A 57,671-nucleotide genomic window follows, 5' to 3' on the forward strand; every position below is an offset into this window, starting at 1 on the left:
GTGGTGAGGAGTTCGGTGATGCGGGCTGGGGGGTGGGTGGGGTCGAGGGGGAGGTAGGCGCAGTCGGTGCGGAGGATGCCGATGATGGCGGCGATGGCGTCGGATGAGGTGGGGAGGAGGACGCCGATGACGCTTCCTGGGTGGGGGTCCAGGGTTTGCAGGGCTTGGGATAGGCGGTCGGCTTGGCGTAGTAGGTCGGCGTAGGTGGTGGTTCCGGATTCGGTGATGACGGCGGGGGCGTGCGGGGTGGCTGCGGCCCTGGCTGCGATGAGGTCGGTAACCCGGGGGGCTTGGCTGGTGGGGATGGGGCTGGCGGGGATCGAGTCGGCGGGGATGGTCGTTAGGGGGATGTCCCAGATTCGGGTGTTGGGGGTGGTCGTGAGGGTGGCCAGGACTCGGAGGAGGTGGTGGCCTAGGCGGGTGATTGTGGGCGGGTCGAAGAGGTCGGTGGCGTAGTCGAAGTGCAGGTGGGTGGCTTCGGCGATCACTGTGAGGTCGAAGCGGGCGGGTGGGGCGGTGAGGGCCCAGGATTCGGCGGTCAGGCCGGGGGCTGGGTGTTGGGTGGATCCCGCTTCGCCGGTGACGAGCATGACCTGAAATATCGGGTTATAGCTGAGGGCTCTGCGTCTGCCCATCAGGTCCACGACCTCGTCGAAAGGCAGGGCGCGATGGTCGAGCCCGGACATGGTGGTTTCCCGAACCTGAGCTAGAACCTCACCGATGGCGGGATTGCCTTCCAGCCGGGTACGGAACGCAAGCGTGTTCACATAGAACCCGACCGACTGCTCCAAATCCGGATGATGCCGATCGCTGACCGGCGAACCGACGACGACATCGTCCACATCGGCCATCCGCGCCAGAACCACCGCAAGCGCGGCCATCACCACCATGAACGGCGTACCGTCCGCCCGCCGAATACCCTCCCCGATCTCGTCGGGCAATGGCAGCGAAACCCGATCCCCTCGGTAGCTCGCCCGGCTTGGCCGTACCCGATCGGTCGGCAACGGCAGAAACCCAGGCGCGCCCGCGAGCTCCCCCCGCCAGTACTCAGCCTCCGCAGCGTCCCTCCGCCCCGCGGCCCACACCGCGTAGTCGGGAAACTGAATTTTCACCTCGGGAAGACCCTCGCCCCGATAGAGCGCGTAAACCTCCCCGAAGATCACCCCCACCGTCTCGCCATCAGAGATCAAATGGTGCAGGCACAACACGAACACATGCTCATCCACCCCCGTCTTCACCAGCAAAGCCCTGATCAGCGACCCCGACCCAAGCTCAAAACCCCGCCCAAGAAACTCAACGACCCGCCCACCGATCCCAGACCCCGGCTCCGCGCCTTCCGCGATCCCCAAGACAGGATTCACGCCTTCCGCGATGCCTGAACCCGAATCCGCGCCTCCCACATTCCCTGAACCCGGCTTCGAGCTTTTCGGGATTCCTGCGGCCGAGTCGAAGCATTCCGGAACCGAGTTGCCATGAGGATCGATTTCCTGTGATCCCTGGCCGCTCCCCTCTGTAACGTCCGCGTATTCCAGTACCGAGCCGGCGTGAGAGTGGACCTTCTGGGTTGGGTGGCCGTTTTCTTCGGTGATGGATGTTCGGAGGGCTTCGTGGCGGTTGACGACTTTGGTGAGGGATTCGGTGAGGAGGGTGGGGTTGAGTGGGCCGGTTAGGCGGTGGGCGGCCCAGCAGAGGTAGGTGTCGGGGTTCGGGTTGGTTTGGGAGAGGAACCAGAGGCGTTCCTGGGCGGGGGTGAGGGGGATGGGGGCTTGCGGATCGCGAGGCGGGATCGTGGTGCGGGTCGCTGATACTCGGGCTATTCGCGCGCGTAAGCCGGCCATCAGGTGATCACCACGTCGCGGAGATGGGCGGGGACGTGGTCGCCGAAGATGGCGCGGTATGCCTGGACGTGTTCGGGGTCGTCTGCCAGGAACGGCAGGTCGGTGGCGACCATGTGGCGGATGACCAGCATCGGCACAGGGCTCGCGAGCGGACGTAAGAGCGGGTTCCACAGGCCGGCTTTGTCGGGCGGGCCGTCGTGGAATTCCCCGATCATGAGGCCGTCCAGCACGTAACGGTCCTTGAGACGCTTCTGGGCGGCGTCGATGAGCTCCAACTCGCCGTACGCACCAGGGAAGAGGATCAGGATCGCGGTGTGGAGAGAGTCCGGCTCGTCCCGCGGAGCCAACTCGGTGAACCACGCTCGGTAGGGTTCGACCGCCTTCACCACCTCATCCACCGTCCCCGGCGCACCAGACCACACAGCCAGATGGAAGCGATTCCGGTCGATCGAGGACTGCGCGTACGGGCAGACCGGGCCGCGGCGGCCGAGGTCGGGGTGCGGGTTGCAGAGGTATTCGCGGGCCCAGTCGGCCACTGCGCGCAGGTGGCGGTGGTCGCCGACCTCGGTCACGTCGTAGAGGCGGAGCGCGGGGTCGCCGGAGTGGATGATCACTGCACGTGCCTCCTGCGTTTCCATGCCGCCAGGACGGCTGCGCCGGCGAGCAGCCCGGCCAGCGCGGTGCGCAGGACCAGCCGGTCCTGGGCTCGGGCGCGGTCAAGCGCGTCGCCGTACGGCATGGTGGTGTGGCTGATCATGGTGTAGAGGGGGTGCCAGCGGCCGGGGAAGGCGCGGCTGAGCAGGGTGTCCAGTTGCTTTTTTGCGCGGTGGAGTGGGGAGCGCAGGCGGTCGCGGAGTTCCACGAAGTTGTCCTCGGAGAGGTCGGCGAGGACGTCGGTGTGCGGCTTTCTGGCCCGCTGGTAAGCGGCGAAGGCGGCGGCGCGGTCGGCCGGGTGGGCCGCCAGGCAGGTGTCGAGGACGACGCAGTCCTCGAAGGCGGAGTTCATGCCTTGTCCGTAGAAGGGGTACACGGCGTGGCAGGCGTCGCCGATCAGGACGACGCGGTCGGCGTGGCGCCAATGGGAGGTGCGTACCGTGACCAGGTGGCCGACCGGGTTGGCGGCGAACTGGTCGGCCAGGTCGGGAATCTCGGCGGACGGGAAGTTCCTCCGGAAGAAGCCGGGCACGTCGGGAAGTGCGGCCAGTTCGGCGTACGGCATGAAGAGCGTGCAGGTGAGGGAGGCGTCCACGTTGGGGTGGGCGACCATGAGGCCGCGTTCGCCGGGCCAGACGTGCAGGGCTTCGAGGTGGTCGGTTTTGGGGAGGTGGAGTTCCTTGTAGCCCCAGTCCAGGAAATCCTGGCGGAAATCGGCGGGCAGGCCGCGGTGAGTTTCCTGGCGTACGGTCGAGAACGCGCCGTCGGCGCCGACGATGTAGTCGGGGGTGAGCCGGCCGTGGCCGGTGACGGTGAGGGCGGGGATGTCGCGTTCGATGCCGGTGCAGGGGGCGTTGAAGTGGAATCGCACGTTCGGGGCGGCTTGTTCGACGAGGACGCGGGCCAGGACGTCGCGGCGGATCGAGTAGAGGATCTCGGTGGGATCCTGGCCGTACGGCTGGAAGAAGGGTTCGCCGTCGCGGGGGTGCACGTAGCGGCCGCGCATGGGGACGGTGTGCGGGCGCACGCTCTCCCACAGGCCGGCCAGGCGGAGGGCGCGGATGCCGCGGGCGGACAGGCCGAGGTTGATGGAACGGCCTTCGCTGGCGCTGCCCTGCCGGGGGTCGGCCCGGCGTTCGAAGACTTCGACGCGGTGGCCGCGGGCGGCGAGGTAGATCGCCAGGAGTGAGCCGGCCAGGCCGGCGCCGACGATCGCGACGTGGTCGCCGGTCAGGGGGTCGGGCACCGTTCCGCCTCCTCCAGGATGGCCTCGACGGCCTGGGCGAATTCGGCGACCGTACGCCGGGTGAAAATGGTGCGGACGGGGATGGTCAGGTCGGCGGCGTGGCGGATGCGGGCGATCACGCGGGTGGCGAGCAGGGAGTGGCCGCCGAGGGTGAAGAAGTCGTCGCCGGCGCCGACTCGGTCGAGGCCGAGGACGTCGGCCCAGATCTCGGCGACCAGTTCTTCGGCTTCGGAACGTGGGGGAATGTAGGCCGATGGGGAGGTTGTCGGCGCAGGGAGGGCGTTGCGGTCGAGTTTTCCGTTCGCGGTGAGGGGGAAGCCGTTGACGGTTACCCAATGGGTGGGAAGTAGATGCGGCGGCAACGCCTGCTGGGCGTATCGCCGCAGGTCATCGTGGCTGGCACTGCCTGCGATGTACGCGACGAGATCCCCGTCCCGCGTGACGACGACCGCTTGCTCAACTGCCGGATGGCCAGCCAGGCAGGACTCGATCTCGCCCGGTTCGACCCGATAACCGCGAACCTTGACCTGGTCGTCGAACCGTCCGAGGAACTCCAGCTCGCCGTTGCGAAGCCACCGAACCCGGTCACCGGTCCGATACACCCGCGAACCCGGCGGCCCGGCGGCGTCGGGGACAAATCGGTCCGCTGTCAGCCGTGCCCGCCCGAGATATCCCCGCGCGACACCGACACCGCCGATGAGCAGCTCCCCCGCCACCCCGACCGGAACCCGCTCGCCATACTCGTCGACCACCCGAACGGTGGTCTCCCCGATCGGCCGCCCAATCGGCGGATTCCCCGCCTCCCCGCACAATTCCGCCGCCGTCGCGACGACCGTCGCCTCCGTCGGGCCATACGTGTTGACCAGCCGGACCCGATCACCGAACCGCTGCCGCCACCGCGACACAGCCTCGGCCGAAACCTGCTCCCCACCCAGAATGACCAGCCGCAACCCCTCCGGCCAGGCCACTCCATCAAGATCCCGAACCAGCTCATGCCAGCACGCCGTGGGCAGATCCAGCACCGTGACCCGCCGCCCCCCGGGCGTCCTCAAGAAGTCCGGAAAACTCCGTCCCCCATCCGGCACCATGACCACCGCGGCCCCCGCCGCCAACGCCGGAAAGATCTCCTCCACATGCGCGTCAAAACTCAACGCCGCAAACTGCGCAACCCAATCCCCCGGCCCCAGCCCGTACTCCGCCACCATCCACCGCACCCGAGCAGCCACACTCCGCCGCTCAACCACGACACCCTTGGGCACCCCAGTCGACCCAGACGTATAAATCACATAAGCGGCACCCGACCCCGCGGACGACGTTTCCGGAAATATCAACTCATCCGCTCGCCCACCACCACCCAAACCACCCGACTCGACGACCAGCGTCGCCCCGCTGCCACCCGATTCGATGGTCAGCCTCGCCCCGCAGCCACCGGCCAGCCCCGCCTCCCTGCCACCCAAACCAACCGACTCGACGGTCAGCCCCGCCTCGCTGTCACCCACGCGACCCGACTCGACGGTCAACCTCGCTTTGCTGTCACGCAGAAGGTAGGCGACTCGATCGTCGGGATACTCCGGATCAATGGGCAGATAAGCAGCCCCCACCCGCCAGATCCCCAGCAGCGTCGGCACCACCTCAAGCGTCCGACCGAGGCGAACCCCCACCACATGCCCCGGTCCAACACCACGCTCGCGCAGCTCTGCGGCAACCTCATCAACACGACGGACGAGATCCCGATAAGTCAGGTGCTGACCATCGCACTCAACGGCGACGCAGTCCGGTGCACCGGTCAGCCCAGTGAATTCACCGATGACCCCCGCCCCACTGGTCAGCACGCCCAACTCCGAAGAAATCGTCGGCAAGCCGGTTTGTTGGTTGTCGAGCTGGATCAGTTCGGGCGTGGGAATGACGGCGAGGCGGCTGATCCTGTTGTGGGGGTGGGTGCTGATTGCGGTCAGGAGGGTGAGGAAGCGGTCGGTTAGGGCGGTGATGGATTCGGGGGTGAAGAGGTCGGTGTCGTAGGTGAAGGTGAGGCCGGTTTGGGTGGGGCCTTGGTAGATGTCGAGGGAGATGTCGGTTTTGGCGGTGGCTAGGCCGGAGTCGAAGATTTCTACGGTCAGGTCGGCCAGGCGGGGGCGTTCGGATTGGGTGCGGAGGTACATGAACATTGCTTGGAAGGGGGCGCCGAAGGGGAGTTCGCCCTGGTCGTAGGCGCGGAGGGCGGTATTGCGGGTGGTTCGGAGGTGGTCGCGGAAGGGGGTGTGGCCGGAGATGTCGGCGCGGAGCATGATCAGGCCGGTGAAGTAGCCGATCAGGGGTTCGGTGTCGACGCGGGTGCGGCCGATGATCGGGGTGGCGATGGTGATGTCGCGCTGGCCGGAGTGGCGGGCCAGGAGGATCTGGAAGGCCGCGAGGTAGACCATGAAAATGGTGGCGCGTTCCGCCCTGGCCAGGGATTCGAGTGCGGCGACGAGGTCGGGCGGGATCTCGTGGTGGATCTGGGCGCCTCGGGTGGAGCGGGTAGCCGGGCGAGGGTGGTCGGTGGGGAGCTCCAGGGGCGGGGCGTCTTTTAGGGCTTCTGTCCAGTACGTCGTGCGACTGGCGGTGGCTTCGTCACGCGAACGGCGTACATGGTCGGCGTAGCGGATGGGGAGGGGTGGGAGGGGGAACGGGCGTCCGGCGATGAAGGCTTCGTAGCAGTCGGCCAGTTCGCGGAGCAGGATGTCGACCGACCAGCCGTCGGCCACGATGTGGTGCAGGACCAGGCAGAGCACGTGATCGCCGGGCGCGAGCCGAAACAGGGTGAACCGGGCTACCGGCCCGTCGGCCAGGTCGAAGGGCTGGTTGGCCTGGTCGGCCACCAGATCACGGACCGTTTCGATCGTGGCTTCACGCGTGTGGAGCGGGATGTCGTCGAGCACGATGACGCAGGCGGGCGTGCCGTCCTCCTCGGTGAAGCGGCTGCGCAGCACGTCATGGCGGGTAACGATCTCGGCCAGCGCGCGCCGCAACTCCGTACAGTCGAGGGCACCGTGGATTCGCAGCGCGATCGGCATGTTGTAGGACGCGTCCGCCGGATCGAGACGATGCAGGAACCAAAGGCGTTCCTGGCCGGGAGTGAGCGGGGTCATGCGTGGCCGCCTCGATCACTGACCACGGCGGCGATGCCGGCGATCGTGGGCGTGTCGAAGAAGGCATAGAACGGGACGTCGACGTCAAATCGGTCCCGGATCCTCGCCGCGATCTGGGCGATGGTGAGGGAATGGCCGCCGAGGTCGAAAAGGCTCTCCTCGGGGTCGATGCCATCCATACCCAACACCTCCGCCCAGATCTCCGCGACAGCGGCTTCCGGCGACACGCCCGTTGCGGGCGCGGCCGGGGCGGCGGGCTCGTCGTGCCGGGGCAGGGCGGCACGGTCGAGCTTGCCGTTCGGGGTCAGCGGCAGCGCGTCGAGCTCGACGAACGCGGCGGGCACCATGTACGCGGGCAACTGCCTGGCCAGATGACGCCGCAACTCAGAGCCACCACCGACGGTGTAAGAGACAAGCTTTCCGTCCTGTACGGCGACCGCCGCCTCCTTCGCGTACGCGAGCAGGCACGCCTCGATCTCGCCGAGTTCGATCCGGTGGCCACGGAGTTTGATCTGATTGTCGGTACGCCCCAGGAACTCCAGCTCGTCGCCGCGAAGCCGGACGCGGTCGCCGGTCCGGTACATCCGTACCGGTTCCGAGCGGAAACGTTCCGCGGTCAGTTCGGGCCGGTTGAGATAGCCACGGGCGAGTCCGGCCCCGGCGATGTACAGCTCGCCAGGGACACCGGCGGGGACCGGGGCGAGGTTGTCGTCGAGGATGTGCAGCTGGGTGTTGGCGAGCGGGCGTCCGATGCTGATCCGTGCGGGATCGGACGGAATGTCGGCGATGGTGGACCAGATGGTGGTCTCGGTCGGGCCATACATGTTGAGTAGCCGCCCAACCCGGGGCCTGAGCTGCACGGCCAGCGGCAACGGGAGCGCTTCACCCCCGGTCAGAGCGGTTCCGTCGAAGGCGAACCCGGCATCCAGGAGCAGCCGCCAGGTGGACGGAGTGGCCTGCAGGTGAGTGACCGCGTGCTGCTTTGCGAGTTTCGTCAGAGCCGCGCCATCGGCGGTGTCCGGCTCGGCTGCGATGACGACCGAACCTCCCGTGATCAGCGGAAGCCACAGCTCCAACGCGGAGATGTCGAAGGACAGCGAGGTCACAGCCATCCAGACATTTCCCGCTTTGGCGTCAAGCTCGTCCCGCATCGCCAGCAGCAGGTTGGTCAGCGCACCATGCCCGATCTCAACACCTTTGGGACGACCGGTGGAACCCGACGTGTAGATCACATACGCGAGGTGGTCCGCGGATCCATCAAACGCAGTGGAAGCGAGCTCGCCCAGCCCGGCACCATCGGACGCCGTAGACAGCTCGCCCAACGCGGCAACTTCCAACGCCGTGAGCGCAGGCTCGTCGAGCCGGACCAGGGTCGCGCCCGTCAGTCGCGTGCCCGGGTCGGCGAGCAGAACCTTCGCGCCCGAGTCGGCCAAGATGTAGTCCAACCGCTCGGCTGGGTACGCGGGATCGAGCGGCAGATACGCGGCCCCCGCCTTCCAGCAGGCCAGTACGCCTGCCACCAGCCGCTCCGACCGTCCGGCGGACAGCGCGACCAGGTCACCGTCCCTGACCCCCGCCGTCCGAAGCCGTTCCGCCAGCTGCCCCGAGAGCAGATCCAACTCGGCATAGCTCAGCCGGGCATCCCCGCTGACCACCGCGACGGCATCCGGTGCGTCGGCGACCTGCTCCCCAAACAACTCCAGGGCGCTCACCTGCGGGTATGCCGTATCCACCCCCGCCACGACCGTTCCATCGGCGACATCCAACTCCTGCAACGCCGTGTCCGGATTTTTCGTGACCTGCGCGAGAATTGCCTGCCAATGCGCGGCGATCCGCTCCACGTCGGCACGAGCGATCGACCTCGGCGGAAACTGGAACATGACGCCGAGCCCATCCGGCCCATCCACCAGGTGAATCCGCAGGGCATTGCGCGCGGTCTCGTTGAAGACCACCCAATCCACCGCCATCCCCGGCGGCGGCGCGATCCGCCGACGGTAGGTCAGTGACACGGGCGCGAGCGAAACCCCAGGCCGAAGCCCCGAAACAGCCCGGCCCAGCGGAACTTCGCGAACCCGATATAGCTCCCGCAGATTCGCCCGCACCAACCGGGCGAACTCCGCGAAGCCCATCGCCGGCGACGGCTCAGAAGCGAACGGCAACTCGTTCACGTACACACCGATATGGCCACGCGCCTCCGCAGGCCGTACCCCAAGATCCAGGGCGGTCACCGGGCGCTCGTTGCCGTATCTGCGCAGGAGCGCGTGCACGCTCGCGACGACCAGCTCGAACCGCGTCACCCCGAGCCGCTCCGCGGCGTCCCCGAGCACGGATTCGGGCAGCCGGAACTCGACCGCCTCGCCCTCCTGAACCTCCTGGTCCGGCCGGTCGAACCCGGGCAGAACCACCTCGTCCGGCTCCGCCCACCGCCCCGACCAGTACGCCCGCGCCGCCGGCACCCCCGCCGCGACCCGCGCCGCCTCCCGATCGGGATCCTCCCCCGGCCCGAACACCGGCAGCTCCGGCGGGAACCCCGCCACCTCGGCCCGGTAACACTCGGCGAGATCGGCCACGAAGACGTCGGTCGACTGCCCGTCGAAGGCCAGGTGGTGCACCACGACGAGCAGCCGCCCGTCGTCGAGCAGGCTCAGCCGGGCCAGCGGCCCGCGCTCCAGGTCGAACGGCAGGGCGATCTCCATACCCGGATCCGAACCGAGCTCGACCCGGACCGGTTTCCCCTCCACCAGGTACGGAACCCCGTCCGACTGCCGGACCGCGGCCCGGAGCATCGGATGCCTGGCCACCACGCGCGCGCACGCGCGGCCGAGCGCCTGAACATCGACCGGACCGGCGAACCGGACCGCGAACGGCATGTGATGCACCGCCCCCAGGTCACTGAGCTGCTCGTTGAACCAGATGCCGCTCTGCGGGACAGAGATTCGAACGTGTTCCATTGAACCGCCCCAACGATCGCTTATTTCGTGAGTATGACTAGAAATTGCATCTGTTTGCTAGATACTTGTGATGATTCGTTCGGGATGGTTTACTCCGAGAGATCAATCACGGCTGCGGAAGAGGCAGGCGATGACCGTCACACTCCCCGGGCTGCTCCGGGCAAGAGCCAGGGAGCAACCGTCAAGACCGGCTCTGAGCTGCGACGACAGCGCGCCTCTGAGCTTCGGGGAATGGGACGAACGGGCTGACGCCACCGCGTCCGCCCTCCTCGGACGCGGTCTCACCACCGGAGACCGGGTCGGCCTGCTGTTCGAGAACGAGCGCTGGACGGACTACGCGGTCACCTTCCTGGGCGTCCTCCGCGCGGGCGGCGTGGCGGTCCCCCTCCCGGCCCGCCAATCCCCGGCCACCCTCCAGCTGATGATCGACGACTGCCAGGCCCGCTGGATCCTGGACCAACCTCTCGACCCCAAAGCACCCGAACACCCGAACGTCGTTCCGGTAGGGACCAACCTTGGGATCACCCAACTCGACCTCGGACCGAACCACCCGCCAGGCCTCGTCCCGGCAAGCAAGGGCATACAGCCCGTCCTCAGGGGCGCCCTGTGGGGAAGCCGTGAGGAGCCGTTGGTCGAGCCGGGTGATTTGGCGCAGATTCTCTACACGTCAGGGACGACGGGGCGGCCCAAAGGGGTGGCGGCCAGTCATGCCAATTTGGCGTTCGGGCATCGGCCGCATCCGGCTTATCGGATGTTGTCGCATTCGGAGCATTTTCTGCATGCGTTTCCGATTGGTACGAACGCGGGGCAGATGATGCTCGTCAACACGCTCGTCGCGCATCCGGCGGCGGTCGTCGCGTCGGTGTTCGAGGCGGAGCGGTTCTGCGCGTTGATCGCGGAACGTCGGGTCGGGACGGTGTTCCTGGTTCCGTCGATGGCCGTTGACCTGCTGAATTCGGGAGCGTGGCAGCGACATGATCTGTCTTCTGTGCTTCTGCTCAGTTCATCGGCGGACGCCCTTCCTCCGCATGTGGCGGTCGCGCTTCCCGAGGCTTTCCCGAAGGCCACGATCGTGAACTTCTACACCTCGACCGAGGCGGTGCCGGCCCAGACGACGATGATCGTTGATCCGGGGCGGCCGCATTCGGTGGGGCGGGCGACCGAGTCGGGAGATCTCAGGATCACCGGCGAGGACGGGGGGACGGCCGGGGTCAGGGAAGTCGGGGAGGTGTGGTTGCGGGCGCCCGCCGCGCAGCGGTCGTACTACGGGGATCCGCAGGCGAGTGAGCGGGTGTTCCAGCGGGGCTGGACGCGGATGGGGGATCTTGGATACCTCGACAAGGACGGCTATCTGTATCTGATCGGGCGCGAGTCCGACGTGATCAAGTCGGGTGGGTTGAAGATCTCGACGTTGCAGGTCGAGGCGGCGGTGCGGGAGCATCCGGCGGTGTCCGATGTGGCGGTGCTGGGGGTACCGCATCCGGTGATGGGGGCGATGGTGGCCGCGGCCGTGGTGTCGCAAAGCCCGATCGGGGCCGACGAGCTCCGGACGTTTCTGCATCAGCGACTGGCTCGCAATGAGATTCCCACGCGGTACGCCTTCGTCGACGTGTTGCCCCGGAACGAGCTGGGCAAGGTCGTCAAGGGTGAACTGCGGGAGTTGTTCACGGTCACGCGAAGTGCCGGGGGACGGCCGTTGGAGACCCCCGGGCAGCAGGCGCTTGCCCGGCTGTGGAGTGGAGTGCTCGGCCTACCGGTCACCAGTCCCGATGACGACTTCTTCGCGCTCGGCGGCGATTCACTCAAAGCGAGTCAGCTCGCCACCCGGACGGCTGCGGAGTTCGGTGTCGAAGTCCCTGGCACCCTCGCCTTCGACCATCCGACCCTGGCAAGCCAAGCCGAGCAACTCCTCATACACACGCCCACCCAGGACACGACATATCCAGAAATGTCGCCCGAGCTGGGCGGGCTGTCCGGGGTTCAGGAGCACTGGTGGCACTGGATGCACGCCACCCCCGAAACCCGGCACATGCCGCCCGTCCACGTCGCCGTCCAGATCGACGGCACGCTCGATCCAACACTCCTCAACCTCTGCCTGGCCGAACTCACCCGAAGACACGAAGCCCTGCGAACCGTCTTCAGAGCCGGCCAAGCCATCACAGCCCCAGACTCCGACATCCGCGTCACCCTCCACGAAGCACGTGATCTCCCCGAAGCCGGCCGACTCGCCGCCGACCTCGTGCGCGCCCCCTTCGACATCGGCCGGGGCCCTCTACTCCGCGCCGCCCTAATCCGCCTCCCCGGCGGACCCAAGAGCGACGCGGCAGAACCCGCCGCCGGTGGCGGCCTTTACCGGGATTGCGGCCCCACCGGCGGCACGGGTTCAACCACCAACACCAACCCCACCGAACCAAGCAACAGCGCCGGACCCACCAACGGCAGAGGACCAGCCAACGGCAGAGGACTAGCCAACGGCAGAGGACCCGCCAACCGCGACGGTGGCGTACGGCCCACCAGCGGCGCGGAATCGGCCGTCCTCGTCCTGGCCGCCCACCACATGATCTTCGATGGTTGGTCGGCGGGGGTCCTCTTACGCGAACTGGGCGTCCTTTACTCGGCTTTCAGCCACGGAGCCCCTTCGCCCCTCCCGCCGCCTACCCAGTACGCCGAATTCGTCGCCTTCGAGCACCGCGAATGGCACCGAACCCGCCCTCACTGGACGAGCACCCTGGCGGGAGCCCCCAGCACTCTCCCCCACCTCCCCGGCCGCTCCCCCACGGTGACCCTCTGCGCCGCGATTTCCCACGATTTCACTATTCCTCCCGTGCGTGACCTGGCCACCCGCCACAACGCCACCCCCGCCATGGTCCTGGCCGCCGCCTGGGCCACGACCCTGAGCGCCTGGTCCGGCTCCCCCGAAATCGTCCTCGCCACCCCAGTGACCGGCCGCTCCCGCCCCGAATTCCAAGCCACCATCGGCTGCCTGTTCCGCTGGAACCTCCTCCGCGTCCGCCTCGACGACGACACCACCGATCGAGCGCCCAACGGCGAAGACCCCACCAGGCGAGATACCGCCAGCGAAGCCAGCCACGAAAGCAACGACGAACGCGTCCGTGAAGGTATCCACGAAGGCGTCCCTCAAAGCATTCGCGAAGACGGCGCTGGAGACATCCACGAACGCGTCCCTGAAGACGTCCCTCAGGGCGTCCGTGCGGGCGTACCTGAAGGCGCCCGTGATGACGTCCCTCGGGGCGTCCGTGCGGGTGTCATCGCGCAGGTGCGGCAGGCCGCGCTTGTCGCCAACGACCACCAGTTCCACAGTTTCGCGCGGCTGCACGACCTGGTCCCCTACCCGGCGTACTTCCGCTTCGAAAGCTGGGGCCGTCCGGCGCACCTTCCCGGACTGCCGTCTCAGGAGTTCGTCATTCCCGCCGGGCCGGTTATGGAATGGCGTCTCGCCGACGACGATCCGGATACCCACCCGCCCGAGCTCCTCGTCACCGAGCGCCCGGACGGCTCGCTCACCGGGTCGATGATCTTCAATAAGCACGCCTACCGGCAGCAGGACATGGCCGAGTTGGCGGAAGCATTCGTCGGCGTGCTCAGCTAGTCAGCAATCGTCCCCACCGGCGGCGTGCCCAGGTCAGGAAGAGCGTGCCGAACACGATCAGGTATGCCGCGTTCAGTAGCAGGCTGGGGCCGAGGCGGCCGAGGGCGAGGCCGCGGACGAGTTCGATGGCGTGGTAGAGCGGGAGGGCTTCGACCAGGAGTTGGACTGGCTCGGGGTAGACCGTTACCGGGTAGAAGGTGGTGGCGAAGAGGAACATCGGCAGCATTATCAGCTGCATGTACTGGTAATCGTGCCAGCCTCGGACGTACCCGGTGAAGGTCAGGGAGGCGGCGCCGAAGGCGAAGCCGATGAGGAGGCCGGCGGGGACGGCGAGGAGGATCCAGGGGGATTGCACCAGGCCGAAGGCGGCGATGACGGCGAGGAAGCCGGTGCCGGTGATCAGGGCGCGGAGCATGCCCCAGAGGACCTCGCCGGTGACCGCGCCCGTGACGGTGACGGGGGTGACGATCAGCGAGTGGTAGAAGCGGTCGAAGGCCAGCTTGGCGTAGGCGGACTGGCCGGTTTCTTCCAGGGCGCTGTTCATCATGGCTGTGGCGAGCAGGGCGGGGGCGACGTACACGGCGTAGGGAACCTCGACGCCGGGGACATCACCGACCAGGCCGCCGATGCCGACGCCGATGGCCAGCAGGTAGAGGATGGGTTCGAAGATGGAGAAGAGCGCCATCGTCCACGGGCTGCCGCCCTTGTGCACCCAGAGGTTCCGCAGCACCACCAGGTGCGCGCCCCCGGCGCGGGGCAGGGTAGGGATCATGCGTGCAGGCTCCTCCGGAAGGTGACCCGGCCGATCAGCGCCCCGGCGATCGCCAGCCCGGCCAGATATCCGGCGTGCACCAGGCTCGGGCCGAGCGACGCGGTCCCGAGGGCGAGCGTCCGGCACAGGTCGACCCCGTGCCAGAGCGGCGTGATCCGCGCCAGGGTCTCCAGCGGCTCGGGCAACTGGGCGATGGAGAAGAAAGTGCCGGAGAACAGATAGAGCGGCATCACGACGAATCGGAACACGGTGTTGATCTGCGAGATGTCGCGCGCGGTGACCGCCCACGCGGCCAGCGGCGTGGCGAAGGCGAGGCCGGTCAGCGTGGCGGCGAGCGTGATCACCACCCCCACCGCGACGCTCTCGATCAGCCCGAACAGCGCCATCGCCACGACGAACGCGCCCGCGCTGATGAAGAGCCGCAGCGTGATGAAGATCAGATGCCCGGCGAAGATCTCCCCGGGTTCGAGCGGCGTCGCCGCGGCGGTCGGATAGATCCGCTCCCGCCGCAGCGCGCTGTTGACCACGAACCCGCCCTCCACGAACGCGTTCTGCAGCGCGGCCGCCGCCAGCAGCCCCGGCGCGAAGAACGCCAGATAGGACGCACCCTCCACCGGCTCCTGAACGAGCGTCCCAAGCCCGGCCCCGATCGCCAGCAGAAACAGGATCGGATTGGCGACACTCACCACGATGGTGCCCTGCCACGTCCGCCGATACCTCATCAGCCAGTACGCCAAGGCCCGAAAGGCCATAACCTGCCCGCCGCCCGTCATACCGCGCACCCTTCGGGCACAGACAAGGACCACCTGACTCCGCCGCGCGTCATAGCGTGCGCCCCTCGGGCATGAAGTACGACCGGCTGGCCCTGCCGCCCGCCCCTTCGGGGCATACAGAAGGACCCTCTGCCATCGGCCATACGCCGATAAATCATCATCAGTCTGTGAGAGATCGGCCGGTCAGGCGGAGGAACACGTCCTCCAGGCCGGCCCGGCGGACGAGGGCGGTCAGGGGGCGTATGCCCAGTTCGGTCGCGCGGGCCAGGGCCTGTTCGCCGTCGTCGGCGTACCAGAGCAGGCGGTCCGGCAGTACTTCGACCTGTTCGCCAAGCTCGCGGCCGATCTTCTCGTGTTCGCCCGGTGGGAACCGCAGTTCCAGCACCTCCCGGGTGACATGCCGCTCGATCAGCTCGCGCGGTGACCCTCCGTCCGCGATGAGCCCCTTGTCCATCACCACCAGCCGATCGCAGAGCTGCTCCGCCTCGTCCATGTAGTGCGTGGTGAGGATCAGCGTCACCCCGTCCTGCTTCAGCCGGAACAACCGTTCCCACAGCACGTGCCTGGCCTGTGGGTCCAGCCCGGTCGTCGGCTCGTCCAGCAGCAGGATCTCGGGGTCGTTGATCAGCGCCCTGGCGATGGTGAGCCGCCGCCGCATCCCGCCGGACAGGTTCTCCACCCGTTCCCCGGCCTTGTCCTCCAGCCGGGCGAACGCCAGCAGCTCGCCGGCCTTCGTTCGGACCGCCCGCCGGGACAGGCCGAAGTACAGCCCGTACACCAGCAGGTTCTCCTCGACGGTGAGCTGGGTGTCGAGGGAGTCGTCCTGGGGGACGACGCCGAGCCTGGCCCGGACCCGGCGGCCGTCGGCGACCGGGTCCAGGCCGAGGATGCGCAGCGTGCCGGCGGTGGGTGCGGAGACCCCGGCGAGCATGCGCATGGTGGAGGATTTCCCGGCGCCGTTCGGGCCGAGAAAGCCGAACGCCTCGCCCCGGTGCACCCGGAAGGCCACCCCGGCCACGGCGCGGAACGGCGTCCCCTGCCGGTTCCGCGCCGGGTATGTCTTCTCCAGGCCGGTCGCCTCGATGAGCGCCTCAGACAAGCCACACTGCCGTGTCGGTGGGCAGTTCTTCGCCTTCCAGCGGGCCGCTGGCCAGGAGAACGGAGGTGTGCGGCGGGAGCCGTACCGGCTCGGGACCGAGGTTCACCACGCAGGTGAGGCCGGATTCGCGGCTGAAGGCGAGGACCTCGGGAGCGGTGTCGAGCCAGGTCAGGGTGCCGTCGCCGAGCTGGTCGCGGCGGATGGCCAGGGCGCTCCGGTAGAGGGTGAGCATCGAGCCGAGGTCCTGGGTCTGGGCTTCGGCGGTGAGCTTGTTCCACGCCTCGGGCTGGGGCAGCCACGGTTCACCGGCGCCGAAGCCGAACGGCCGTTCGCCGCCGGACCAGGGCAGCGGAACGCGGCAGCCGTCGCGGCCGGGGATGGTGAAGCCGGAGCGCGACCAGATCGGGTCCTGGCGGAGTTCGCCGGGGATGTCGTCGACCTCGGGCAGGCCGAGTTCCTCGCCCTGGTAGATGTAGACGCTGCCGGGCAGCGCCATGGCCAGCAGCGCGGCCGCGCGGGAGCGCCGGTAGCCGAGCTCCAGGTCGGCGGGGACGCCGTCGCGGCGGGCGCCGTGGTCCCAGGAGGTGTCCTCGCGGCCGTAGCGGGTGACCACCCTGGCCACGTCGTGGTTGGAGAGCACCCAGGTGGGCGGCGCGCCGAGCGGGATGTGGGTGGTCATCGTCTCCTGGATGGAGCGGCGCAGCGCGGCCGGGTTCCACGGGCAGGCCAGGAAGTCGAAGTTGAAGGCGGTGTGCAGCTCGTCGGGGCGCAGGTAGCGGGCGAACCGCTCCTGGTCGGGGAACCAGACTTCGCCGATGAAGATGCGCCCGTCGTACTCCTCGGCCAGGCTGCGCCAGCTCCGGTAGACGTCGTGCACTTCGAGCTGGTCGGTGTATCCGTCGGGGTCGCCGCCGGCGAAGTCCTTGACGAGTACGGCGGCCGAGTCGATCCGGATGCCGTCCACGCCCCGGTCGAACCAGAAGCGCAGCACGTCGTGGAACTCCTGGTGGACTTCCGGGTTGGTCCAGTTGAAGTCCGGCTGTTCCGGCGCGAACAGGTGCAGGTACCACTGGCCGTCGGCGACCTGGCTCCAGGCGGGGCCGCCGAAGATGGACTTCCAGTCGCCGGGTTCGTCCTGGAACCAGAACCGGTTCCTGGCCGCGGAGCCGGGGCCGGCGGCGAGCGCCTCCTGGAACCATTGGCTCTGGTCGGAGCTGTGGTTCGGGACGACGTCGATGATGACCTTGATGCCGAGCTCGTGGGCTTCCTGGATGAACTTCTCGGCCTCCTCCAGGGTGCCGAAGGACGGTTCGATGTCGCGGTAGTCCGCGACGTCGTAGCCGCCGTCCGCCATGGGGGACGGGTACCAGGGGTTGAGCCACACGGCGTTGACACCGAGGTCGGCGAGATACGGCAGGCGACTCCGCAGGCCGGCGAGATCGCCGATTCCGTCGCCGTTGCCGTCGGCGAAGCTGCGCAGGTAGACCTGGTAAATCGCGGCCCCCCGCCACCACGTTTCGGGCATGCTGGAAACAACTCCTTTAGAGGTTGGGATTGCGGTCAGGTGGTTGTTCAGCCCTTGAGGCTGCCCGCCGTGAGACCGGCCATGATGCTGCGCTGGAAGATGAGGAAGACCACGATCGCCGGGATGCTCGCGATGAAGAGCGCGGCAATCAGGACATTCTGCGGCATCTGTGCAGAAAGCGACGAGATGCCGACACTGATTGACATCTTGTCGCTATCCGGCAGCACCAGAAGTGGCCACACGAAGTCCTTCCAGACGTTGACCACGGCGAGGATGGAGACCACGCCGATGATCGGCCGGGACACCGGCAGGACGACCGACCACAGGATCCGCAGCGGCGAGGCCCCGTCGATCTGGGCCGCCTCCAGCAGTTCACGTGGGATCGAGTCGAAGAAACGTTTGAGCAGGAAGATGAAGAACCCGTTGGCCGCCGCCGGGAGCCAGATGGCCCACGGGGTGTTCAGCAGGTTCCACCCCAGGATGGGGAGGTCTTTGACGGTCAGGTAGGCCGGCAGCAGGATCACCATCGGCGGGATCATCAGCGTGGACAGCATCAGCGCGAGCACGAGCCTGCCCAGCACCGGCCGCAGCTTGGACAGCGCGTAGGCGGCGGCCACGTCGAAGCCGAGCGTGAACAGCCAGGCGCCGCCCGCGTAGAGCAGGGTGTTCTTCATGAACAGCCCCAGGTCCAGCAGATCCCACGCCTCCGCCCAGACCCCCCAGTTCAGCGACTGCGGGAAGAACGTGGGCGGCACCTGGACGAGTTCCTCGGGCGACTTCATCGCGCCGGTGAACATCCAGTACAGCGGGAACACGAACGCGGCGGTGAAGGTGACGAGCACGAAGCCCATCACGGTCCAGTAGATGATCTTTCCACGGGTGGTGGTCAGCGTGTGCGGCGAGACCAGGCCGCGGAACTGCGGCCCCTCCCGCTTCCGCCCCGGCTTCCTGGCCCGCCTCGGGCGCGGCGCGGGCGCCTCCGGCCGCGACGCGGCCCGCTCCTGCACGGTGCTGTACGACATGCGCCCCTCCTCTCTAGGTCCGGTCCCGCGAAACACGCAGGTAGACGGCGGAGAACACGATGAGTACGAGCATCAGCATGAGGCCGAGCGCGCCACCCCCACCCCAGTTCCCGAAACTGAACGCGTACTGGTACATGAGGTACGCCACGGTGAGCGTGCCGTTCTCCGGACCGCCTCCGGTCAGCAGATACGGCTCGATGAACACCTGCATGGTGGCCACGATCTGCAGCAGCAGCATCACCAGCAGGATGAGCTTGGTCTGCGGGATCGTCACGTGCCAGATCCGCTTGAACAGGCCGGCGCCGTCCAGCTCCGCGGCTTCGTAGAGCTCGCTCGGAATGCTCTGCAGCGCGGCCAGGTAGATCAGCGTGCCGGTGCCCAGGTTCATCCAGGTGGAGACGATCACCAGCGAGAGCAGCGCGGTGTCGGTGGAGTCCAGCCAGGCCAGCGGGCCCAGGCCGAAGACGTCCAGCGCCTGGTTGAACAGGCCGGCGCCCGGGTCGTAGAACCACTTGAACAGCAGCACGGCCACCGCGGGCGGGAGCATCACCGGGAGGTAGACGATCAGGCGCAGGTAGGCGCGGGCGTGCCGCAGCTCGTTCAGGACGAGCGCGAACACGAACGGCACCACGTAACCGAAGACGAGCGCGAGCAGGGTGAACGTCGCGGTGTTCAGCCAGGCGGAGGCGAACGCCGAGTCGTCGATCACCGTCGCGAAGTTCTCGAAGCCGACCCACTCTGGCGGGTCGACGAAGTTCGTCTTCTGGAAACTGAGAATGAACTCCCGGACCATTGGATACCAGGAGAAGAAGGCGAAGCAGATCAGTGCCCCGCTGAGGAACCCGTAGGCCGTCAGGTTCCGGCTCACCGAGCGACGTGTCGCCCCAGGGGATCGTCGCCGCGATCCCTTCGCGGTGATTGTGCTCATCGGATGGCTCCCGATCTCGACGTGAGTGTCGGGGGCCGGCCACTCGCGGCCAGCCCCCGGAGGTCAGGTCAGCCCGCTGCCAGCAGCTTGTTGACCTTCGACTCGGCATCGGCGAGGAGCTCGTCGACGTTGGCGTCCTCGCGGGTCAGGACCGCCGACATCGCGGTGTCGAGGATGGCGTAGATCTCCTGTGCCTTCGGCGGCTCCAGCTTGAACTGGACCGTCTTGGCGCCCTCGACGTACGGGGCGAAGTGGGCGACCGGCACGTTCGCGAACTGCTCGCGCTGGGCGTTGATCTCCGTTCCCGGGGCGGCGGGGCCGTACAGGTCGGTGGTGGGCAGGCCCACCGGGGTGCCGTCCTTGGCCGCCCGCTCGTAGTTGAACTGGCCCTGGCCAGGGGTGAGGAAGCGGAAGTCCAGCCAGAGCAGGCCGGCCTTGATCTGCTCGGGGGTGGCCTTCGGGTTGAACATGTAGCCGTCGCCGCCGCTCAGGGAGGCGGTGGACTCGGGCAGCGCGGTCACGCCGTAGTCCTCGAACTTGCCCTTGAAGTCGTTGTTGACGGCCTGCACCACGTCCGGGGCGCCGATCATCATGCCGAGCTTGCCGCCGCCCATCATCCGCATCAGGTCTTCCCAGCGGTGCAGCTGCTTGGTGCCCATGCTGTTGTTGGCCCAGCGCATGGTCTTGAGGTTCTCCAGCACGGCCTTGCCCTGCGGGCTGTTGAACGCCGCGGTCTTGCCGTCGGGGCTCACCACGTCGCCGCCGCGACCGTAGATGGAGGAGGTGAAGTGCCAGCCGCCGGTGTTGCCGGCGCTGTACTCGCCGTAGCCGACGTAGCCGGCGCCGAGGGCGCTGATCTTCTTGGCGGCATCCTGGACTTCGGCCCAGGTCTTGGGCGGCATGTCCGGGTTGAGGCCGGCCTGGGTGAAGAGCTTGCGGTTGTAGACGAGGCCGGTGCCGTAGTTGGTGCGCGGCAGGCCGTACACCTTCTCGCCGTCCTTGAAGATGCTCATCACGTCCTGGCGGAGCTCGGCGGCCTTGGGCACCTCGCTCAGGTACGGACTGATGTCAGCGGCCTGACCGGCCTGGATGATCTTCCGCACGTCCGTGTAGTAGACGTAGAACAGGTCCTCCATCTCGCCACCGGCGAGTTTGGCCTGGAACGTCTCAGGAACGATGCAAGGGAACGCGTCCTTGCTCTCGATCGTGATGTGCGGGTACTTCGCCTGGAACGCCGTGACATCGGCGTCCCACTGCGCGCGCTCCTTGGGGTTCGTCTTCGGCGGCTGACAGCCGACGCTGATCGTCACCGGGGCGGCGGCCGCCGGAGCGGCGGCCGAGCCGGAGGCGGCCTGGGTCGGGGTAGCAGCGGGCTCCTCGGTGCCACACGCCGCGGCGGCCAGCACGAGCCCGGCCACTGCGAATACTGTCGCGATCTTTCGGGATTGCATCAATGTTTCCCTCCTGCCGTGGGTCATCCACGACATCGTGAGAACACCAGTTCTGGTGGTGGTGCCGTGTGAACGAGCCCCCGAGGTCCCGCTCGATTTAGGTGGCGTTACGAGATTGATTCGTTTACCAGTTGCGAGAAACATACAGAGACGGACAATGCCTAGCAAGAGGCCGTCACTGGTGATGCAAAAAAGTGACAGGTATCTGGACGTCCCGGAGAACCCCCAGGTCGGGGGCGCGCGCGAAAAAGCCCGCGTCGCGGGATGCGACGCGGGCTCAGGGGCGGGAAGGGCCGGGCGTTAGACCAGGGCGCGCACCTTCGCGGGCGCGGTGGAGCCGCGGACCACGAGCTCGGGCTCGTAGAGCAGTTCCTCGGCGGTGACCACGGCGCCGTCGATCTGGTTGACCAGCAGGGTCACGGCGGCCCGGCCGATCGCCTCGATCGGCTGGCGCACGGTGGTCAGCGGCGGGTTGGTGCAGTTCATGAAGTTGGAGTCGTCGAAGCCGACCACCGAGATGTCCTCGGGCACCGACATGCCCAGCCGCCGGACCGCTCGGATCGCTCCAAGGGCGAGTGGGTCGCTGGCGCAGATGATGCCGGTGACCCCGCTGCGGATCAGCCGGTTGGTCACCGCCTGACCGCCTTCGAGGGAGAACATCGCGTGCTCGACCGAGATCTGGTCGACCCCGGCGGCCTCGGCGGCCAGCCGGAGGGCGGCCAGCTTGCGCCGGGACGGTATGTGGTCCTCGGGCCCGAGCACCAGGCCGAGGTGCTCGTGGCCGAGCGAGACCAGGTGGCCGAAGGCCTGCTCGACGGCGACCGCGTCGTCGGTGGAGACGCGCGGGAACTCCAGGTTGTCGCTGGCCGCGTTGACCAGCACCACCGGCAGGCCCAGCGCGAGCAGCCGGAAGTAGTGCTCGTGCGGGGCGTCCGCCTCGGCGAAGTGCCCGCCCGCGAAGACCACACCGGAGACCTGCTGCTCCAGCAGCATCTCCACGTAGTCGGCCTCGGACAGGCCGCCGGCGGTTCGCGTGCACAGCACCGGCGTGAAGCCGCGCTGCGCGAGCGCGCCACCGACGATCTCGGCGAGCGCGGGAAATATCGGGTTGCCCAGTTCGGGCAGCACCAAGCCGACCAGGCGGGCGCGCTCGCCCCGCAGCTGGGTCGGGCGCTCGTAGCCGAGAACGTCCAGGGCGGTCAGCACCGCGGCCCGGGTCGCATCGGAGACCCCGGGTTTGCCGTTGAGAACCCGGCTCACGGTGGCCTCACTGACCCCGACTTTCTTCGCCACTTCAGCAAGTCGACGTGTCACAACGCAAACCATACGCCAGATTCACGCAATCCGCTTGCGTTCCTGCGACGGAATCTCCCGAGGAGAGCGTTTTCCACTGCACGCTCGGGAATCCCGGTGAGTGAAGACCGTCCAGCTAGTCCCGATTATTCGCTGATTTGCACAGAAATTCACGGACTTGCGCGGCGGGTGCGCCGGTCGAGGCGTGGGAGAGCTCCCACGGCGCGGGCTCGGCGGTCGTTGCTCCGCAAACGGGCCGCAACAAGCCGCATCCGCCGGTGTTTTCCCAGCTCAGCACCCTGACAACAGGGCAATCCAGGAGCAAGGTGGGGCGTGAAGGGTGGATGGGGTCCGCGACCGGCAAGAACGTACTGGTTACCTAACGCAGCCGACATGTTCTTTTGCGAAACCAAGTTGAAATATTGCGGACTTCTGTTCGCCATCCTATGGTGTGCACAACTCGATGCCTCCGATCGCGGCCGACCGGTGGCGTCAAAACACCCCCCGCCGGTTCGCGTCATCAGAAGCGTCCCTGGTCACGTGGCAAGCCCGGCTCTGCTGAGGAAGGGTCCACCGATGATGACATCGGGCCATCCCCCCACCGACGGCGCCTTACGCGCCCGGACGACCCGCAAGATGTCCGCCATCGTGGCCTCCGTGGCGCTGACCGTGGCCGGAGGTGCGGTCGCAGTCCCGCTCCTGTCCACCAGCGCGAGCGCGGCCACCTCCACCATCGGACCGTTCGACGTGCCAGGACGCGGCGCGACCGTCCCGTTCACCGAATTCGAAGCCGAAGCCGCCGTCACCAACGGCTCGATCATCGGCCCCAACCGCATCTACGGCACGCTCCCCTCCGAAGCGTCCGGACGCCGCGCGGTCACCCTCGACTCCGCCGGCGAGTACGTCGAGTTCACTCTCACCAAGCCCGCCAACGCGATGACCGTGCGCTACAGCATCCCGGACGCGAACGGCGGCACCGGCCAGACCATCAACGCCGACATCAGGGTGAACGGCACCAAACTCAAGGACCTCTCGCTGACCAGCAAGTACGGCTGGTACTACGGCGGCTACCCGTTCAACAACAACCCGAGCGACACCAACCCGCACCACTTCTACGACGAGACCCACACCCTGCTCGGCAGCACCTACCCGATCGGCACCAAGATCCGGGTGCAGACCGCCTCCGGCATCCCGGTCACGGTCGACGTCGCCGACTTCGAGGAAGCTCCGGGCGCGATCGGCCGCCCCGCCAACTCGCTCTCCGTGGTGGACTTCGGCGCGGTGGTCAACAGCGCCGGCACCGACAACACCGCCGCCTTCCAGGCCGCGGTCAACGCGGGCCGGACCCAGGGCCGCGAGGTGTACGTCCCCGCCGGAACCTGGACGCTCTGGGACCACGTGGTCGTGGACGGCGTCACTTTGCGCGGCGCGGGCCCATGGCACACGGTGCTGACCGGCCGCCACCCCAGCGATCGCAGCCGCGCGGTCGGCATCTACGGCAAGTACGTGGCCGGCGGCGGCTACCAGGGCGGAATCCGGCCGCACGAGGCCGGCGGCCCGAGCCGGAACGTGACCGTACGGGACCTGGCGATCCACGGCGAGATGCAGGAACGCGAGGACAACGACCAGGTCAACGCCTTCGGCGGCGCGATGAGCAACTCGGTCATCGACAACGTCTTCATGGAGAACGCCAAGGTCGGGGCCTGGATGGACGGCCCGATGGACAACTTCGTGATCCGCAACAGCAGGATCGTGGACCAGATCGCCGACGGCGTGAACTTCCACACCGGCGTGACGAACTCCACGGTGACCAACACCTTCGTCCGCAACACCGGTGACGACGGCCTGGCCATGTGGCCGGACCGGATGGCGAACGTCAACAACTCCTTCACCTTCAACACGGTGATCTCGCCGATCCTGGCCAACAACATCGTCACCTACGGCGGCCGGGACATAAAGATCACCGACAACGTGGTCACCGACACGGTCACCAACGGCGGCGGCATCCACATCGCCAACCGCTACCCCGGCGTCAACTCCGGCCAGGGCACCGCGGTCGCGGGCGTGCACACGGTGGCGCGCAACACCCTGATCAGGGCCGGCAACAATGACTACAACTGGCGCTTCGGCGTCGGCGCGATCTGGTTCTCCGGCCTGAACGAGCCGGTCAACGCCACCATCAACGTCACCGACTCCGACATCCTGGACAGCTCGTACGCGGCGATCCACTTCATCGAGGGTTCGACGAGCACGGTCAACTTCCGGAACGTCAACATCGTCGGCGTCGGCACGTACGTGATGCAGGCCCAGTCCGCCGCCAACACCACGTTCCAGAACGTGGCCGCCTCCTTCATCGGCGCGGGCACCCCGATCCACAACTGCGTAGGCGCCTCGTTCACCCCGCAGGACCTGGGCGGCAACTCGGGGTGGAACATCCCGAACAACACCACCTGTGGCGGGGTCTGGCCGGAGCCGAACTACATCTACCCCGGTGGCGGCAACCCGACCCAGTCGCCCCCGCCGAACTCCCCGTCCCCGTCGCCGTCCCCGCCGACCTCGCCTTCTCCGTCGCCTTCTCCGTCGCCGTCGCCGCCGCAGTGCAACGTCGGCACCGGTGACCTGGCGCGCGGCAAGACGGCCACCGCGAGCAGCCAGAACCAGAACTTCACCCCGGCCAACGCGGTCGACGCCAGCGCCGACACCTACTGGGAGAGCGTCAACAACGCCTTCCCGCAGAACCTCACGGTGGATCTGTGCGGGAACGCGAACGTGTCGCGGGTGGTCCTGAAGCTGCCGCCCCCGGCGGCCTGGAACACCAGAACCCAGACCCTCTCGGTCCAGGGCTCGACCAACGGCTCGACCTGGAGCACCCTGTCAGCCTCGGCCGGCCAGGTCTTCAACCCGGCCACCGGCAACACCGTGACGATCAACTTCACCACGGCGAACGTCCGGTATGTCCGGATCAACGTGACCGGCAACACCGGCTGGCCGGCCGCCCAGCTGTCCGCCCTTGAGGTGTACGGCACCGCCGCGAGCCCCAGCCCGTCACCTTCGCCCAGCCCCAGCCCCAGCCCGAGTCCAAGCCCGAGTCCCAGCCCCTCGCCGTCTCCGCCGACGGGCAACCTCAACCTGGGCCGCCCGATGACGGCGAGCAGCTTCACCGACGTCTACCCGGGCTCCAACACCAACGACGGCAACGCCGGCACCTACTGGGAGAGCGCCAACAACGCCTTCCCGCAGACGCTGACGGTCGACTTCGGCCAGAACCGCACGGTCAGCCGGGTCGTGCTGAAGCTGCCGCCGCCGGCCGCCTGGGCCACCAGGACCCAGACGATCGCCGTCCAGTGCTCCACCAACAACACCAGCTACAGCGTGGTCTCCGCGGCGCAGGGGCGGGTCTTCAACCCCGCCACCGGCAACACGGTGTCGATCACGTTCCCGTCGGCCAGCTGCCGCTACCTGCGGCTGAGCATCACCGGTAACACCGGCTGGCCGGCCGCTCAGCTGTCGGAATTCGAGGCGTACGCCTCGTGACAGACCGGTGCCCGGGAGGAGGGAGGACGCCCCGCCTCCCGGGCGCCGCACCTATTTGAGCAGTACCGTGCAGGCCTCGCGCACATCGGGGCCGATCGGGGCGGGCCGCAGGGTGGCCGGGTCGATCTTGACCTGGACCCGGCGGCCTTCCGCGTGCACCACGCTCCGGTCGGCGGACAGGACGCGGAAGCCGTACACCAGGCTGCTGGTGCCGACGCGGTCCAGCCAGAAATGCACGCCGACGACGCCGACGGTGTTGACCGGGATGTGGTAGGTGATGCTGAACTCGCGGACGACGAAGAAGATGTCGGCGAAATGCGGCAGGGTCGGGTCGAAGGCCCAGCCGCGTTCCGACCAGTACGCGGCCAGCGCGCGTTCTAGGAGTAGTACGTAGCGGCCGTTGTGCAGGACGCCCATCGCGTCCAGGTCGTCGAAGTGGATCTGGACGTTCTCGATGGTGCCGGGCTCGACTGCGGTGGTCATGGAGAGGCCTCCGGGATGACGCGGGGGTCGGTGGCGAGGGAACGCAGCCGGTCCAGCACTGCGCGGCGCGCGAAGCGGATGCTGGGATCCTGGCGGAGCACCAGGGTGTGGGTGATCACGGCCGCGCCGAGCGCCTGGATCTCGAAGGCGAGCTGGGCAGCGTCGGTTTCCGGCGGGAGCTCGCCGATCTCGGCGGCCTGCGCGATCAGAGTCGTGATAAGAACCTCAAAGTCGTGTTTGGCGGCCGCGATGGCGTCCCGCACCGGCCCGGGGTGGTCGTCCACCTCCGGCTCGACAGCCGCGAAGAAGCAGCCGCCGGGGAGGACGCGTTTCTCGTAGAAGTCCATCCGGTAGGCGTGCAGGGCCCAGAGCCGCCGGACTCCGCGTGGCTCGCGCAGGGCGGGGCGAACGATCTCCTCGATCCACTGCCGCCGGGCGTGCTCGATCACGGCGAGCTGGAGGTGCAGTTTGTCGGGCCAGTGGCTGAACAGCGCGGATTTGCTGACGTCCAGGCCCTGCGCGAGCCTGGCCAGGGACATGCCCTTCAGGCCCTCCACCGAGGCCAGCGCCACCGCGCGGCCGAGCACCGCCTGCCGGGTCCGCTCGCCGCGCACCAACCGTCCGTCGATCACGCGATCAGCCTACAACAATAAGACCGACCGGTCGCTTTTATTTTTTAGAGCTGGGACATCGGCACCGGGATCGCCGGGAACGGGTTGTCCGGCAGCAGAATGACCCGGCGGCACGAGCCGCCCTCCCGGGCCGCGCCCAGGTGCAGCAGCGCCGCCCCGATCCCCGCCGCGCCGACCAGGTAGCCCGTGTCGGCGGTGACCTCACCCGGCCGCAGCCGCCGGTATGCCTGATACCAGCGGTATCCGCCGTTCTGAGTGGACCGCTCGATCAGGTCGTCCGCGATCGCCCCCGCCATCTCCAGGTGCGCGTCGTTCCCCGTCGCCGCCCAGAGCCCGACGAACAACTCCAGCAGGCCGGCCGCGCCGCAGCACTGACAGGCCACGTCCCAGTAGCCCTCGGTCCGCCGCCACGGGACGCCGCTGTTGACGATCCCGCGCGCCAGCCGCTCCACCCAGTCCAGATCACCGGGGTCCCCGGTCACCCGGTACAGCTCGTAGAACATCCGCGCCACCCCGGCCGAACCCGAACAGAACCCCAGATAATGCAACGCCCTGGCCTGCGGCACATGATGCGGCACGAGCGCGCACTTATCGCTGACCGCGCTGATGGTACGGACGAAGTCCGCCCCTCTTCTCGCGGCCGCCAGGAAACGATCGTCGCGCGTCACCCCGTACAGACGGGCCAGCAAAAATCCGGTGCCGGAAGTGCCCGACAGGAACCCCGGCGTGACCGCGTCCATCGGCAGGTCAGGCGTCTCCACCCCGAACCGGTGCCCAGGAACCACGAGCTGCGCGATCCGCTCCCCCGCCTCGACCGCCACCTCCTCATACTCCGACACCCCGAGAATCCCGGCCGCGTGCAACAGCCCCAGGATGACCCCGCCATCCCCCCGCTGCGCCGGATCCCCGGTCCACCCGATCCCGTCGTCGAACTTGCGCACGCTCCGGACGACCTGGTCGGCGACCTCCCGCGCCGCCGCCGAGAAACGCTCCTGACCGGTCGCCCACCCGGCCTCGGCCAGCGCGAAGGCGATGCCCGTCAGGCCGTGGTACAGCGACGGGTCGCGGATCTCCCGCCAGCTGGCAGCCAGGTAGTCCGCGCCCGCGGTGGCGTCCTCCAGATAGGACTCATGGCCGGTCGCGGCGGCCAGTTCCAGGAAGAACAGCACGATGCCGGCCGCGCCGGAGTAGAGCGAGCTCTCCTGGCCGGGGGCGGCGGAGCGGCCGTCCGGATCCGGGTTCGCCCGCCAGTGCCGCCCGCGCGCGTCGTCCACGGCCGCGCCGCGAATCCAGCGGGCGGCCCCGATCGCGACCGCCTCGGCACGCTGCATCTCGCCTCCCGGTATTTCCTACTAGGATAGTCCTAATTAGACTCCCCGAGTAGCCCCGCGCAGCGTCGCCGGCAACTCCCCCTGGTGGAGCACCGTCAGCCGCCGGGTCGCTCTGGTGATCGCGACATACAGCTCACGACCCGCCATCTCCTCCGGTGCCACGACGACGACCTCGTCGAACTCCAGCCCTTTGGAGCGCGTCACCGTGAGCAGAGCCACCGGAGAATCCAGCGGATCGAGCCTAACTGCTTTCGGTAGTAGCGCGGCTACTTCCGCGTAGCGTTCAGCTGTCGTGATCACGGCGATTCTGCCGTCGGCGGGGGTGTCCACCAGGCCGGCGAGGACGTTGGGGAGGGTTTGGGGGGTGACCTGAATGAAGTGGGGTGGTTCGCCGTGCCGTACCGACCGGGGTGGTTCCTGGTCGGGGGCGACCTCGTGGAGCACGGCGGCGGCCACGTCCATGATCTCTTTGGGGCTGCGATAGTTGACCGTCAGGCGTTCCTCCCGCCAGCGGACATAGCCGTCGAGCATCTCGCCCCAGCTGCGGGCGCCCGCCGGGGAGCCGGTCTGGCCGAGGTCGCCGACGATGGTCATCGAGCGGGTCGGCACCCGGCGCATCACCATCCGCCAGGCCATCGCGGAGAGCTCCTGGGCCTCGTCCACGATGACGTGGCCGTAGATCCAGGCGCGGTCGGCGACGGCGCGGCTCGCGGTGCTGCGGTCCGGGCCCTGGTCGTGGTGCCAGTCCGCGAACGCGGCGGCGTCGATGTCCTCCTGGCCGGTGATGGTCAGGACTTCCCGGGCATACAGCTCCTCCTCCGCGCGGGCCCGCTCGGCGGCGCGCCGCTCGGCCTGCGTCCGAGGCTCCTCGCCGAGCAGCTCCGCGGCCTCGTCCAGCAGCGGCACGTCGTCCACCGTCCAGGGCGCGTCCAGCGGACGCAGCAGAGCCTGGCTCAGTTTCGCCGCCGCCAGCCGCTCCCCGTCCGCGAACAGCTCCGCCACCAGCCGGTACGGCGTGAGGGCCGGCCACAACCCGTCAACGGCGGCCTTGACCTGCGGTTCCTGCCAGAGCAGTTTGCGCGCGTACTCCAGGTCTTCGGGGTCGTCGGGCGCGTCGAGTTGCCGGGCTTCGTCGCGGGCCAGGGCGCGCAGCAGGTCGAGGGTGAACAGTTTGCGGCCGACGTTGTGCGGGTGGCGGGACGCGCGTTTCCTGGCCTGGACGCAGACGGCGTGCGGGACCACCAGGGTCAGCGCGCCAAGTTCGATCTCCAGGTCCTTCTTGGGGACGCGCTGGCGGTCGGCGACCGCGCGGGCCATCGCCTCGGCCATGGCGAGGTCGCCCTTGATCACGGCGATCTCGGGTGGGTCCACGTGGGTGGCGGCGAGGCCGGGGAAGAGTTCGCCGACGCTGGAGAGCACGACATCGGTCTCGCCCAGGGCGGGCAGCACCTGCTCGATATAGCGGGAAAAAATGGCATTTGGTCCTACGACGAGTACGCCTCGGCGTTCCAGTGCGTCCCGGTAGGTGTAGAGGAGATACGCCGCGCGGTGCAGTGCCGCGACCGTCTTCCCGGTGCCGGGGCCGCCCTGGACGACGAGCGTGCCGTGCAGGCCGGAACGGATCACCCGGTCCTGTTCTGTCTGGATGGTCGCCACCACGTCGCCCATCCGGCCGGTGCGCCCACGCTCCAGCGCGGCCAGCAGCGCGGCCTCGCCGACCAGGGCGTTCCGGTCGCCGTCGCTTATCTTGGCCAGGTCGAAGATCTCGTCGTCGACGCCGACCACGGTTCTGCCCTTGGTCCGCAGGTGCCTGCGCCGGACGAGGCCCGCAGGGGCGGACGGGGTCGCCGCGTAGAACGGCCGGGCGGCCGGTGCGCGCCAGTCCACCAGGACGGTTTCGTGGTCGTCGTTGCGCAGGCCGATTCTGCCGATGTAGAGCGCCTCGCCCGACTCGTCGAGCCGGCCGAGGTCGATGCGCCCGAAGCACAGGCCCCGTTCCACGGCGTTCAGGTGGGCCAGGCGCCGGGCGTACTCGCCGGCGGCGATCTCGCGCTCCACTCGTGCCTGCCGGGTGCCGCCGGGCTCGCCGCGCGCGTGCTCGGCTGCCAGGGCCTGTTCCGTTCGTTCGCGTACGGTGTCGAGGCGGTGGTAGAGGACTGATACTCGATCTTGCTCTAGTTGAATATCTTGACGCGGGTTCACGTGTGTGATATCCTTCCAGCGGAACGTATTGTAGGTGCCACATCTTAGACGGCAATTACTCAGGTTAGCGTTCCCGGCCGCGCCCTTCAAGCGCGGCTTTTGTGTTTTGCGGCCCCCACTTCTTGCGGCCCATCGGTGAGACCACCGGTCTGCGGTACCCGGCGCCGACAGGACGGGTGATCTCACCGATGCGTACCGGCGTGTCGCTCTTCACGATGACGGCAGTCAGCAATTCCGACGGAGCCGTGGTGCGGAGCCGGAAACCCGCCGGCAACAAAGCGGCTCCCTGGACCGGGAGAAGACCGCCGTGCAGCCCACCCCCCTTTCGCGCCTCACCAAGCTCGCCCTCGCCCTCGCGCTCACCGCCGGCAGCGTCGCCGTCGCGTCCCCCGCGCAGGCGGCCGGCCCGTACGAGCGCGGCCCGAACCCCACCAACGCCGCCCTGACCGCCTCCCGCGGCCCGTTCGCGACCGCGTCCACCTCGGTCTCGTCGTTCAGCGTCAGCGGCTTCGGCGGCGGCACCATCTACTACCCCACCGACACCAGCCAGGGCGCCTTCGGCGCCGTCGCCATCTCCCCCGGCTACACCGCCACCTGGTCCAGCCTCTCCTGGCTCGGCCCGCGCCTCGCCTCGCACGGCTTCGTCGTGATCGGCATCGAGACCAACAGCATCTACGACCAGCCCGCCAGCCGGGGCAACCAGCTCCTGGCCGCCCTCGACTACCTCGTCGAAGACAGCTCCCTCACCATCCGCAACCGCATCGACCCCAACCGCCTGGCGGTCGCCGGCCACTCCATGGGCGGCGGCGGCACCCTCGAAGCCGCCTCCGACCGCCCGTCCCTCCAGGCCGCCGTCCCCATCGCCCCCTGGAACCTCGACAAGTCCTGGTCCGAACTCCGCGTCCCCACCCTGATCGTCGGCGGCGAGAGCGACAGCATCGCCCCCGTCTCCTCCCACTCAGAGCCCTTCTACAACAGCATCTCGCTGACCGAGAAGTCCTACCTCGAACTCAACAACGCCAGCCACTTCTTCCCCCAGAGCACCAACACCCCCCTGGCCCGCCAGATGGTCGCCTGGCTCAAGCGCTTCGTCGACGACGACACCCGCTACGACCAGTTCATCTGCCCCGGCCCTTCCCGCGGCGGCGACATCGAGGAATACCGCAACACCTGCCCCCTCTCCTGACCTGACACAGCCCCCCAGTCCAATCTCAGAGGCTTGCGCCTCAGGATCTCCCTGAGCGCAAGCCTCTAGATCTGTCCCAGCCGCGAGATCTATTGGATTCTCGCTGGCGACCCCTTTAAGAAGCAGCGGGTATCACCTGGCCACGGTCGGCAAGTCCGGCCCTTTCCTCGTCGAGAAAGGCGACCACCAGTCATGATCGTTTCAAACGCGCCCGAGCATGCCGACGCGGTGACGGCGATCACGGTTGTCCGGGTCGCTCTCACGGGCGGGCGGAAGACCCCGGGTTCGTGACGTGCTCGGGAAGTTGAACCACGCCGCCCAGTGGCTGTCGACACCGTTGCTGCCGGAAGACTACCTGGGGTTGCTGGACCCGCTCTGGTCGGCTGAGGAACTGCGCGGCCGGGTCGAGGGCGTCTGCCCAGAAACCGCCGACGCGGCCACCCTGGTGATCCGCCCCAGCCGTGGCTGGCGCGCGCACCGCCCCGGCCAATGGGTCCGGATCGGTGTCGATATCCAGGGCAGACGCCACTGGCGGACCTATTCGCTGTCGTCACCGCCGGAACGGCCCGACGGCTGCTTCACGATCACGGTCAAAGCGATCCCGGACGGGCTCGTCTCGACTCACCTCGCACGGCGTACGGCGCCAGGGACGATTGTCAGGCTGGCCGGGCCGGAGGGTGAGTTCGTCGTCCCGGAGCCGCCACCGCCGCGCCCGCTGTTCCTGACCGCCGGCAGCGGCATCACACCGGTGATGGCGATACTGAGCGGTTTGCTCCCCGGCGACACCGCCCACCCGACGTGGCCACCTGGACAGGAGCCGCCCGACGTGGTGCTGGTGCACTCGGCGCCGACACCCCAGGACGTCATCTTCGGCGCACGGCTCCGGCACCTCGCCGCGCGCTCCCCGTACCTGCGGCTGCATGAGCGGCACACCCGGAGCGCGGGACGGCTCAGCCCGGCGGACCTGGCCGGCCTCTGCCCGGACTGGGCTCAGCGTTCCGTCTGGGCCTGCGGCCCGGCCGCGATGCTCGACGAGGTCGCGGCGCACTGGACCGGGCCCGCGGATCGGCTGTGCGTCGAGCGCTTCCGCCCGGCGGTCCTGGCTTCCGGCGAAGCGGGCGGACGGGTGCGTTTCACCAGGAGCGGCCGGGAGGCGGATGCCGGCGGCGCGACGCCGTTGCTGACGGTCGGCGAGGACGCGGGGGTTCTCATGCCGAGCGGCTGCCGCATGGGCATCTGCCACAGCTGCGTCGGGCGCCTCCGCTCCGGCCGAGTACGGGACCTGCGCACCGGCCAGGTCCACGGCGAAGCGGGGGACCTGATCCAGACCTGTGTGTCGGCCGCCGCCGGTCCCATCGAGATCGAGCTTTGAGAGGTACGTACATGCCTGCCCCATCGCATCTCACCCGGGCCGAGGTCGAAGAGTTCGGCCGGGAACTGGACAGAATCCGCGACGAGGTGCTCGCCGGCCTCGGCGAGCAGGACGCGCGCTACATCCGCGGCGTCATCGCCACCCAGCGCAAGCTGGAAATGAGCGGCCGGGTGCTGCTCTTCGCCTCCTGGCTGCCGCCCGCCTGGGCCGCCGGAACCGCGGCGCTGGCCACCGCGAAGATCCTCGAGAACATGGAGATCGGCCACAACGTCCTGCACGGGCAGTGGGACTGGATGCGCGACCCGAAGATCCACTCGACCACCTGGGAGTGGGACAGCGCCTGTCCGGCCGACCTGTGGAAGCACTCGCACAACTTCGTCCACCACACCTGGACGAACGTGCTCGGCAAGGATCGCGACATCGGCTATTCGGCGTTGCGGATCAGCCCGGAGCAGCAGTGGCACCCGGTCTACCTCGCCCAGCCGCTCTACAACATCCTGCTGGCCCTGTTCTTCGAGTACGGCATCGCGATCTACGACCTGGAGCTTGAGCGCATCCCGTCTGGGCAGAAGAGCCTGAAGGAGGCCCTGGCCCAGCTGCGCGCCATCGCAGGCAAGGTACAACGGCAGATAGTCAAGGATTACGTCGCCTTTCCGCTGCTCGCCGGTCCGGCCTTCCTGCCCGTCCTGCTCGGCAACCTGACCGCGAACCTGGCCCGCAACGTGTGGGCGCACACCATCATCTTCTGCGGCCACTTTCCCGAAGGCGCCGAATTCTTCACCGAGGACCGGCTCCAGGATGAGACCCGCGGCGAGTGGTACCTCCGTCAGCTTCTCGGCTCGTGCAACATCGACGGCAGCCGCCTGTTCCACATCATGAGCGGCAACCTGAGCCACCAGATCGAACACCATCTGTTCCCCGACCTGCCCAGCAACCGGTACGCCGAGATCGCGCCCCGGGTCCGTGCCCTGTGCGAGCGGTTCGGCCTCGCCTACACATCCGATTCACTGGCCCGTCAGGCAGGCTCGGTCTGGAAGCGCGTCCTGCGGCTGGCCCTGCCGGGACCCGGACCCCAGCCGACGGCGGCCACTTCGCCGGCCAGGAAGCTCAAAGCCGTGGCCTGACTGCGGAAGTCGGCCAGGAGTGCGATGGTGGGGGCGACAGCGACATGGCGCGCGACGAGGCCCTCGGGTGGTGAGGCGGTGATCGCCGGATGGCGGTCAACGGCGGCAACCGGACGGCGCGGGCGGCGAAGGCGTGGGCGCTGATCATCGGGTGCGCGGGCGGGGCGCCGGTGGCGGCCGAGCACGTGTGCCGGGCGGTGCGTGCCGCGGTGGGCGTGGACGGGGCGGCGTTGTCGCTGTCGACGGGCATGGACAGCCAGAGCTTGGTGTATGCCACCGACGAGGTGGCCCGGCGGGTGGCGGAGCTGCACTTCTCCCTGGGCGAGGGCCCGGCGGTGGAGGCGTGGACGTTCGGCGGCGCGTCGCTGGCCCCTGATCTGGATTCGGCGACGGCCTCGGCCCGCTGGCCGTGGTTCGCCCCGGCGGCGGTGCAGGCCGGGGCGTGCGCGGTCTTCGCCTTCCCGTTGCAGGCCGGGGCGATCCGGCTGGGCACCTTGGATCTGTACCAGGCCAAACCCGGACCATTGTCGGCCGAACAACTGGCCGACGCTCTGACCTTCGCCGCGGCCTCGCTCGGCGTGATGCTGCACGCCGCCCATCCCGCGGCGGGCCCTCCCGAGGACGTGCGGCCCTTCGACGCGATGGAAGAGCCGCGGGCGGAGGTCTACCAGGCCATCGGGATGATCGCGGTGCAGCTGGGCGTGGGCCTGGCGGAGGCGTTCGTACGGCTGCGCGCCCACGCCTTCGCCGAAGGCGTGGGGGTCGACCAGATCGCCCGCCTGGTCGTGGGCCGGAACCTGCGCTTCGACCCCGACGACCCGGCGGGGACACCCGGCGCACACGCAGAGCCTGATCTTTGAGAAGGGGAGTGAAACCATGGCGCGTGAACAACTTCTGGCCCGGGTGTTCGTTGAGCTGGCCGACACCCTGGTCGCCGACTTCGATGTGATCGAGTTCCTGCACCTGCTCACCGAGCGATGCGTGCAGGTGCTCCAGGTGGACGCGGCCGGGCTGCTGCTCACCGATCAGGCCGATCGTCTGCAGTTGGTGGCCGCCTCCAGTGAGCAGTCCCGCCTGCTGGAGTTGTTGCAACTGCAGGCCGATCAGGGCCCGTGCCTGGACTGCTACGCCACCGGAACTCAGGTCGCCGTCGCCGACTTGGCCGCCGAAGCCGTACGGTGGCCGGTGTTCGCCGAAGCCGCCCACGAGCGGGGGTTCGCCGCGGTGCACGCGATGCCGATGCGGTTACGCGACCAGGTCATCGGCGCGCTGAACCTGTTCAGCGCCGCCCCCGGCGGCCTGGATGCCGACAGCGCGGCGCTGGGGCAGGCCTTCGCCGACGTGGCCACGATCGGGCTGCTCGGCGAGCGGGCGGCCCGGGAGCAGGCGCTGCTGTCGCAGCAGTTGCAGATCGCCCTGAACACCCGGGTCCTGATCGAGCAGGCCAAGGGCATGCTCGCCGAGCGCGGCAGCGAGTCGGTCGACGAGGCGTTCACCGCGATGCGCGCCAATGCCCGCGCCACCAACCGCAAGCTCACCGACGTCGCCCACGCCGTCATCAACGGCGAGGTCCTGCTGCCCCACCTCGCCCGTACGGGCAGGGGTGCCCGCCGCCCACCGGATTGACCGTCTCCCCGCAGGCGGGAATGACGCGGTGGCAGGCTAAGCTGCGAAGCCGATAGCAATCCATCACATCCCAGACAATTCGCACCATCTGAAGTTTGCGAACATCGTGATCTTCTGGGAGCCGCCCAGACCCCGCGGCGTCGCCGCGATGCGACCACAAGGCCTTTGAGCCCAAGCGTGCGCTTGGCGAAGATCTTGGGTCGACGCCCGCACCTTCATGTGATGCCCCGCAAGGAGTGGGCATTATGACCGAGTTAACCGTCGCCAAGACCCGCCATCGCGATCACTGGGTGCTGGCGCTCACCGGTGAACTGGACGTGCTGTCCTGCCCCCAGGTACGGCGTGCGCTGGATGAATTGCTGGCCGAGGAAGAACCGCACGCCATCATCGACATCACCGGCTTGAAGTTCTGCGACGTGGCCGGCCTGCGCCTGTTCGTGACGGGCACCGGACGCTTCTTCGAAGCCGGCGGCTGGCTCCGCCTCCAGGGGGTGTGCGGCACCCTGCTGCGCCTGGCCGAACTCCTGGCCTCCCGCAGCGTCCTGTCCTTCGCCGACGACCACACGCCGACCGCTCTGCCCGACGCGCACTGAGCCGTCGTGCTCAGCCAGTTATTGGTATGGACGGAAGGCCCTCGCCCGTGACCGGCACGGTACGAACTCCGCACGAGTTGCGGCGCTCGCCCGGCGTGACGCCCACTCGGAGCGTATGATGCTCTACGTGTACAACTGATCGCAGATTGTGGCGATTCGCTGTGGTCTGCCACGTTCATCGTGGTGGACCGTGCCGTCCAGACCTCGCGACACACGCATCGACGCGGAGCCGACGAGAGCGCGCAGGGCCGGGATAGGGGCCTTGGCGGCCGCCCCCGCCCGGCCTGCCTGGCGCTGGTCTGGAGCGGCGATGAACGCCTTGGTGGTCTCAACCACGCGGCTTAACGGATTCGTCGTTGTGACGCCCGCGGGGGAGGTGGACCTCGTGGGCAAACCGCTGCTGTACGGGTGCGTCCGGGCGGCATTGCGCACCCATCACGAGGGGCTGCTGGTCATCGAACTGTCGGCGGTGACGTTCATGGACGCGCAAGGGCTGTCCGCGCTGGTGCTCAGCAGACGGCACGCGGTCAGACACCAGCGGGCGCTGGCGCTGGCCGGGGTGCCTGACGCCGTGCGGCGGCTTCTGCAGATCACCGCACTGAGCAGCAGCTTCACTCTGATGGCATGGCCGTAGACCCGGTGATCGGGGAGACCTGGATGGCCGCGTCGAGTTGGGTGATCGCGTCGATCTGGGTGACCGAGAGCAGTGGGAGGCCGATGTCGCGCAGTGTGCGCAGTAGTCCGTGGAGGGCCGCCTGGTCGATGACGGGGCCTTCGATGACGGTGGTGCCGTCGGCCTGGGTGGTGAGGGTCATTCCGTCGAACCGCGCCGCCCAGCGTGCGGCGAGGTGGCCTTTGAGACGGATTTCGTACCGACTGGGGTGGTGCGCGTGGTCGGCTGCCGTGTCGGTCATGGGGTTCCTCTCGCCTTGCTTGCCGGAGGGTTCCCGCTGGGCTTCTTCGGGATGACCGCAAGGTAGGAGCTGATGTGGTGAGTCGGCATCACCACATGTGGTGAGTGGCGTGGTGATTTCGGAGGGCGCGCCGGGCGGTCGCCACGACGACTCCCCTCAGTCACTCCGGGCTGCCAGATTAGTTCAGGGCGTCTTCGACGGAGTCGTACAAGTGGAGGCGGTTGAGGATGCCCAGTTGGGTGAGGAGGCGGAGGAGGCGGGGGGTGGGGGCGCAGAAGGCTGTTTCTGTGCGGCGGTGGGCGTCCAGCAGGATTTGCAGGCCGGAGCTGTCGATGAAGGTGAGGCCGGAGAGGTCGAACAGGATGTGGCGGGTGAGGTGTTTCTCGACGAGGTCGCGGAAGGCGGGCTCGGCCAAGGCGTCAATTTCGCCTTCGACGGTGATCAGTGTGTACTGATCCCGCGTGCGGCTGACCAGCCGGAAGTGTTTGGCGGAGAAGGCGGAATCTTCCGCCCATGGGCCTAGCGGCGACATGTCGCCTTCGTGACGATTCTCCGCAGCGGCCACATGATTCTCCTGAGCTGACGATTCAACCAGGATGAGTATCCCCGAAGGTGGGGCCAGCACTACCCCACACTGGGATACCTCCGTCATGTCGCGTCGTCGTGGCGGTCCCTACCGTAGGAGCATGGCAACCTCGATCGAGATGACCAGTCCATGGGAGCGGGTGCGCGGGCACTGGGCGGGGCCGGTCTGGCTGCGAACCGCGCACGTGGTGACGGGGCTTCCGATCGCGCTGGCGGCGGCTGCCGTGATCGTCGGGCTGACGGTGGCGTCGGTGGTGCTGATCTGGACGATCGTGGTGCCGGTGGTCTCGTTGATGCTTTTGTTCTGGTCGGTGCCGATTTTCACCCGGGTGCAGCGGAACCGGTTCAACGCCTTTCTCGGGATGGAGATCCCGCAGGTGCCGCGCCGGGTCGCGGTCAGCTGGAATCCGTTCAAGATGCTGTATCAGGAGGCCCGGGTGCTGAGCACCTGGCGGCAGCTCGGGTACCATCTGCTGGCTCCGCTGATCGCTGGGATCGGGTCGTTTCTGGTGGTTCTGGCCTGGTCGGGGGCGCTGGTGGCGATCGCGATCGCCGTACAGATCTGGGTTGAGGACGGGACCACCTGGAGGGGCACGCTGGCCATGCTGGTGGCGATGGGGTTGCTGGTCACCGGGCCGTGGGTGGCGCGGGGGGTGACGGCGCTGGATGAGTACGCGGCGGCGACGTTGCTGGGGCCGAGCCTCAAGGAGAAGCTGGCGCAGCGGGTGGAGACGCTCAGAGAGAGCCGGGCGGAAGTGATCGACGCGGCCGACACCGAGCGGCGCAGGATCGAGCGGGACCTGCATGACGGGACGCAGCAGCGGCTGGTGTGGCTGGCGATGAACCTCGGGATGGCGCGGGCCACGCTGAGCGATCTGCCGGATCCGGCGGCCAAGTTGATCGCGCAGGCGCATGAGGAGGCCAAACTGGCGCTCAAGGAGTTGCGCGATCTGGTGCAGGGGTTGCATCCGGCGGTTCTGAACGATCAGGGGCTGGACGCGGCGTTGTCGGGTATCGCGGCTCGCGCGCCGGTGCCGGTGCGGTTGCAGGTGGCCGTGGACGAGCGGGTCAGTCCGACGATCGAGGCGGTGGCGTTCTTCGTGGTTTCCGAAGCGTTGACCAATATCGCCAAGCACGCGAAGGCGTCCGGCGCGCAGGTGATCGTGTGGCGGGAGGGCGAGCGGCTGAACCTGGTGGTGCACGACGACGGCGCGGGCGGCGCGGATCCGGCCAAGGGCAGCGGGTTGCGCGGGCTGGCCCAGCGGGTCGGGTCCGTCGACGGGGAGCTGCGCATCGACAGCCCGGCGGGCGGGCCGACCACGATCCGGGTGGAGTTGCCATGCGCGTAGTCCTCGCGGAGGACTCGGTGCTGCTCCGGGAGGGGCTCGTCTGGTTGCTCAGGTCGGCCGGGATCGACGTGGTGGCGGCCGTCGCCGACGCGGAAGGGCTGCTCCGCGCGGTCGACGCCGACCTCCCCGACCTGGTCGTCACCGATGTACGGATGCCGCCCTCACACACCGACGAAGGTCTGCGCGCCGCCCTGGTGCTCCGCCGCCAGCACCCTGACCTGGCCATTCTGGTGCTCTCCCAGTACGTCGAGGAGCGGTACGCGACGCAGCTGCTCTCCTCGGCCACCAGTGGCATCGGCTACCTGCTCAAGGACCGGGTGGCCGACGTGCCGGAGTTCCTGGACGCGCTTCGCCGGGTCGCGGCCGGTGGCACCGCGCTCGATCCTGAGGTGGTGGCCCAGCTGCTGCTGCGCCGGCACAGCGACCCACTGGACCGGCTGACCCGGCGTGAGCGCGAGGTGCTCGCGCTGATCGCGGAGGGCAGGTCCAACACGGCGATCGCCGAGACGCTGGTGGTGTCGGAGAGCGCGGTCGGCAAGCACATCAACAACATTTTCACCAAGCTGGAGCTGCCGGGGGCCGAGAAGGACCATCGGCGGGTGCTGGCCGTGCTCCGCTTCCTGAAGGTGAGCTGAGATGCGGGTCCGGGTCTGGCGGATCGTGGGCGGCCTGTTCACCGCGATCGTGGTGATCTCCGTGGCTATGGCGGTCCGGGGGGAGATCCTCTGGCAGGGGGGTCTGGACGGTTCCGCGTACTCGCCGCTGCGTTCCTCGCAGCGCACCGAGATCGTCACCGATGTGTACGACTTCGCCGAGCGGACCCTCATCGTGCGGGCCGGTGGGAACGTGAAGGTGAACGTGGTGCCCGGCCCGGACGGGCGGCTCACCATCCGGCGCGAGCTCTCCTGGACCGATATGCCGCCGAACGCCCGGCAGTTCTGGAACGGCCGGACCCTGCGGATCGAGGTCTCCTGCCGCGTCGGTTGCTCCGCCGTGTACACGCTGAGCGTGCCCGCCGCCGTCGAGGTCGAACGGCTCTGAGCGGGCCCCGGCTTGCCTGAGGAATACCATAGGGGGGTATGGTGTTCCTTGAGTTGGAGGCGATGACATGCACGGTTACACCGGCAACAAGCAGGATCACCTGAAGCGACTGCGCCGGATCGAAGGGCAGATCCGGGGGCTGCAGCGCATGGTCGAGGCGGACGACTACTGCATCGACGTCCTGACCCAGGTGTCGGCCGCGAACCGGGCGCTGCAGTCGTTCGCGCTCGCCCTGCTCGACGAGCATCTCGCGCACTGCGTCGCCGAAGCCACCGCCAAGGGCGGCCCGGAGGCCGACGCCAAGGTGAAGGAAGCCTCGGCGGCCATCGCGCGGCTCGTCCGTTCGTGATCCATTCCATTCGAGATCTTCAAGGACTTCATATGACCACCAGCACGTTCACCGTCACCGGCATGACCTGCGGCCACTGCGCCTCGTCCGTCCGCGAGGAGGTCGGCGGCATCCCGGGCGTCACCGCCGTCAACGTGGACCTGCCCACCGGCCTGCTCACCGTCACCGCCGACTCCCCCGTCGACTCCGAGGCCGTCACCCGGGCCGTCGCGGAGGCGGGGTACTCGGTCACGACACCATGAAGCCCGGAGCGAAGCCGGACGCCGGGGGCGGTTCGAAGCCCGGCGTGACGCCTGCGACGGAGCCCGTGGTGGCGGCGACGCGGTCCGCCGCGAAGCCGGGCGTGAAGACTTCGGTCAAGCTGGGCGCTTATGTTGTCGGGTTGGCCGTGGTGTTCGGCGGAGCGCTGGGTGTCGGCGCTCTGGTCGGACCCGTGGCCTCGGAACCAACCTCAAGTCACGAAATTTCGGGACAAAGTGGGGGGCACACGGACGCCGGCTCGCAAGGTCAGGCGGATTCCGCCGCGCACGGCGTCGGGGACTCGGGCTCACCGGGCAATGGCGGCTCGGGCTCGCATGGTCACGGAGACTCCGGCGACGGCGACTCTGCGGCGCAGGGTCATGGGCAGGCGGGGGCCGTGCAGCAGGTTCCCCGGGGGTTGCAGGTGTCGGAGCGAGGGTTCGCGCTGGTGCCTGAGAGCTCGACGATCGTTCCTGGTGAGAAGACTGATTTCCGGTTCAGTGTGGCCGGGGTGGATGGGCGACCGCTCACCGCGTACAAGACGGAGCATGAGAAGAAGCTGCACTTCATCGTGGTTTCTCGGGATCTGGGGCGGTTTCAGCATCTGCATCCGGAGTTGGGTGGCGATGGGGTGTGGTCGGTGCCGTTGGAGCTTCCGGCCGCTGGGACCTATCGGGCGTTCGCTGATTTCGTCCCCGAGCAGGGGGAGAATCTGACCCTGGGTGTCGATCTGTTCGCGCCCGGCGAGTTCCGGCCGGAGCCGGCTCCCGGAAGTACTCGTATGGCCGTCGTCGACGGTTACGAGGTGACTCTCATCGGTGATCTCGCTCCCGGTGCGGCGAGCAAGCTCACCGTTTCCGTCGCCAAGGACGGCAAGCCCGTCACCGATCTTCAGCCGTACCTGGGCGCGTACGGGCATCTGGTGGCGCTGCGCTCGGGTGACCTGGCCTACCTGCACGTCCATCCGGAACCCTCGCCCACCCCCGGCCCGGAGATCACCTTCCATACCGAGGTGCCGAGTCAGGGCGGTTACCGGCTGTTTCTTGATTTCCAGCATGGCGGCAAGGTCCGTACCGCGGACTTCACCGTCCAGGCGCATCAGCACTGAGGGAGGAGCAGACGATGACGATCATCACCGACGACCGGGCCAGGCACGCGATCGAACTCTCGATCACGGGCATGACCTGCGCGTCCTGCGCCAACCGGATCGAACGCAAACTCAACAGAATGGACGGCGTCTCGGCCACGGTGAACTACGCCACCGAGAAGGCCACCGTCAGCTTCGCCCCCGAAGTCACGCCGGACGCGCTGATCAGCGAGGTACGCAAAGCCGGATACGACGCCGCCCTCCCCTCAACCGCAGCGGAACCCGAAGAGATCGACGACCTGAAGCCGCTCCGCGACCGCCTGATCATCTCGGTCGTCTTGGCGGTTCCGGTGATCGCGATGGCGATGGTCCCCGCGCTCCAGTTCACCAACTGGCAGTGGCTCTCCCTCACCCTCGCCGCGCCCGTCGTCGCGTACGGCGGCCTGCCGTTCCACCGGGCCGCCTGGACCAACCTCCGGCACGGCGCGGCCACCATGGACACGCTGATCTCCCTCGGCACCCTGGCCGCCCTCGGCTGGTCGCTGTGGGCGCTGTTCTTCGGCACGGCCGGCACCCCCGGCATGACCCACCCGTTCACCTTCACCGTGGCCAGAACCGACGGCTCGGCCAACATCTACCTGGAGGCCGCCGCCGGGGTGACCGCGTTCGTCCTGGCCGGCCGCTACTTCGAGGCCCGCGCCAAACGCCGCGCGGGTTCGGCCCTGCGCGCCCTGCTCGACCTGGGCGCCAAGGACGTGGCCGTCCTCCGCGACGGCCACGAGACCCGCGTCCCCACCGACCAACTCGCCGTCGGCGACCTCTTCGTGGTACGCCCCGGCGAGAAGATCGCCACTGACGGCGTGGTCGAGGAGGGCGGCTCCGCCGTCGACGTCTCCATGCTCACCGGCGAACCCGTTCCGGTGGAGGTAACCCCCGGCGACCCGGTCACCGGAGCCACCCTCAACACCTCCGGCCGGCTGGTCGTCCGCGCCACCCGCATCGGCGCCGACACCCAGTTGGCGCAGATGGCCATCCTGGTCGAGGCCGCCCAAGCCGGGAAAGCCCAGGTCCAACGCCTGGCCGACCGCATCTCCGGAGTCTTCGTCCCGATCGTGATCGCCCTCGCGGCGGCCACGCTGGGCTTCTGGCTCGGCACCGGTGGCGGCGCATCGGCGGCGTTCACCGCAGCCGTCGCTGTACTGATCATCGCCTGCCCCTGCGCCCTCGGCCTCGCCACCCCCACCGCCCTCCTGGTCGGCACCGGCCGCGGCGCCCAACTGGGCATCCTCATCAAGGGCCCCGAAGTCCTGGAATCCACCCGAACCGTCGACACCATCGTCCTGGACAAAACCGGCACGGTCACCGAGGGCCGAATGGCCCTGATCGACGTAATCCCCGCCCCCGGCGAAACCCGCGACGAGGTCCTACGCCTCGCCGCATCCCTCGAACACGCCTCCGAACACCCCATCGCCAAGGCCATCACCAACTCCTGGCGCGACTCACCCGCCCGACACACCGTCCTCGTGGGACGACCAGAGCTGATCGGCGACCTACCTCTCCCCCGAGACTTCGCCAACTTCAACGGTTTCGAAGCGACCAACACCCGAACCGACCTCGGGAAACAACCGAAGCCGGTCGACGACCTCGCCGACTTCGAAGAGTTCGATGATCGAACCGACCTCGGAAAGCAACCGAAGCCAGTCAGCGACCTGCCCGTCCCGCAACACGTCGACGACCTCGCCAACCTCGAAGAGTTCGATGATCGAACCGACCTCGGAAAGCAACCGAAGCCAGTCAGCGATCTGCCCGTCCCGCAACACTTCGCCAACCTCGAAGGGCTTGGGGTTCGGGGAGTGGTTGAGGGTCGGACCGTCCTCGTGGGACGGCCGAAGTTGGTGGGTGAGTTGCCGCCGGAGCTTGTGGTCGTGTGGGACCAGGCGCAGGCCGTTGGGCGGACCGCGGTGGCGGTGGGCTGGGATGGGGAGGCGCGTGGGGTCATCACTGTGGCCGACACCGTCAAGGCGACGTCGGCCGAGGCGATTCGGAGTCTGCGAGGGCTCGGGCTGACGCCGATCCTGCTGACCGGGGATCATCAGGCCGCCGCGGAAGCCGTGGCCGCGGAGGTTGGTATCGCGGTCGAGCACGTCATCGCGGGTGTGCTGCCCGCCGACAAGGTGGACGTCGTGAAGCGGCTCCAGGCCGAGGGCAGGACCGTCGCGATGGTCGGTGACGGGGTCAACGACGCGGCGGCGCTGGCGCAGGCCGATCTGGGGCTGGCCATGGGTACCGGGACGGACGCGGCCATCCAGGCCGCCGATCTCACCCTGGTCCGGGGCGACCTGCGGGTGACCGCGACAGCCATCCGACTGGCCAGACGCACCCTCCGGGTGATCAAGGGCAACCTGTTCTGGGCGTTCGCCTACAACGTGGCCGCCCTGCCGCTGGCAGCTCTCGGCCTGCTCAACCCGATGATCGCCGGCGCGACCATGGCACTGTCGTCGGCGTTCGTGGTGGCCAACAGCCTGCGCCTGCGGGCATTCAAGGCGTGAGACGAATCCTTCGCGGTGACCGACCTTCACTTTCGTTGGAGGTTGAGCGCATGCCCTGTCACGCGCCTGGACGAGGGAGCGCCAAACGCGGCTGTTTAGCAACGGTTTAGTGCGGTGAAGCCCGTCCGGTGCCAATGGCCTGCAGGCCAGGGACCTGCGGGCCGGGGGCCTGCGGGCCGGGGGCCTGCGGGCCGGGGGCCTGCGGGCCGGGGGCCTGCGGGCCGGGGATCAACCGGCCGGGGGCCTGCGGGCCGAGGTCAACCGGCCGGGGGCCTGCGGGCCGAGGTCAACCGGCCGGGGGCCTGCGGGCCGAGGTCAACGGGCTGGGGGTCAGCGTTCGAGTTCCTCGGCCAATAGGTCCATGAGCAGGCCGTCGTGCCAGGTGCCGTCGGCGCCGCGCTCGTACTGGCGGAGGACGCCGACCGGGCGGAAGCCGACCTTCGTGTAGCAGCGGATGGCTCCGGTGTTGTCGGCGGCGGGGTCGATGACCAGGCGGTGGAAGCCTTTGTCGTCTATGAGGTGGCGGGCCAGGGTGCGAGCCGCGTCCGTGCCCAGGCCGCGGCCGTGGACAGCTGGGTCGAGGTAGAGGTCGACGCTGGCGTGCCGGTATTCCGGGTCGGTTTCCTCGCCCCACTGGATGGCGCCGACGACCCGGCCGTCGTACTCGACGGCGAAGACCTCCACATCGGGGTCGGTCAGGGATTCGGCGACGGCGGCGGCCAGGTCGTCGCCGCCACGCCAGCGGCGATAGACATCAGGCGTGGAGCGGATGGCGACGAGAGCGGGGCGGTCGGCGTCGATGGCGGGTCGCAGGCGCACCAGCGCACCCTGCAAGATCAGCATGTTTCCGGACTTTACCGACCGCGATGGCGTCGGCGCGCGTGGATATTCCGGGGGCACCGGGCCAGCAGGCGTATCCACAACCAAGTTTCCCCACCAGCCCCAGCCGTGTAATTGGGGCGAATCAGCAAGCTGGCCGACAGGTCCGGGCAGTCCACCGCCGACGGCGCGGCCGTCAACCAGTACACCGCCAACGGCGGCGCCAACCAACGGTGGCGGCTGGCCCAGGTGGCATGACGCCGTGGGGATGAGCGGGCGGTTCGAGGGCCGCCCGCTCATTCTCCTGGTTTGCTGTCGTCCGGCGCGTACCGGACGAAGAGCACGCCGGTTTCGAAGGTCTCGGCGGCGACGACCTTGAGGGGGATCTGGTCGAGGCCCTCGTAGAGGCGTTCGCCGGAGCCGACGATGATCGGGTGGATGAGCAGCTGGAGTTCGTCCACGAGTCCGTGGCCGAGCAGGGAGCGGACCAGGGTGGGGCTGCCGCTGATGTAGATGTCCTTGCCGGGGCGGGACTTGAGTTCGGTGATCCGCTCGACCAGGTCGTCGCCGGGAATGACTGTGGTGTTGCCCCAGCCGGCCTCGGTCAGGGTGGTGGAGACCACGTATTTGTCGACGTTGTTGATGAACTGGCCGAACTCGTCGTCCTCGGGGGCGTTCGGCCAGTATTCGGCCCATTCCTGGTAGACGTTGCGGCCCATCAGCATGGCGTCGGACGCATTGGTGGCACCGACGATGGCAGCACCCATCTGGTCGCTGAACCACGGGAAATGCCACTCGTGGGGGGCCTCGACGACACCGTCGAGCGAGATGAAAAACCCTGAAACGATCTTCCGCATTACTGCCTCCTTGGTTGCCCGAAGCCTCTCACCGACAAGATTTATTGTCAAGGGGATTTTGATTGTCGGCGAAGAGTCTCTTTAGGGTTTGCGGGCGTCCGGGAGATCCCGATCTGGGTACGCCTCCCGCATGATCAGGACTGTCGCGGTCGCGGTGCTGGCCGCCGCCGCGGCGGGCTGCGGGCCGGCGACGGGCGGGATCCCGGAGATCAACCTGTACAACGCGCCGCAGCAGAACATCCGGGCCATCGCGGAGCGGTGCAATGACAGGGCCGGGGGGCGGTATCGGATCATCGTGAACGTGCTGCCGAGGGACGCGGACGGGCAGCGGGAGCAGCTGGTACGGCGGCTGGCGGCCGGGGATCCGGGGCTGGATGTGCTCGGGCTGGATGTCACGTGGACGGCGGAATTGGCCGAGGCCGGGTGGATTCGGGAGTGGACGGGGACTCACGCGGAGCGAGTTCGGGCGGGGACGCTGGCGAAGCCACTGGATACGGCGGTGTGGCGAGGGAAGCTGTACGCGGCGCCCTATACGACGAATGTGCAGTTGCTCTGGTATCGGTCGGATCTGGTGGCGGACGCGCCGACGACCTGGCAGGGGATCATGGAGGCCGCCGGGCGGCTGGCGGCGGCGGGGAAGCCCGCGTATGGGGAGGTGGCCGCAGCCCAGTACGAAGGGCTGGTCGTGTGGTTCAACAGCGTGGTGGCGTCGGCGGGGGGTGCGATTCTGACCCCCGGGGGGAACGCGGTCGCGCTTGGCGAGCCCGCGTTGCGGGCGCTGCGGGTCATGCGGGCCTACGCGAACTCGAAGGCGGCCGATCCCTCGTTGCCCAATACGCACGAGGACGAGGCGCGCCTGGCCGTTGAGGGCGGACGGGCGGCTTTCGAGGTCAACTGGCCTTATGTGTACGCATCGATGGCGGCGAATCGGCCGGAAATGTTGCCATATTTCAAGTGGGCGGCGTATCCGGGGGTCGACGGACCCGGACGGTCCCCCCTGGGCGGAGCCAATTTCGCGATAAGTCGGTATTCGGGGCATTCGCAGGAGGCGTTCGAGGCGGCCCTGTGCCTGCGGGACGCCGAGAGCCAGAAGATCGCCGCGACGAAGGACGGGCTGCCGCCGACGATCGAGGCCGTGTACTCCGATCCGGAGATGGCCCGGGTGTATCCGATGCGGCAGGCCATCCTGGACGCGCTCGAAACGGCGGCGCCGCGGCCGAAGACGCCGGTTTACCAGAACGTGTCGACGGTGATCTCGGCCGTGCTGTCGCCACCGGCGGAGATCGATCCCCCGGTGACACTGGCGGAGCTGCGGCGGCAGGTGGGCGACGCGCTGCAGAGCAAGGGCGTCCTGCCATGAAACCCGAAGAACGCCAGGCCGGCAGGGTCGCCATGAAACGCGAAGACCGGCAACCCCGACCTGCTATAACGACGGCCGAAGGTATGCGGATATGACCGCAGAAAGGGACCTGGGCGAGCGGCGGCTGGCGCTCTGGTTGTGCGCGCCGGCGACGCTGATCATGATCGCGGTCACCGGGTGGCCGATCCTGTACTCGTTCCTGCTGTCGTTGCGGCGGGCCGATCTGCGGTTTCCCGCCGATCAGGAGTGGATCGGGCTGGCGAACTACGCGACCGTGCTGGGCAACCCGTACTGGTGGACGGCGTTCGGCGTGACGGCGCTGGTCACCGTCGTGAGTGTGGCGATCGAGCTGGTGCTGGGGATGCTCGTGGCGCTGGTCACGTTCCGGACGATCGTCGGGCGGGGGGTGGTGCGGACGGTGGTGCTGGTGCCGTACGGGATCGTGACCGTCGCGGCGGCATATGGCTGGAAATATGCGTGGACGCCGGGCACGGGATGGCTGGCCGGGCTGCTGCCGGCAGGGAGCGCGCCGCTGACCGAGCAGGCGCCCGCCATCGCGATCATCATCCTGGCCGAGGTGTGGAAGACGACGCCGTTCATGGCGCTGCTGCTGATGACAGGGCTGGCGCTGGTCCCGGAGGAGCTGCTGCGGGCGGCCTCGATGGACGGCGCGAATCGATGGCAGCGGTTCACGAAGATCGTCCTGCCGCTGATGAAGCCGGCGATTCTGGTGGCCCTGCTGTTCCGCACCCTCGACGCGTTCCGGATATTTGACAACATCTACGTGCTGACGAATGGCGCACAGCACACGAGTTCGGTGTCGATCATCGCGTACCACAATCTGATCGGCGGGCTCAATCTGGGCATCGGTTCGACCATGTCGGTGCTGATCCTGATCAGTGTGGCCGTCATCGCGTTCGTCTTCATCCGGGTCTTCGGCGCGGCGGCCCCCGGATGAAACTCAGATGGGGATTTATCGACGTATTGGTAATTCTGTATGCGCTGATTCCAGTGCTGTGGATCGTGTCGTTGTCGTTCAAGGACCCGAGCACGATCACCGACGGCTCCCTGCTGCCGACCAAATGGACGCTCAGCAACTACGCCGGCATCTTCCGCAACGACGACTTCCTCCGCGGACTGGTCAACTCCATCGGAATCGGGCTCATCTCCACCTTCGTCGCGATGGTGTTCGGCACCATGGCCGCGTACGCGATCGCCCGGCTCGCCTTCCCCGGCAAGCGCCTGCTGATCGGCTTCTCGCTGCTGATCGCGATGTTCCCGCAGATCTCCCTGGTCACCCCGCTGTTCCAGATCGAGCGCTCACTCGGCCTCTTCGACACCTGGCCGGGGCTGATCCTCCCGTACATCACCTTCGCCCTGCCACTGACCATCTACACGCTGTCCGCGTTCTTCAAGGAGATCCCGGCCGAACTGGAACGCGCCGCCAAAATGGACGGCGCCACCCCCTTCCAGGCGTTCTGGAAGGTCATTGTGCCGCTGGCCGTGCCCGGCATGGTCACCACGGCGATCCTGGCGTTCATCTTCTGCTGGAACGACTTCCTGTTCGCGATCTCGCTCACCTCCACCTCCGCGGCCCGCACCGCGCCGGCGACGATCTCGTTCTTCACCGGCAGCTCCCAGTTCGAGGACCCGACCGGCTCGATCGCGGCCGCGGCGGTGGTCATCACCATCCCGATCGTGATCTTCGTGCTGTTCTTCCAGCGCCGGATCGTGGCCGGGCTGACCGCCGGCGCGGTGAAAGGATGACCAAGGAATGACCAATGGCTGAGATCGTGCTCGACGGCGTCAGCAAGCGCTATCCGGACGGCACCACCGCGGTGCACGACATCAACCTCACCATCGCCGACCGCGAGTTCGTCATCCTGGTCGGCCCGTCCGGCTGCGGCAAGTCGACCACCCTGAACATGATCGCCGGACTGGAGGAGATCAGCTCCGGCGAACTCCGCATCGACGGCGAGCGCGTCAACGAACGCGCCCCCCGCGACCGGGACATCGCGATGGTGTTCCAGTCCTACGCCCTCTATCCGCACATGACGGTACGGGAGAACATGGCCTTCCCCCTGACCCTCGCCAAGCTGCCGAAACCCGAGGTCGCGGCCAAGGTCGGACACGCCGCCCAACTACTCGACCTGACCGCGCTGCTGGACCGCAAACCGGCCAACCTCTCCGGCGGCCAGCGCCAGCGGGTCGCGATGGGCCGGGCCATCGTCCGCGACCCGAAGGCGTTCCTGATGGACGAACCGCTGTCCAACCTGGACGCCAAACTGCGGGTCCAGATGCGCACCTCCATCGCCCGCCTGCAGAAACGGCTCGGCACCACCACCGTCTACGTCACCCACGACCAGACCGAGGCGATGACCCTCGGCGACCGCATCGTGATCATGTACTCCGGCGTCGTCCAGCAGGTCGGCCCGCCCGAGGAGCTCTACGACCGCCCCGCCAACCTGTTCGTGGCGGGTTTCATCGGCTCACCGTCGATGAACCTGCTCCCCGCCCAGGTACGCGACGACGGCCTGCATACGATCATCGGCGTCATCCCGCACCGATCCCGCGGACTCCCGCCCGAGGTCGTCGCCGGCATCCGCCCAGAAGCCTTCCAGGACACCCGGATCCGCGGCGGCGCCTCGTTCACCGACACCGTCGACATCCTGGAGTCGATGGGCGCGGAGAAGATCGCCTACTTCACGTTCGAAACCGGCGAAACCGGCGAGTCCGGCGGCACCGCCTTCGGCGACGGCGCCCAGGTGGTCGCCCGCCTCGACCCGAAATCCCGGGCCCGCGAAGGCGAACCCGCCACACTCTGGTACGACCCGGCGGCCGTCCACATCTTCGACCCCGACTCCGGCGTCAACCTGACCGCGTGACCTCACACCACGGGTTCGCCGCTCCGCCCCGCCCGCGGGGTGACGGTGAGCCGGCGGCGGACGCCCGGGGTCGCGAACTCGGGACGCACCGTGGCACGTTCCCGGCTGGGCGTGATCACCGGCACCACGTCCGGGTGAAAGATCTCCCGCGTGTACCGGGCGGCGACGCCGTCGCTGGTGGTGAGGATCTCGCGCCACGCGGAGATCCGGTGGATTCCGCCGGGTTCGCCCCAGTACCAGCGGCGGGTGCCGACCCGGAGGACCTCGTGCTGGTCGCGGTGCGAACCGGCTTCGCCGTTCAGGTCGACGAAGGCGACGACGACGGCCGCGGAGCCGTCCGCGCGTTCCAGCCGGGACTGCCGGGCGGTCAGAAGTTCGCCTTCGGGGATACCGAGGCGTTCGCGAAGGTCGCGGGGAATGAGCACGGCAGCGGGTTGTTTGCCGTGTTTCGTGGTGCGGGGGCGTAATGGTTCGGTGACCAGTGCCTGGAGGAGCCGCACCGCGGAGCCGTCATACTGGAGCACCATTCGGGTGACAGGAGTGTCGAGAGGATTCACGTACCACGACCTCTGGTCGATTCCGCTGGTAATTCCAGAGTATAAACGGAATTATTGACAGAATCTGTAAACGTCGCTGACAGCATGGGTACGCCCCGAATTAACTATCCCAGCAGGCCCACCCATTGCGCCACACCCGCCCAACCGGCAGGATCTCCGCATACACCGCCCCCGATGGGATGAGGCGACATGCCCACCAAATCCAGCAGCGCCGCCCGCATCGCCAGCTGGCTGGGCCTGATCGCCCAACTCTGCACCCTCCCCTTCTACGGTGCCAGCGGCCTGCTGGCCCCCCTCTGGGCCATCGTCGCCCTCCTCCTCGCCTGGCTGGCCCTCCTCGCCGTCTCCGTCTGGGCCGTCCGGGAATCCTCCTTCTGGGGCCTGCTCGTCCCGTTCCTCTCCATCGGCCTCTGGTTCGCCGCCATCTCCGCCGGCGAAGCCTTCCTGGGTTGGAAGGCATAACCCAAAGCCGTCAATTGACGATATCTGCACATGGCTCCGGAGCTAGAAGGGTCCAAGACCTTTCAGAACTCTTGCGGAGGGGGCCATGGACAGAGCAGAGAAGATTGCGGCAATCCGGGCGCGACGGGCGGAGAACGCCACCAGAACCGAGGCCATCGGCACGCATCTGGCCGACGTCGAGACCGCGCTGCTCACCCTGGAACGGGTACGCGCGGACCTGCTGGACCGCGTGGGCGAGGAACCCAGAGAACGGCTCTCCGCCCTCGGACCCGGCCTCCGGGACCTGGCGGACAAGATCGCCCTGGAACGCGCGGCGGTAGACCGGGCACTGGCCCGGCTGCGGCGCGGCACGCTCAACATCGGCGTGGTCGGCCGGGCCCGGCAGGGCAAGAGCCGCCTCCTGCAGAGCCTGACCGGACTGACCAACCGTGAGATCCCCGACGGTTCCGGCCGGTTCTGCACCGGAGTGCCCAGCACGATCCGCCACTTCGACGGGCAGACCTACGCCGACGTGTACTACCACTCGGAGCGCTCGTTCGTGGACGAGGTCGTCGGCCTCTACTACGACAGATACGGCCTGGGCGCCCGCCCGGTCTCCCCCCGCGCGTTCGGCGCGAGCCCACTGCCGTCCCTCCCCCCGGACCGCGCCAGCAACCCGCAGGCCGAGAGCGCCTACGGCCACCTGCGCGCCTACCACGACGCCTTTCCCGAGTACGGCCCGCTGATCGGCCGCGCCTCCCCCGAACGGGTCGGCGACGACCGGATCCGCTCCTTCGTGGCCCAGGACGACCCGGACGGAAACCCGCTGCACGCCTTCCGGGCCGTACGCCGGGTGGAGATCTCCACGAAGTTCCACCAGAGCGACCTGACCGGAATCGCGGTCATCGACCTGCCGGGCCTCGGCGACACCAACCTCGGCGACTCCCGGGTGCTGCTGGCCGCACTGGAGGACGACGTCGATCTCGTCCTGTTCGTCCGCCGCCCGAACCCCGAAGGCGACGGCATCCACGAGGTCGACGTCGACCTGTACGGCATCGCCCAGAGCGCCCTGCCCGAGATCGCGATGGAGCGCCGCTCCTTCATGATCCTCAACCACCGCGCCAGCGTCGACCAGGACAACCTGGCCAACGCCAAGTCCTTTGCCGCCGACCTGGAGAAGTCGCCGATCAGAGTGGCCGGCGTGCACATCACCGACTGCTCCAAACCCGAGCAGGTAATCGCCGCGTTCGACCCCATCGTCGACTACCTCCTCACCACGATCGACTCCCTGGACGAGACGATCATCAGCGAGCGGGTCCGCCGGCGCGGCGAGATCGACCAGGAGGTCCGGCTGCTGATCGAGCAGTCGTCCTTCGTGCACCAGTTCGCCCAGCCCGGCGACATGTCCAAGCTGGTCTTCCAGGAGCTGTTCCGGCAGACGTACGAGAACCTGGCCGGGGCGCTGGAGGACCTGGTGGGCGAGTTCCGCGCCGAGCGGGACGCGCCGGAGACCAAGCTCGGCGAAGCCGTGGCCGCGGTCCTCGCGCGGGCCAGGATCGACGACGGGATCCCCGCCGCCGACCAGATCGCCCGCCGGCGCAACGTGGAGGGCTCCAACATCAAGGCGTTCAGCGGCCTGATGGACGAGGCCCGATCGCATCTGTCCCGCCAGTTCCTGGAGCTGGACGAGTCGCTCAACGAGACCGTCACCCACATGTGGGCCAGGCTCGCCACGGCGCTCCGCGACCCCGGCGAACTCGGGCACCTGTCGGCCCAGGAGGGACGCGCGTTCCTGGCCGACCTGTCGGGGCAGATCGGCCAGGTCCGCCTGCACGGCCCCAGCGAGATCCGGTACGCGCTGGACATCGTGCTCAACTTCGGCCTGTCCTACCGCGGCTTCTTCCAGCACCGCATCCGCCCCTGCCTGGACGGAATGTCCGCCGACAACCCCGAGACGGTACGCCCGGACGGCGACTCCTCCCCCAAGGACGTGCGCGAATACCTCGACATCGCCTACCAGGAAGCCCTCTACCGCTGCGAGGAGGCCCTGTCCGGGCTGCTGTCGGAACCCAACAGCGCGGTCTTCGCGATCGTCGAGGAGTTCCGCGACCGGGTGCTGCGCTCGCGCCGTACGGCCGAGGAATGGGACGCCCTCTACTGGCGGCACCGATCCGATGTCTGGTCGGGCGAGTTCGACGCGCTGGCCGCCGAGACCGTGCACCTGCAGATGTGGAACGAGGCCATCGAGCGATTGAACACGATGCTATGAACAAGAACACGAGTCTCCGGGACACGCTCTTCGGCCCGCGCGGCGAGGACGCGATCATCGACGTGACCATGCTGGGCGCGGTGGGTGTCGGCAAGACGACCCTGCTCGCCTCCATGTACGAACGCTTCGGGTCGGTGATCGGCGGCACCGACCTGGCCGTCGGGCCCGCCGACCGCGGCACCACCGTGGTCCTGGCGGGATACATCAACGATCTGCGCCGGGTGACCAGCACGGTGCGCGCCCAGGACGGCCTGGCCGGCACCGGCGACGTGCGCGAGTACCTCTTCAAGGTGGGGCGGAAGGGACGAGAGCCCCTCTTCGACCTGCGCTTCACCGACTATCCCGGGAAATATCTCATCAACCCGAACGCGGACGGCGGCGACAAGCTCGGCCGCGCTCTCAACCGCGCGGATGTGGTGGTCGTCGCCATCGACACGCCCTCGCTGATGGAGCGGCAGCGCAGGTTCCACGATCTCATCAACACGCCGATGCTGGTCAACGACATGATCATGCGGATGACCGAGCGGGACACGCCGCGTCTGATCATCCTCGCGCCGCTCAAGTGCGAACGCTGGGTGGCCTCTCCGGAGGGCGCGCAGCAACTCGCCGACCGGGTCCACGAGGCGTACCGCCCGCTGCTGGACCAGCTCGGCAGCCAGACGCTCCGGGCCCGGACCGCCTGCGTGCTGGCCCCCGTCCAGACCGTCGGGTCGGTGGTGTTCAGCCGGTTGGAGGAGGACAGCTCCGGACATCCGATCTTCCATTTCCGGCTGAAGAAGGCCGGGCTGGCGTACGCGCCGATGGACACCGACCAGTTGCTGCGGTACTCGCTGCGGTTCATCGTCAACAAGTACCGCTCCAGCGAGCGGGGACTGGTCCGAGCCGTCTGGGAGCGGGTGATCGGCACGGACGAGGCGCTCGTCCGGGCCGTCGAGGAGTTCTCGAACGGCTGCAAGACCACCGGTGGCTTCGCCGTCCTGCAAGATCACCCGCTGCTGGTGCCGGGACGCCAGCCATGACCGTGTCCTGGTATCTGAGCTCGCGGGGGCGCCGCACGACCGAGGACTACGAATGGAAGACGCTGGGCGGGCCGCCGGTCTCGGCGCTGCGGATCATCGACGACGGGTTCGACGGCATCCCGCTGAACAAGCTCGTCGACGAGGAGAAGCCGGGGCTCGTTCTGCTGACCGACGGGAGCGGGCGGACCGTCCTGCTGGTGACGGGGCTGATGGCGGCGGCCCGCCCCGCCGACTTCCGCGGCCGGGCGATCCGCACCCTGCTGCTCGGCGTCGCCCGCCCGGAGGACGACCTCGGCCCGCTGGTCAAAGTGGCCGCGCGGGCCCTGCGCGGCACGCTGGAGGATGATCTGCCGATCTCGTACGGATCGGTCGCCACGGGCGGCTTCACCCTGGATCCGGCGGCCTGGACGGCGTTCCTGGCCGGAGCCGAGCAGCCGGCCGACACCACCTCGCCCGAGAATCGCCCGCGCCTGGACCCCGACACCGCCGAGTGGCGCGACCGAGTCGCCGACGAACTGCTCCAACGGCACGCCGAGGGCGGGATCACCCGCTCCAGGAACCAGGTCGTCCTGCTGCGGACGAGGCTGCCCAGCCGCCCGGTGATCTACCGGCTGAAGATCTGGCGCTGCCTCTCCGACGTGGCCGAAACCTCGCTGTCCCGCGACGAGCCGACCGTCAATCCGATCAACGGCCTGGTCCGGGACGCCGCGGGGAGCGCGGTGCGGGCGCTGGACGGGCTCCGGCGTCACGTCTTCTTCACCGGCTCCTTCGTCGCCGTCCTGGCCGCCGCCATCCTGATCATCGTGAACGCGGGCCAGGACCCGGACCCCAAGCCCCCGGACGCGACGCCCGCCACCCCGAAGCCGAGTCCCACCACCGCGTTCGCCTGGGCGAGCCCCGGCACCTGGGCTTTCACCGCCCCCGCCGTGGAGCCGGCGGATCCCGCGCCCGGCACCGAATTCGAGGCCACCTGGCTGGTCGTCAACACCGGAACCACCGAATGGCGTAATCACCAGCTGGTCATGTCCGCCCAGACCAAGCCCAACTCGCCGGCCCCTTGCGCGACCGAACCCAGCGTGGCGATCCCGCCGCTCAGGCCCGGCGCCGTCCACCTGGTCAGCGTCAAAGGAAGGGCTCCCAAGGCCGCCGGCGAGAAATGCACATCCGTCTGGCGACTCGAAGACAACGAGCACAGGAGTCTGCCGACATTCGCCTCCCAGCCGCGGCTCCTGATGTCGATAACCGCAGCGGGCTAGCCCCCTTCGTTGCGAAACCCCGCAACGACTCATCTCATCGGGCGCAAGAATCTGCGTGACCATCCGCAGGTCGGTTGCAAAGGCGCGAAACTATCTCGCAGAGACCTTGTGGAACGGGGCACAACCGGCCTACTGTCACCTCACCCTCATGGTGTTCACCGCCGCGAGCGCCGTCAGGGTGCTCACCCCCCGAGAGAAACGAGCAGACGATGGCACGCAGCAGCACCGGCGCTTTAACGAGGTCCAGCAGACCGCCGCGACGGGCCGCGGGGGCGGTCGTGGCAGCGGCAGTCCTGGGACTCGGCGTCGTCCTCAGCGGGCCGGGGGTGGCGACCGCCAGCGCCGCCGGTCCGGTCGTGACGCGGGCCGCCCTCGACCCGGCGCTGGTCGCGGGCCGGGGCGCGAACGTCGCCTTCGCCGAGCAGGAGGCGGAGAACGCCACCACCAACGGCACGGTCATCGGTCCCGACCGCGCCGCCTACACCCTCCCGTCGGAGGCGTCCGGGCGGAAGGCGGTCCGGCTGACGCCGGGGCAGCACGTGGAGTTCGTCCTGCCCGCCGCGGCCAACGCGATCAACGTGCGGTACAGCATTCCGGACGCGCCGGACGGCGGCGGCATCACCGCGCCGCTGCAGGTCACTGTGAACGGCAAAGACCGCAAGACGATGACCCTGACCTCGCAGTACGCGTGGCTGTACAACCAGTATCCGTTCTCCAACGACCCGAACGGCGACCTGCTCCACCCCGACTGGTGGATCACCGAGTGCGCCTGCGTGCCGAGCGCCACCACCCCGGCCCCGGTGATCACCAAGCCGTTCCGGCCGAGCCACTTCTACGACGAGCAGCGCCTGCTGCTGGGCAAGAAGTACCGCGCGGGCGACAAGGTGCGGCTGACCGTGCCGGCCGGCAGCAACGCCGCCTGGACGGTCGTCGACCTGCTCGACTCCGAGCTCGTGGGCGCGCCGCACGTGCGGCTGGTCGCCGCCAACGTGCTGCTGTTCGGCGCCGACCCGCTGGGCCGCCGCGACTCGGCGGACGCCTTCGACAAGGCGATCGCGTTCGCGAAGAAGAGCCACCTCAAGGTGTACGTGCCGCCGGGCGTCTACCAGGTGAACCGCCACATCATCGTCGACAACGTGACGATCGAGGGGGCCGGCAACTGGTACACGATCATCAAGGGCAAGGAAGTCGCGCTCAACCCGCCGGCTCCGGATGGATCCGTGCACACCGGGGTCGGCTTCTACGGCAAGGACGCGTCGGCCGGCGGCAGCGGCAACGTGCACCTGTCCGGGTTCACCATCGAGGGTGACGTGCGCGAGCGCGTCGACACCGACCAGGTGAACGGCATCGGCGGCGCGATGAGCAACTCGACCATCGACGGCCTCTACATCCGGCACACCAAGGTCGGCCTCTGGTTCGACGGCCCGATGAACAACGTCAAGGTCACCAACAACATCGTCGTCGACCAGATCGCGGACGCGCTCAACTTCCACATCGGCGTCACCAACTCGCTGGTGTCGAACAACTTCGTCCGCAACACCGGCGACGACGGCCTGGCGATGTGGGCGGAGAAGACCACCAACGCCAACAACACCTTCGACCACAACACGGTCCAGACCCCGGTCCTCGCCAACGGCATAGCCATCTACGGCGGCAAGGACAACACGATCTCCAACAACCTGGTCGCGGACCCGATCCGCGAGGGCAGCGGCATCCAGGTC

General features: G+C 68.3%; 49 protein-coding genes and 1 pseudogene (1 of these 50 running past the window's edge). 26 read left to right on the forward strand and 24 right to left on the reverse strand.

Annotated elements, in window-relative coordinates:
• The 6 genes and pseudogenes from Acor_RS31110 to Acor_RS31130 form a co-directional block, all read right to left on the reverse strand.
• A partial coding sequence (locus Acor_RS31110; RefSeq protein WP_246239378.1) for a condensation domain-containing protein occupies positions 1-1,226 on the reverse strand: 1,226 nt, incomplete at its 3' end.
• Between the two features lie 282 nt (positions 1,227-1,508).
• A pseudogene (locus tag Acor_RS46435) lies at positions 1,509-1,838 on the reverse strand (condensation domain-containing protein); the annotation flags it as partial.
• Complete coding sequence (locus Acor_RS31115; protein ID WP_155340339.1) at positions 1,838-2,452, reverse strand: DUF6875 domain-containing protein; 615 nt, start codon at positions 2,450-2,452, stop codon at positions 1,838-1,840. The pseudogene Acor_RS46435 and the gene Acor_RS31115, both read right to left, overlap by 1 nt.
• Positions 2,449-3,738: an FAD-dependent oxidoreductase gene (locus tag Acor_RS31120; RefSeq protein WP_246239379.1), complete on the reverse strand. Its 1,290-nt coding sequence runs from the start codon at positions 3,736-3,738 to the stop codon at positions 2,449-2,451. Before Acor_RS31120 ends, Acor_RS31115 begins: the two co-directional genes overlap by 4 nt.
• Complete coding sequence (locus tag Acor_RS31125) at positions 3,723-6,866, reverse strand: non-ribosomal peptide synthetase (protein ID WP_155340340.1); 3,144 nt, start codon at positions 6,864-6,866, stop codon at positions 3,723-3,725. The genes Acor_RS31120 and Acor_RS31125 overlap by 16 nt, the downstream gene beginning before the upstream one ends.
• The gene (locus Acor_RS31130) at positions 6,863-9,817 is read right to left on the reverse strand and encodes a non-ribosomal peptide synthetase (protein WP_155340341.1); all 2,955 of its coding nucleotides are present in this window, start codon (positions 9,815-9,817) and stop codon (positions 6,863-6,865) included. The genes Acor_RS31125 and Acor_RS31130 overlap by 4 nt, the downstream gene beginning before the upstream one ends.
• A 130-nt stretch (positions 9,818-9,947) precedes the next feature.
• On the opposite strand from Acor_RS31130, the gene Acor_RS31135 reads away from it, so the two are divergent.
• Complete coding sequence (locus Acor_RS31135; protein ID WP_155340342.1) at positions 9,948-13,427, forward strand: AMP-binding protein; 3,480 nt, start codon at positions 9,948-9,950, stop codon at positions 13,425-13,427.
• On the opposite strand, the gene Acor_RS31140 is transcribed toward Acor_RS31135, so the two are convergent.
• The 8 genes from Acor_RS31140 to Acor_RS31175 all read right to left on the reverse strand — a co-directional run bounded on the left by Acor_RS31140 (position 13,420) and on the right by Acor_RS31175 (position 22,290).
• Positions 13,420-14,199, reverse strand: coding sequence for an ABC transporter permease (locus Acor_RS31140; RefSeq protein ID WP_155340343.1), 780 nt, complete (start codon positions 14,197-14,199; stop codon positions 13,420-13,422). The two genes, Acor_RS31135 and Acor_RS31140, sit on opposite strands and share 8 nt — an antisense overlap.
• Positions 14,196-14,921: an ABC transporter permease gene (locus Acor_RS31145; RefSeq protein ID WP_170317156.1), complete on the reverse strand. Its 726-nt coding sequence runs from the start codon at positions 14,919-14,921 to the stop codon at positions 14,196-14,198. The genes Acor_RS31140 and Acor_RS31145 overlap by 4 nt, the downstream gene beginning before the upstream one ends.
• 211 nt (positions 14,922-15,132) lie before the next feature.
• Positions 15,133-16,071, reverse strand: a complete 939-nt coding sequence (locus tag Acor_RS31150; protein ID WP_155340345.1) for an ABC transporter ATP-binding protein — start codon at positions 16,069-16,071, stop codon at positions 15,133-15,135.
• The gene (locus tag Acor_RS31155) at positions 16,064-17,596 is read right to left on the reverse strand and encodes a glycoside hydrolase family 13 protein (protein WP_155340346.1); all 1,533 of its coding nucleotides are present in this window, start codon (positions 17,594-17,596) and stop codon (positions 16,064-16,066) included. The genes Acor_RS31150 and Acor_RS31155 overlap by 8 nt, the downstream gene beginning before the upstream one ends.
• 47 nt (positions 17,597-17,643) lie before the next feature.
• Positions 17,644-18,618, reverse strand: a complete 975-nt coding sequence (locus tag Acor_RS31160) for a carbohydrate ABC transporter permease (protein WP_155340347.1) — start codon at positions 18,616-18,618, stop codon at positions 17,644-17,646.
• Positions 18,619-18,631: 13 nt separating this feature from the next.
• On the reverse strand, positions 18,632-19,486 hold the full coding sequence (locus tag Acor_RS31165) for a carbohydrate ABC transporter permease (RefSeq protein ID WP_246239380.1): 855 nt from the start codon (positions 19,484-19,486) through the stop codon (positions 18,632-18,634).
• Between the two features lie 128 nt (positions 19,487-19,614).
• Positions 19,615-20,964 (reverse strand): ABC transporter substrate-binding protein, encoded by a 1,350-nt coding sequence (locus Acor_RS31170; RefSeq protein ID WP_246239381.1) that lies wholly within the window; start codon positions 20,962-20,964, stop codon positions 19,615-19,617.
• A gap of 333 nt (positions 20,965-21,297) precedes the next feature.
• Positions 21,298-22,290, reverse strand: a complete 993-nt coding sequence (locus tag Acor_RS31175; RefSeq protein WP_246239383.1) for a LacI family DNA-binding transcriptional regulator — start codon at positions 22,288-22,290, stop codon at positions 21,298-21,300.
• A 576-nt stretch (positions 22,291-22,866) separates the two neighbouring features.
• Here Acor_RS31175 and Acor_RS31180 point away from each other — a divergent pair.
• Complete coding sequence (locus Acor_RS31180) at positions 22,867-25,824, forward strand: discoidin domain-containing protein (protein WP_218034590.1); 2,958 nt, start codon at positions 22,867-22,869, stop codon at positions 25,822-25,824.
• Positions 25,825-25,875: 51 nt separating this feature from the next.
• Here the strand turns inward: Acor_RS31180 and Acor_RS31185 are convergent, their stop codons facing one another.
• From Acor_RS31185 to Acor_RS31200, 4 genes are read right to left on the reverse strand one after another with little or no spacing between them, the layout of a single operon-like run.
• Positions 25,876-26,307 (reverse strand): acyl-CoA thioesterase, encoded by a 432-nt coding sequence (locus tag Acor_RS31185; protein ID WP_155340351.1) that lies wholly within the window; start codon positions 26,305-26,307, stop codon positions 25,876-25,878.
• Positions 26,304-26,939, reverse strand: coding sequence for a TetR/AcrR family transcriptional regulator (locus Acor_RS31190; protein ID WP_155340352.1), 636 nt, complete (start codon positions 26,937-26,939; stop codon positions 26,304-26,306). Before Acor_RS31190 ends, Acor_RS31185 begins: the two co-directional genes overlap by 4 nt.
• A 44-nt stretch (positions 26,940-26,983) precedes the next feature.
• Positions 26,984-28,270, reverse strand: a complete 1,287-nt coding sequence (locus Acor_RS31195; protein WP_155340353.1) for a lanthionine synthetase LanC family protein — start codon at positions 28,268-28,270, stop codon at positions 26,984-26,986.
• Between the two features lie 36 nt (positions 28,271-28,306).
• Positions 28,307-30,472, reverse strand: coding sequence for a HelD family protein (locus Acor_RS31200; protein ID WP_246239386.1), 2,166 nt, complete (start codon positions 30,470-30,472; stop codon positions 28,307-28,309).
• Between the two features lie 307 nt (positions 30,473-30,779).
• Between Acor_RS31200 and Acor_RS31205 the strand changes: the two genes are divergently transcribed.
• The 7 genes from Acor_RS31205 (at position 30,780) to Acor_RS31235 (ending at position 37,007) form a co-directional block, all read left to right on the forward strand.
• Positions 30,780-31,658, forward strand: a complete 879-nt coding sequence (locus Acor_RS31205) for an alpha/beta hydrolase family protein (RefSeq protein ID WP_155340354.1) — start codon at positions 30,780-30,782, stop codon at positions 31,656-31,658.
• A gap of 292 nt (positions 31,659-31,950) precedes the next feature.
• Positions 31,951-33,030: a ferredoxin reductase gene (locus Acor_RS31210; RefSeq protein ID WP_218034591.1), complete on the forward strand. Its 1,080-nt coding sequence runs from the start codon at positions 31,951-31,953 to the stop codon at positions 33,028-33,030.
• A gap of 11 nt (positions 33,031-33,041) precedes the next feature.
• Positions 33,042-34,154, forward strand: coding sequence for a fatty acid desaturase family protein (locus Acor_RS31215; protein ID WP_155340356.1), 1,113 nt, complete (start codon positions 33,042-33,044; stop codon positions 34,152-34,154).
• Positions 34,155-34,243: 89 nt separating this feature from the next.
• Positions 34,244-35,014, forward strand: a complete 771-nt coding sequence (locus tag Acor_RS31220; RefSeq protein WP_155340357.1) for a GAF and ANTAR domain-containing protein — start codon at positions 34,244-34,246, stop codon at positions 35,012-35,014.
• Positions 35,015-35,030: 16 nt separating this feature from the next.
• Positions 35,031-35,780 (forward strand): GAF and ANTAR domain-containing protein, encoded by a 750-nt coding sequence (locus tag Acor_RS31225; RefSeq protein ID WP_155340358.1) that lies wholly within the window; start codon positions 35,031-35,033, stop codon positions 35,778-35,780.
• 245 nt (positions 35,781-36,025) lie between these two features.
• Positions 36,026-36,373, forward strand: coding sequence for an STAS domain-containing protein (locus tag Acor_RS31230; protein WP_155340359.1), 348 nt, complete (start codon positions 36,026-36,028; stop codon positions 36,371-36,373).
• Between the two features lie 310 nt (positions 36,374-36,683).
• Positions 36,684-37,007, forward strand: a complete 324-nt coding sequence (locus Acor_RS31235; RefSeq protein WP_155340360.1) for an STAS domain-containing protein — start codon at positions 36,684-36,686, stop codon at positions 37,005-37,007.
• Here the strand turns inward: Acor_RS31235 and Acor_RS31240 are convergent.
• The gene (locus Acor_RS31240) at positions 36,985-37,287 is read right to left on the reverse strand and encodes a hypothetical protein (protein ID WP_218034592.1); all 303 of its coding nucleotides are present in this window, start codon (positions 37,285-37,287) and stop codon (positions 36,985-36,987) included. The two genes, Acor_RS31235 and Acor_RS31240, sit on opposite strands and share 23 nt — an antisense overlap.
• A 178-nt stretch (positions 37,288-37,465) precedes the next feature.
• Positions 37,466-37,852 (reverse strand): STAS domain-containing protein, encoded by a 387-nt coding sequence (locus tag Acor_RS31245; protein WP_170317157.1) that lies wholly within the window; start codon positions 37,850-37,852, stop codon positions 37,466-37,468.
• 121 nt (positions 37,853-37,973) lie between these two features.
• Between Acor_RS31245 and Acor_RS31250 the strand changes: the two genes are divergently transcribed.
• The 5 genes from Acor_RS31250 (at position 37,974) to Acor_RS31270 (ending at position 40,853) form a co-directional block, all read left to right on the forward strand.
• The gene (locus tag Acor_RS31250) at positions 37,974-39,221 is read left to right on the forward strand and encodes a sensor histidine kinase (RefSeq protein ID WP_246239391.1); all 1,248 of its coding nucleotides are present in this window, start codon (positions 37,974-37,976) and stop codon (positions 39,219-39,221) included.
• On the forward strand, positions 39,212-39,856 hold the full coding sequence (locus Acor_RS31255; protein ID WP_155340362.1) for a response regulator transcription factor: 645 nt from the start codon (positions 39,212-39,214) through the stop codon (positions 39,854-39,856). The genes Acor_RS31250 and Acor_RS31255 overlap by 10 nt, the downstream gene beginning before the upstream one ends.
• A gap of 1 nt (position 39,857) precedes the next feature.
• A complete protein-coding gene (locus tag Acor_RS31260) occupies positions 39,858-40,262 on the forward strand; it encodes a hypothetical protein (protein WP_155340363.1) in 405 nt (134 codons plus the stop codon).
• Positions 40,263-40,329: 67 nt separating this feature from the next.
• Positions 40,330-40,611, forward strand: a complete 282-nt coding sequence (locus Acor_RS31265) for a metal-sensitive transcriptional regulator (protein ID WP_155340364.1) — start codon at positions 40,330-40,332, stop codon at positions 40,609-40,611.
• A gap of 32 nt (positions 40,612-40,643) precedes the next feature.
• Positions 40,644-40,853, forward strand: a complete 210-nt coding sequence (locus tag Acor_RS31270; protein WP_155340365.1) for a heavy-metal-associated domain-containing protein — start codon at positions 40,644-40,646, stop codon at positions 40,851-40,853.
• Here Acor_RS31270 and Acor_RS45655 read toward each other — a convergent pair.
• Positions 40,840-40,971, reverse strand: coding sequence for a hypothetical protein (locus Acor_RS45655; RefSeq protein ID WP_281353282.1), 132 nt, complete (start codon positions 40,969-40,971; stop codon positions 40,840-40,842). The genes Acor_RS31270 and Acor_RS45655 overlap by 14 nt on opposite strands.
• Positions 40,972-41,248: 277 nt before the next feature.
• Between Acor_RS45655 and Acor_RS31275 the strand changes: the two genes are divergently transcribed.
• Positions 41,249-41,959, forward strand: a complete 711-nt coding sequence (locus tag Acor_RS31275) for a hypothetical protein (protein ID WP_308805699.1) — start codon at positions 41,249-41,251, stop codon at positions 41,957-41,959.
• Positions 41,960-41,973: 14 nt separating this feature from the next.
• Positions 41,974-44,487 carry a heavy metal translocating P-type ATPase gene (locus Acor_RS31280; RefSeq protein ID WP_155340366.1) on the forward strand — a complete coding sequence of 838 codons (2,514 nt, stop codon included), beginning with the start codon at positions 41,974-41,976 and terminating at the stop codon, positions 44,485-44,487.
• Between the two features lie 330 nt (positions 44,488-44,817).
• On the opposite strand, the gene Acor_RS31285 is transcribed toward Acor_RS31280, so the two are convergent.
• Positions 44,818-45,327, reverse strand: a complete 510-nt coding sequence (locus Acor_RS31285; protein ID WP_422664847.1) for a GNAT family N-acetyltransferase — start codon at positions 45,325-45,327, stop codon at positions 44,818-44,820.
• Between the two features lie 114 nt (positions 45,328-45,441).
• Here Acor_RS31285 and Acor_RS31290 point away from each other — a divergent pair, with 114 nt between their 5' ends.
• Positions 45,442-45,564, forward strand: coding sequence for an RICIN domain-containing protein (locus tag Acor_RS31290; RefSeq protein WP_155340368.1), 123 nt, complete (start codon positions 45,442-45,444; stop codon positions 45,562-45,564).
• A 38-nt stretch (positions 45,565-45,602) separates the two neighbouring features.
• Here Acor_RS31290 and Acor_RS31295 read toward each other — a convergent pair whose 3' ends face one another.
• On the reverse strand, positions 45,603-46,163 hold the full coding sequence (locus tag Acor_RS31295; RefSeq protein WP_155340369.1) for a dihydrofolate reductase family protein: 561 nt from the start codon (positions 46,161-46,163) through the stop codon (positions 45,603-45,605).
• A gap of 130 nt (positions 46,164-46,293) precedes the next feature.
• Here Acor_RS31295 and Acor_RS31300 point away from each other — a divergent pair, with 130 nt between their 5' ends.
• From Acor_RS31300 to Acor_RS31315, 4 genes are all read left to right on the forward strand, one after another.
• Positions 46,294-47,523: an ABC transporter substrate-binding protein gene (locus Acor_RS31300; RefSeq protein WP_155340370.1), complete on the forward strand. Its 1,230-nt coding sequence runs from the start codon at positions 46,294-46,296 to the stop codon at positions 47,521-47,523.
• 91 nt (positions 47,524-47,614) lie between these two features.
• A complete protein-coding gene (locus tag Acor_RS31305; RefSeq protein WP_155340371.1) occupies positions 47,615-48,481 on the forward strand; it encodes a carbohydrate ABC transporter permease in 867 nt (288 codons plus the stop codon).
• A 53-nt stretch (positions 48,482-48,534) separates the two neighbouring features.
• A complete protein-coding gene (locus tag Acor_RS31310) occupies positions 48,535-49,290 on the forward strand; it encodes a carbohydrate ABC transporter permease (RefSeq protein WP_281353281.1) in 756 nt (251 codons plus the stop codon).
• 14 nt (positions 49,291-49,304) lie between these two features.
• Entirely contained in the window at positions 49,305-50,408 is a 1,104-nt protein-coding gene (locus Acor_RS31315) for an ABC transporter ATP-binding protein (protein WP_155340373.1), read from the forward strand.
• Positions 50,409-50,410: 2 nt separating this feature from the next.
• Here Acor_RS31315 and Acor_RS31320 read toward each other — a convergent pair whose 3' ends face one another.
• On the reverse strand, positions 50,411-50,935 hold the full coding sequence (locus tag Acor_RS31320) for a hypothetical protein (RefSeq protein WP_155340374.1): 525 nt from the start codon (positions 50,933-50,935) through the stop codon (positions 50,411-50,413).
• A 219-nt stretch (positions 50,936-51,154) separates the two neighbouring features.
• Here Acor_RS31320 and Acor_RS31325 point away from each other — a divergent pair, with 219 nt between their 5' ends.
• From Acor_RS31325 to Acor_RS31345, 5 genes are all read left to right on the forward strand, one after another.
• Complete coding sequence (locus Acor_RS31325) at positions 51,155-51,427, forward strand: hypothetical protein (RefSeq protein ID WP_155340375.1); 273 nt, start codon at positions 51,155-51,157, stop codon at positions 51,425-51,427.
• Positions 51,428-51,512: 85 nt separating this feature from the next.
• Entirely contained in the window at positions 51,513-53,675 is a 2,163-nt protein-coding gene (locus Acor_RS31330; RefSeq protein WP_155340376.1) for a GTPase domain-containing protein, read from the forward strand.
• A complete protein-coding gene (locus Acor_RS31335) occupies positions 53,672-54,694 on the forward strand; it encodes a TRAFAC clade GTPase domain-containing protein (protein WP_155340377.1) in 1,023 nt (340 codons plus the stop codon). The genes Acor_RS31330 and Acor_RS31335 overlap by 4 nt, the downstream gene beginning before the upstream one ends.
• Complete coding sequence (locus Acor_RS31340) at positions 54,691-55,950, forward strand: NBR1-Ig-like domain-containing protein (RefSeq protein ID WP_155340378.1); 1,260 nt, start codon at positions 54,691-54,693, stop codon at positions 55,948-55,950. Before Acor_RS31335 ends, Acor_RS31340 begins: the two co-directional genes overlap by 4 nt.
• A gap of 278 nt (positions 55,951-56,228) precedes the next feature.
• Positions 56,229-57,671: the 5' portion of a glycosyl hydrolase family 28-related protein gene (locus Acor_RS31345; RefSeq protein WP_246239394.1), read on the forward strand. It continues 540 nt past the right edge of the window; 1,443 of the gene's 1,983 nt are visible here — the first part of the coding sequence; its start codon is at positions 56,229-56,231; the stop codon falls past the right edge of the window.

This window comes from Acrocarpospora corrugata (genome assembly GCF_009687845.1).
GTDB lineage: Bacteria > Actinomycetota > Actinomycetes > Streptosporangiales > Streptosporangiaceae > Acrocarpospora > Acrocarpospora corrugata.

Bases quoted from the DNA above. Each gene is read 5' to 3' on its own strand.
- Acor_RS31125 (WP_155340340.1), bottom strand. From the start codon at position 6,866: ATGACCCCGCTCACTCCCGGCCAGGAACGCCTTTGGTTCCTGCATCGT.
- Acor_RS31130 (WP_155340341.1), bottom strand. From the start codon at position 9,817: ATGGAACACGTTCGAATCTCTGTCCCGCAGAGCGGCATCTGGTTCAAC.
- Acor_RS31135 (WP_155340342.1), top strand. From the start codon at position 9,948: ATGACCGTCACACTCCCCGGGCTGCTCCGGGCAAGAGCCAGGGAGCAA.
- Acor_RS31140 (WP_155340343.1), bottom strand. From the start codon at position 14,199: ATGATCCCTACCCTGCCCCGCGCCGGGGGCGCGCACCTGGTGGTGCTG.
- Acor_RS31145 (WP_170317156.1), bottom strand. From the start codon at position 14,921: ATGAGGTATCGGCGGACGTGGCAGGGCACCATCGTGGTGAGTGTCGCC.
- Acor_RS31155 (WP_155340346.1), bottom strand. From the start codon at position 17,596: ATGCCCGAAACGTGGTGGCGGGGGGCCGCGATTTACCAGGTCTACCTG.
- Acor_RS31160 (WP_155340347.1), bottom strand. From the start codon at position 18,618: ATGTCGTACAGCACCGTGCAGGAGCGGGCCGCGTCGCGGCCGGAGGCG.
- Acor_RS31180 (WP_218034590.1), top strand. From the start codon at position 22,867: ATGATGACATCGGGCCATCCCCCCACCGACGGCGCCTTACGCGCCCGG.
- Acor_RS31185 (WP_155340351.1), bottom strand. From the start codon at position 26,307: ATGACCACCGCAGTCGAGCCCGGCACCATCGAGAACGTCCAGATCCAC.
- Acor_RS31195 (WP_155340353.1), bottom strand. From the start codon at position 28,270: ATGCAGCGTGCCGAGGCGGTCGCGATCGGGGCCGCCCGCTGGATTCGC.
- Acor_RS31215 (WP_155340356.1), top strand. From the start codon at position 33,042: ATGCCTGCCCCATCGCATCTCACCCGGGCCGAGGTCGAAGAGTTCGGC.
- Acor_RS31220 (WP_155340357.1), top strand. From the start codon at position 34,244: ATGGCGGTCAACGGCGGCAACCGGACGGCGCGGGCGGCGAAGGCGTGG.
- Acor_RS31225 (WP_155340358.1), top strand. From the start codon at position 35,031: ATGGCGCGTGAACAACTTCTGGCCCGGGTGTTCGTTGAGCTGGCCGAC.
- Acor_RS31230 (WP_155340359.1), top strand. From the start codon at position 36,026: ATGACCGAGTTAACCGTCGCCAAGACCCGCCATCGCGATCACTGGGTG.
- Acor_RS31235 (WP_155340360.1), top strand. From the start codon at position 36,684: ATGAACGCCTTGGTGGTCTCAACCACGCGGCTTAACGGATTCGTCGTT.
- Acor_RS31240 (WP_218034592.1), bottom strand. From the start codon at position 37,287: ATGACCGACACGGCAGCCGACCACGCGCACCACCCCAGTCGGTACGAA.
- Acor_RS31250 (WP_246239391.1), top strand. From the start codon at position 37,974: ATGGCAACCTCGATCGAGATGACCAGTCCATGGGAGCGGGTGCGCGGG.
- Acor_RS31255 (WP_155340362.1), top strand. From the start codon at position 39,212: ATGCGCGTAGTCCTCGCGGAGGACTCGGTGCTGCTCCGGGAGGGGCTC.
- Acor_RS31260 (WP_155340363.1), top strand. From the start codon at position 39,858: ATGCGGGTCCGGGTCTGGCGGATCGTGGGCGGCCTGTTCACCGCGATC.
- Acor_RS31265 (WP_155340364.1), top strand. From the start codon at position 40,330: ATGCACGGTTACACCGGCAACAAGCAGGATCACCTGAAGCGACTGCGC.
- Acor_RS31270 (WP_155340365.1), top strand. From the start codon at position 40,644: ATGACCACCAGCACGTTCACCGTCACCGGCATGACCTGCGGCCACTGC.
- Acor_RS31280 (WP_155340366.1), top strand. From the start codon at position 41,974: ATGACGATCATCACCGACGACCGGGCCAGGCACGCGATCGAACTCTCG.
- Acor_RS31295 (WP_155340369.1), bottom strand. From the start codon at position 46,163: ATGCGGAAGATCGTTTCAGGGTTTTTCATCTCGCTCGACGGTGTCGTC.
- Acor_RS31300 (WP_155340370.1), top strand. From the start codon at position 46,294: ATGATCAGGACTGTCGCGGTCGCGGTGCTGGCCGCCGCCGCGGCGGGC.
- Acor_RS31305 (WP_155340371.1), top strand. From the start codon at position 47,615: ATGACCGCAGAAAGGGACCTGGGCGAGCGGCGGCTGGCGCTCTGGTTG.
- Acor_RS31315 (WP_155340373.1), top strand. From the start codon at position 49,305: ATGGCTGAGATCGTGCTCGACGGCGTCAGCAAGCGCTATCCGGACGGC.
- Acor_RS31320 (WP_155340374.1), bottom strand. From the start codon at position 50,935: ATGGTGCTCCAGTATGACGGCTCCGCGGTGCGGCTCCTCCAGGCACTG.
- Acor_RS31325 (WP_155340375.1), top strand. From the start codon at position 51,155: ATGCCCACCAAATCCAGCAGCGCCGCCCGCATCGCCAGCTGGCTGGGC.
- Acor_RS31330 (WP_155340376.1), top strand. From the start codon at position 51,513: ATGGACAGAGCAGAGAAGATTGCGGCAATCCGGGCGCGACGGGCGGAG.
- Acor_RS31335 (WP_155340377.1), top strand. From the start codon at position 53,672: ATGAACAAGAACACGAGTCTCCGGGACACGCTCTTCGGCCCGCGCGGC.
- Acor_RS31340 (WP_155340378.1), top strand. From the start codon at position 54,691: ATGACCGTGTCCTGGTATCTGAGCTCGCGGGGGCGCCGCACGACCGAG.